Source organism: Chroogloeocystis siderophila 5.2 s.c.1 (assembly GCF_001904655.1).
Lineage (GTDB): Bacteria > Cyanobacteriota > Cyanobacteriia > Cyanobacteriales > Chroococcidiopsidaceae > Chroogloeocystis > Chroogloeocystis siderophila.
Genome location: NZ_MRCC01000026.1, coordinates 1 through 45,908, shown reverse-complemented (window position 1 = coordinate 45,908; position 45,908 = coordinate 1). Strand labels below are relative to the sequence as shown.

The window sequence follows — 45,908 nt, the reverse complement described above, 5'->3', positions numbered from 1 at the left end:
TCTTGACCGCTCTGACTCGAGTTGCCATAGAAGCATTTCATTCTTCCATTTTTTTTGGCAAAAATATCATTACTCTTTCCGCAACGCCGATATTTTTGCTAATTACCAAATAACAGTTACCAGCTTTTAAGTTATGTTTCTTTTCACCACTGACTTAATAGTGGCAAATAGGTTAATTGATCAAATATTTAAGCTTCGTATTCCACAGATTTTTGACACAGAAGAGTAGGTGAGCGTCTATAGAAATAGCCTGCTATTGAATGCATTCAACTCACTTACGCGAGCTATGCTAAGTTAAGTTTAGAAGTACTACTCAACTGTTGCTGTAGTTATGATGTGAGCTTGGTAAGGATTATGCGTATCCCGATAAATAGTATTAGAAATGTGGTTTTCCTGTTGATTTAGATGATAATATTCCTGAGGAGTCAAATATCCGTATTTTTGGTCAAGATCGCGGGTTTGTTTGTTACTCGTTACTCGGAATGCTGATATTGATAATGTACGCTAGCTCTATATCAATACTGTGTTGTGATTGTGATGATTCTGTATCCATCTGCTGCAATCATTAATTACGCTCCTGGTTTAAAGTAATTCAACAAGCGATCGCCATCACAATTGCTAGCTTCAACAGCCATAATATCACTTCACCTAGGTAAATCAACAACAGATTTCAATTATCAAACTATTGTCTATTTATATTGAGCTAATCAAGGAGTAGTAGGAGTTGATGCCTCTTTATCAGGCGAGGAGCCAATCCGACGTCCAGGAACAGATAAGCTATCTACAATACTTTTGATAGAACTGGCAAATGGAACCGCGACAACAAGACCGAGAAAACCTCCAATCTTTGCACCTACTAATAAAGAAAAGAGAATCCAGACAGGATTCAGCCCTGTAAAACCGCCAATTAACTGAGGTGCAATGCCATTTTCGATGAGTTGATCGACAATCGTGGCGACAACTAGCACTCTTAACCCCAGCCAGATACTATGCAAAGCAGTCAGCAGGCTAACCAACGTAATGCCCAAAGCAACCCCAAACGGAAACAACGCCATTACCCCAACTCCTAGCCCAAACAATAGACCAAACGGAACTCGGATGACTAAAAACGCGAGAGTCATCACGCTTCCCATCAATACGGCTAACATTGCTTGTCCTAGAAAATAGTTGTGAAAATTTTGGCGAAAGGCATGACGAATGCGAACACTCGTTCTATGGGGGAACCATTGAAAAATACCATCCCAGACACGATCGCCATGCAGCAGTAAATAGAAGGTTAAAACAATCGTGAGCATCAAATTCAACACACTACCGATCGCATTCAACAAAAATGTGAGAATAGCACCACTAATTGCTTGCAATTGAGTTGGTATCCGTTCTTCGAGTTGAACTGTAAGTTTACTGACATCTACAGGTAAGCGACGCGCATTTGCCCAAGATTGAAGTGCCTGTAGCTGTTGACTACCTGAATCAATCCAGAGTGGAATATTGTTAGCGAGTTCATTTACCTGCTCAATTAAAAGTGGAATTAAAGTGATACCTAAAATTACCAATAGCGCGATCGTCAGTAACAACACCAGTAACACAGCACGCGTTCGAGATAGGCGAAATCGCTGTAACAAATTGACTGGGTAACTTAACACAAACGCCAGCAGCATCGCGGTCACAAACACAGATACAATCGACTGAAAATAATTCAATACAATGAGCAACACCCAACCATTGAGGATAAGCAGCGGTAGTGTTAGTCCCCAAGTAACCCATCGCGGTAAAGCTGCAAATATTTTCATTGAGATGTACCTTGGGGTTTCCGTTGTCGCTGTAGCGCATAAATTCCTAATATCAGAACTTTAAGAGGATGATACTTGCGAAATTGATTAACCATCCAAATTGCTAAGCTGACTAGTATAAAACTCACCAACACAGGTGCTACTTGAGACAAAAAGAACCAAGGAAAGACATTGCTTTGCATATCATGCGCCTGGTTTAAAATAATCCAACAAGCGATCGCCAGAATCAGCGCGGACTAAAGCAATCACAACCGCAGGAAGCGCACTCCAGCTAGGATACACAAGATAGCGCGTCTCCCAACGCGGGTGAAACTTGTCTTTATACTCGTGCAATCCTTTAAAGTTATAAAATCGATTCAAATGCTCGTAAAGATACGCTAAGACTTTTTCCAAACGCGGTGATGCACTTCCACCAACTCCCGATAACGCCGAAAGACCAAGATTAAACCCGTCATAACCTTGCGCTTGAAAATGCTGGAACATCGAAACAAATAAAAAATCCATCGCGCCATGTTCAATATCTTGGCGATGTCGCATCAAATCGATCGTAATTTCGTTAAGTTGATACTCTGGAACCACGTTCGCAAAAGCAATAATATTGCCATCAGCAGTTTCTACCGCCGCAATTTCACACTCACGTAGATAAGCTTGCTCAAACCAACCCAAAGAAAACCGCTTTTCTGAACCTTGCATCAGCTTTAGCCATTCATCGCTGACAGTTTTTAACTGGCGTAATAACTCATCAGCAATCGGTGGTTCGTAAAACTTGACTTGATACCCCGACTTCGTAAAACGATTAACGGCGGTGCGAAAGTTTTTACCAGCTTTTCCTTGTAAAGTGAATGTTTTCAAATCAACGATCGCTTCTTCGCCGATTTGTAATACCTGAAAGCCCAAGGATTGGTAAAGTTCAAGATTGTCAGGCAAAGTTTGATAAAAAGCCGGATACCAGTCGTTACGTTCGCAGAACTGCTGAAAGCCAAAAATGACTTCGCGGCGATCTTCAACAGGACCAATCGGATCACCTAATGCAACCGCACCGCGTCCTTTAGGAACATATGCGATCACACTTTGACCCAAAGGACTAAAGTAGTAAAACTTATCATCTAACAGAGCAAACCGCGCCAAAGACGAGCGACCATACTGCTGTACAATTGCTTTTGCCCGTTGTCGCTCGGTCGGAGCAGCCGCATTACGCAGCAATACAGGACGTAGTAGCAGCAGCAATGCGTAACCAAAAGTCACGGCACCAATAATATAGATTGAATTTGCAAAAAAGCTACCGTAGCGCGTTCTTGGTTGCAGTCCCGCATTATCAGCGGTAAAAAACATCGCCAAGGTCTGAAATAAAGCCCCACTCAGGCTAAAATTCATCGAATATTGGCGGTCTAGTAAGTAAAATCCAACAGTTCCATACGCGAGTGTAAACAGCAACGCCGCGAGTAAAGCTCGCACTCCCTGCGCTAGCGAAGGCAGATCTGATTTTGCGCAAAAGGTACGGCGCATGACTATTAATTGCACCAGCACTACCCCAGAAAGTAAACTCTCTTCATAGTCGAGTCCTTTGAGTAAGTGGCTAAGAATCGAGATAACTAATAAGGTGATCGTCAGTATCCAAGCAACACGTTTGCGTCGTAAAAGGTTAGTTGCTAGCGTCAGTAAAATAAACCCCGTAAGTGCTGCAAAGATATGACCGCCCGCCCGCACTTCAAACGGAAAAATTTGTTCTAACCAGCGAATCCGCTCTGGTAAACTAGGAGTTACAGCTGATATTAGATTCACAACTCCAACTAATCCGGTCAGAATTGCTGCTGTCCAAAGTCCAAGCCGAGTTCTGGTGCGATCGCGCATAGCTTTAAAAATGGGTGGATATCACTAAACAGTTTTTTAGATTCGATCATCGGTCATGGGTGATATTGAATAATGACAACGACCAATTATCATTTCTCAGCTTGCATAAACTGCATTCCCACATACGCGAGTGAATCGTACAAATGCTTGTGAAAGTAGTTCCAACCGATATCTGCTCCCGATAAACCATGTCCGCCAGGAAAGGTATAGAAAACATTGGCGATTCCTAACCGATTTAACGTTTTGTGAAAAGTTTGGGTAGAAGCTAGAAAATCGGTATCGTTTTGACCTGCATCTAAATAAATCCGCAACCGTTGACGCTCCTGGGTAGGCAAAGTTTGTATAAATTGTTGCGGGCTATTTTGCCAACCACTATTATCTGTAAAATAACCGCCATGGCTAAATAAAATATTGAAGTTGTTCAAATGATGTAACCCAATATTCAAGGCTCCCCAACCTCCTGACGATATACCACCCATCGCCCAAAACTGCGGATTTTCTAGCGTTCGGTAGCGCGATTGAACAACTTGTACTAACTCTGAACCGATTAATGTTCCCACCTTACCATTCGGTCCATCATAATAGTCAGGATCCCATAAAGGACTCGAACCGCGATTATCGTTACCATCTGGTGTAATCACTATTGATGGCGGTAACTTTTTACTTACGTACAAGTCATGTAACACAGTTATGATTGCATATTTGTCGGCATAAGCACGTGCATCATCATGACCACCATGTAGTAGAAAAATTACTGGGTAGCGCTTTTGCTGGTTTTGACTGTAATTTGGTGGCAAAATGATACCGTAAGTGCGAGGTGAACGCATTGCTTGACTATCAAAACTCGCAAGTTGAAACGTCAGCCCTGTTTCTTTTGTTGTTTCTTCTTGTGGTGGATCGAATTGCGGCGCACCTTCAATAAATACGTACCAGTAACCAATAGCAGTAAGAATCACGCTCGCCCCCACAAAGCTAATGAAAACCTTTCGAGAAAATTTCATTTATTTAGCTTATTCTATCTTTAGTCAGATGTTATTTCTTTAAATTGTCATTCATGTGACGCCAACATAAATCTCAAATGACAAGTCTAGGTCAACAGTTTGCAGTTACCAGTTAACAGCGAGATATTAAATTGAAGGCTTGCTATATAGGCTGAAAACTACTATCGTCGCGCTAGTCTATTGCTAATCTTTACTTTACAGTTTTCTAACGACTAGTCATGTGGTTGCCATAAGTTAATTACATAACCGTCACACTCTACTGGTAATTTGTAAGCATCCCTCTGAGGAGTTAACTTATGAATAAAAGCTTCTCGATTTCTTGGGTATTGAGTGTGTTACTCGTAACCAGTGTTGGGTTAATGAGTGGTGCGAATACCTCAAAAGCGGCGATCGCCATTCTTCGTTATCCAGTAACTTTCACATTGCTGCGGAAACTCAGTTTGTACCTGGCGAAATAAGGCGATCACTTGCGTGATATCCTCTGGAGAAATAACTAAATTCCAAAAATTCTTACCTCTAACTTCACTAAAAACATAGCCAGTTAACTTTTCACAAGCTTGATTAAAACGCACAATTTTACCTTGAGTATCCGTAACGAGAACTAACGCACCACTTGTATTGAGTACTGCGGAGGTAAAGTCATGCTCTTGTTCGAGGATAAGCTCAGTTTGCTGGCGCTGATTAATTTCTCGATATGTGAAATAATATATTCTACAAAGCAAACACAAATTGAGTATAATACCAGCGGTAAAGGCAGAAACTGTAAAGTAAGAATTTGCTTGAGCTTGTCGCGATCGCTGCTCTAAAATTGCATTTTCTTGCTGTTCAATTTCTTCGCCGTTTCAAAATCAAATTTCTTTCGTGTATCAATTACATACTGACTGACAGCAATTCTCTGCTTAATGAGTAACTCAAGTTTCTTCAGATGTTGCTGATACTTTGGATTGTTTCCTATTAAATATCTCAACTCTTTGAGTTGTTGAGTAACTGAAACAGTTGCTGCATTGTATGGCTCTAAATAATTGTCCTGACCAGTAATAACATAACCACGCTGCCCAGTTTCCACATCTTTCATTTGAGAAACTACAGCTTCTAGTTTTTCTAGGATTTTATGCGAGTTTATTGCTTGGTTGTAAGTGCGAATAAGCCCATTCAGATTACGGTAGGAAACAATACTAATAATAATTAAAATTAGCGAAGTTAAACCAAATCCTGCTGCAACATTTTTGAGGAAAGAACTACCTTGTTTTATTTTTTGACGTCGAATCATAGCACTATCCAATTCTCCCAAATTCCGGCATAACTCGATTAGTTAAATCGTTTGAAGCGCAAGTTTCCGTAATGCTTCTACCTGGGCAAAAGTGAGTTCTCGCAGAACATAATCCATGATACATAGCGCGCCTATACTGTAACCTTCAACCGTAGTCAGAGGTACGCCTGCATAAAAGCGAATATAAGGATCTGAAGTTACTAGTAGACTTGTGGCAAAGTGTTCATCAGCTAAGGTGTCTGGAATAATGAAAATATCCGATTGACTAATAGTATGCGTACAAAAAGAAAAACAACGCGGGGTTTCTGTTGTTGTGATTCCCACCTTCGATTTAAACCATTGACGTTGCGTATCGACCAAGCTAATGTGAGCAATAGGTGTCTGACAAATGTATGCAGCTAAGGTCGTAATTCCATCAAAGGTTTTTTTCAGGAGCCGTATCAAGAATGTGGCACTGGTAAAGTGCTTGTAGTCTGGCAACTTCGTCTGGTGATGAATCGGTGTTACCTTTCACCCCTTGGCTCATTGTTGAGTCCATCTCTGCTTTATTCCTGCATGACTTGTTGCAATTGAGTCATTAAAGTTTGCTTTAATGCCGCCCAAGATGACTAGAGTAAGTTCACGGAATCTTTTTACCTCTAAAGACTGGTGTCTATCGTAATCTGTCCAGGTGTTCACGCACCCGAATTGACGCAAGAATTTATTCAAGGGCTAAACGCCACTTCGAGTTATGTCAACAATTTTTTGGTTTTTCCAACGCACGACTATACAGTGTTGTCACCACTCCACATTTTGCAGTTTTTACAATCGCAGCTTGGCGATCCGCAGCAGTCATCGCCCGCCGTTGTCTTTATCGCTTTTAGTGCAGGCGTAGTCGGTGCAATTACAGCAGCAAGCCTGTGGCAAAGTTTAGGCGGACAAGTCTTAGCTTTGATTGCAATCGACGGTTGGGGAGTTCCCCTTTTTGGCAACTTTCCTTTACATCGCCTCAGTCATGATTACTTTACGCACTGGAGTTCTGCGATGCTAGGAAGTGGTAGTGCTAATTTCTATGCCGAACCTGCGGTCGATCATTTAACATTATGGCGATCGCCACAAAATGTTTCTGGCTGTTACGTAGAAAACTCACAACCTTTAATATCTCTGACTGCTGCTGAATTTTTGATTATGCTGTTAGAGCAATACAAAATCAGAAATGCTAGTTGACCGACTTGTGTGCTTATAGCTAGTCATTATTACTTTAATTATCCATTCACTCGCTCCTAACTTCTAAGTTTATGTTTCCTGTTGAAGAACCACCCGATTTTGGTAGAGGATTTCGCGCCTTACTCAAGAATCAACCTTTCATATTGATGTGGATTGGGCAGTTGTTTTCCCAAATCGCTGATAAAGTTTTCTTTGTTTTGCTGATTGCACTGTTGGCGAAATATCAAACAACTCCAGGTATGGAAAACTCGATGCGATCTACACTCATGCTGGCATTTACCCTACCCGCAATTTTCTTTGGTTCGGCTGGCGGAATCTTTGTCGATCGCTATCAAAAAAAACCTGTCCTTGTTGCAGCAGATATAGTGCGCGGTATCCTCACAATCGCTATTCCGTGGTTGCCAAGAGAATTTTTAATTTTGTTAATTCTGACGTTTACTATCTCCACGGTGACACAGTTTTTTGCACCCGCAGAACAAGCTGCAATTCCGCTGTTGGTAAGGCGAGAGAATTTAATGGCAGCAAATGCCTTATTTGCAACAACAACAATGGGAGCATTAATCGTCGGCTTTGCGGTAGGAGAACCTATGCTGAGTTTGGCGCGTAATTGGAACACTGAATACGGTGGAGAATTATTAGTAGGTGGGTTGTATTTACTTTCTGGCGTTATTATGCAACTTGTCACTTTTAGAGAAAAAGCGCCCGCAGATATCAAGTTAAGAACGGTTCATCCTTGGAGTGACTTCAAAGCAGGCTTGCGCTATCTCCAACGCAATCGCTTGGTGTGGAACGCGGTGCTGCAATTAACACTTTTATACTCCGTATTCGCGGCATTAACAGTTTTGACGATCGAGCTTGCAGCAGAAATTGGTTTAAGAGAAACACAATTTGGCTTTTTATTAGCAGCTTCGGGAGTCGGGATGGCTTTAGGTGCAGGCGTCTTAGGACATTGGGGCGATCGCTTTCACCATAAACCTTTACCTTTATACGGATTTTTAAGTATGGCGTTTGTGCTGGCGGTATTTACTTTTACCAATAGTTTACCGCTTGGGTTAGGATTAAGTGCATTACTCGGCTTAGGTGCATCATTGATTGGTGTACCAATGCAAACTTTAATTCAACAGCAAACGCCGCCAGAAATGCATGGTAAAGTGTTCGGATTTCAAAACAATGCAGTCAATATTGCCTTAAGTTTACCACTGGCGATCGCAGGACCTTTGACAGATGCACTCGGCTTACGCGCTGTGCTGTTGGGAATGAGTGTTTTTGTCGTTATCGTAGGATTTTGGGCATGGAAAAACACGCGCAGCACGCTTCGCGATGTGCTGTGATCCGCTTTTGCTTGCATGATCCTTACATTGGGAGTGCAGGAAAGAGGATTTGGATGTATTGCGAGAATTTGAATTGATGTGATACTGCAATGTCAGAAGTAATATTTATTTTTGCAAGTATTTTTTCTACTATTAGACACAAGAATTCCACTGAAGATTAGAATAGAATTTCGAGTTAAAATGCATTTTAAAATACAAAAGCCAACCCTAATCAAGTTAGCCATTGCGTGAGGTCTTACCAGTGCGTTCACGAAGCGTTCCCTACGAAGAGTCGCGATCAAACAACATCTCCTTAGAAACTGAACCTCGGCTCAAGCCCGAAGTCTCAGCACCACCAATTAAAGCACCAAAACGGGCAACCGGTGGTTATGCCTTGATTGACAGTCTTAAGCGTCACGGTGTCACACACATTTTCGGTTATCCTGGTGGTGCAATTCTCCCAATTTACGATGAACTGTATCGCGCCGAAGCTGCTGGTGGAATTCAGCACATTTTGGTAAGACACGAACAAGGTGCGGCGCATGCAGCCGACGGCTATGCGCGGGCAACTGGAAAAGTCGGAGTCTGTTTTGGAACTTCCGGTCCAGGGGCGACAAATTTAGTGACAGGAATTGCTACCGCACACATGGACTCGATCCCGATGGTGATTATTACGGGACAAGTATCGCGTGCGGCAATTGGTACGGATGCGTTTCAAGAAACTGATATCTACGGGATCACGCTACCAATAGTTAAGCACTCTTATGTCGTGCGCGACCCCAAAGATATGGCGCGCATCGTCGCCGAAGCATTTTACATCGCTAGTTCTGGACGTCCAGGACCTGTTTTAATTGATGTTCCGAAAGACGTTGGGTTAGAAGAGTTTGACTACATTCCTGTAGAACCAGGAAGCGTTAAGCTACCAGGGTATCGCCCAACGGTCAAGGGAAATCCTCGGCAAATTGTCCAAGCGATTGACTTAATTCGTCAAGCACGGCAGCCGCTATTGTATGTAGGTGGTGGCGCGATCGCCGCAAATGCCCATGCTGAAGTCAAACAACTCGCCGAATTATTTAATATTCCTGTAACAACAACGCTGATGGGGATCGGTGCGTTTGACGAACACCATCCGCTATCGGTAGGAATGTTAGGAATGCACGGTACAGCGTATGCGAATTTTGCGGTGAGTGAGTGCGACTTGCTTATTTGTGTTGGCGCAAGATTTGATGATCGCGTCACAGGTAAGTTAGATGAATTCGCCTCGCACGCTAAAGTCATTCACATCGACATCGATCCAGCAGAAGTTGGTAAAAACCGCACGCCCGATGTACCCATTGTCGGTGATGTGCGCAACGTTCTCAAAGAATTATTGCGCCGCACTCACACTGCGGGAATCTCTGGTACGTCAAATCAAACGCAAGAATGGCTCAATCGCATTAACCGCTGGCGAGAAGAATATCCCTTAGTCGTACCACACCACGACCACAGTATTGCACCGCAAGAAGTCATTTTTGAGGTTGGTCGCCAAGCCCCAGATGCGTACTACACAACCGATGTTGGTCAACACCAAATGTGGGCAGCACAATTTTTGAAAAATGGTCCGCGTCGTTGGATTTCCAGCGCTGGATTAGGAACGATGGGCTTCGGCTTACCTGCTGCAATAGGCGCAAAAGTAGCGTTACCCGATGAGCAAGTTATTTGTATCAGTGGCGATGCAAGTTTCCAAATGAATCTCCAAGAGTTAGGAACAATAGCACATTATGGCATTAATGTCAAGACAGTCATTATTAATAATGGTTGGCAAGGCATGGTACGTCAATGGCAACAAGCGTTTTATGGCGAAAGATACTCTTCCTCAAATATGGAACCGGCGATGCCAGATTTTGAGTTACTGGCAAAAGCCTATGGTATCAAGGGAATGGTGATTCGCAGTCGCAATGAATTGCAAGATGCGATCGCCGAAATGCTAGCGCATGATGGGCCTGTTTTAGTTGACGCCCACGTAACCCGCGATGAAAACTGCTATCCTATGGTTGCCCCAGGTAAAAGCAATGCTCAAATGATTGGCTTACCCGAACGCCCCAAAGAGGAAACAGTAGCCGAACTCATCTATTGCAGCGATTGCGGTGCAAAAAACGTCAGCACGAACAAATTCTGTCCAGAGTGCGGGACTAAATTGTAAACCTAGCACCTGAAGTTGCGGCTAATCAAACGAAAACCACCTCTTTGGTCTATCAAGTAAGTGTGCGCAGGCACACTTAGCTTCCATGGCTCCAGACTTCAGTCTGTGGGCTTAAATATTATTTGTACAGAAAATCTGTTTAACTCGCAATTGGCACATTTGCAAAAGGTTCAGTATTAGGAATATAAATATCAATCACGTTGACTTGCATTGGTACTTGTAACCATACATAAGCATCAACCGTAGTTTGGTTAGTACTTTGCATCGCACCCAACGATACAACCCCTGTTGATTCACCACTAATGACTTTATATATTTCATTTGTTCCTGGATTGCGGGCTGTTGTACCATTTAAGTCGATGTTTTCTGAGAGGGGGATATTTGGTTTAAGCGCACGGATACGTATCTGTACGTTGACAACATCAAACTGACCAGGAATTCGGTTCACTCTGATTAATTCGACTTGCCCTTGATTACTTAAAGCAGGCTGCACAAACCTACCTGGTTCTAGTGTTGCAGTTGGAGATGGTGCTATGGTGGAATCGGGTGCAATGACAGGCGGCGGTGTCGGAATATTACTATCTGTTGTGTTCGATGGGTTAGTAGCAGTTGGCGACGGTATGGCGGTTAATTGCTCTAGGGAAGCTTCTAGCGCTTCTACCTCACGTTGTAGTGTAAACACTCGTGCAAGTGTCAGAGAACTCAAGATGATTGCCAAAGTAGAAAGCGCGATCGCAAATCTTGATAGCAATCTATTAGAACGTCTTGAATATAATTCGGTCTCGACGTTGGGTCTTTTGTAGTTTCGTCGTAGTATTCCCATAATTGCTATACATGATAGCTTCTAAAATACACAAAATTTTACTCGTTCGTTGTTGCAGCAGTTTTCGCGTCAGTAAAGTAAATAACTTACTAGTTTTCAACCTCACTGTTATTGCGTTCAAGTTCGTGGCATACTCGCTAAATGAATTTGTTTTACTATCAGTAACAGCGATCGCGTGAAGCTTAAGTATATTAGCTTACTACTCCTATTTTTCTTTGCCCAAGGCACCAAATCTGCAATTGCGCAAACACAACCTGCAATTGAACAGCAATCTCCACAACAGCTTTGCCCTGCACAAATTGGGACAGCTATTGAACAGATTACCAATCGTCCTCAATTTAGTCGATTACGGTGGGGAATTTCAATTCAAACACTCACCACAGCGCAAAATCTTTATAGCCAAGATGCGCAAAAGTATTTTATTCCAGCATCAAACGCCAAGTTACTTACAACCGCAGCCGCATTGCAACGACTAGGTTCACAATTTCAAATTCGTACCTCCGTGTATGCGAGTCGTGGCGGTTTGCGGATTGTCGGGCGCGGAGATCCCAGTTTCACTGACACGCAACTACAAGCGTTAGTTCGACAGTTGAGTCGTCGCGGAATTCGCCAAGTCAACCAACTCATTGCTGATGATAGTTACTTTCGCGGTAGTGTAGTCAATCCTACTTGGGAATGGGAAGATGTTCAGGTAGATTACGGCGCGCCAGTTGGTAACTTTATTTTAAATCAAAATGCGGTAGAGCTAAAGTTATTGCCCCAACAGATCGGTCAACCGTTACGGGTACAATGGAGCGATCCAGCCGAAGCGATATGGTGGCGGGTTGAAAATGAATCTTTAACGGTTCCTGCGGGGGAAACAACGACAACAAGTGTAAGTCGTAACTTAAAAGGTGCAGTACTGCAAATTGCAGGTAACTTGAGTATCGATGCTGAACCGCGATCAGTTAGTTTAGCAGTCGTTGAACCTACAGAACACTTTTTACGGCATTTCCGTCGGGCGCTCGCAAATGCAGGAATTACGACTCAGCAAACAGTTGTCGCGCGTACGACTCAAGAAAATACTCAGGAACTGGCCGCAGTTACATCACCACCACTCGCCCAACTTTTGGTTGAGACAAATCAGAATAGCAATAATCTCTATGCTGAAGCATTATTGCAGGCGATCGCCGCTCAAGCAAGTAGTAATACGAATGGTTTAGAGATTGTTCGTGATACCTTGACAACCTTAGGCATTGCTCCGAGTAGTTATGTATTAGCCGATAGTGCTGGTTTATCGCGTCATAATTTGGTGAGTCCAGAAGCTTTAGTCCAAACATTAAGAGTCATGGCGAGTTCCAATATCTATCGGAATTCCTTACCCATTGCGGGAATCAGTGGTACTTTGAAAAATCGCTTTCAGAATACACCAGCACAAGGTATTGTCCAAGCAAAAACTGGCACGATGACTGGTGTTGTTGCTTTATCCGGTTATCTCAATGCAACTAGCTATGAGCCGTTAGTTTTTAGTATTCTTGTTAATCAATCCAATTTACCAGCAACAGCAATTCGGCAAGCAATTGATACGATCGTGGTACTGTTAACTCGTTTGCGTCGGTGTTGAAAAGCTATTAGCTGTTAGCATTTAGCTTGTAGCTAGTGACTAGTTGTTTAGATTACAAAAAATTGCATAAAGTTAAAAAATACTGCAATTAATTGCGATATTTCTAACAGCTAATAATAATGACACTAAAGATAATTTTTCGCTATTTTGTCAAGGTTTGTGACAGTTTTGTTAGCTGGGATTTCCTCGAAACGCTCTTGTTATTGACCAGGAAACCTTTGAAACTGAGGTTTTAATAAAATGCAAACATCCAGCAAAAACAAGGTCAAACATCCTTGGTGGGCTGGAAATGCCCGATTTATTAACTTGTCAGGAACATTTCTTGTTGCACATATTGCACACGCAGCGATTGTATGTTTTGGTGTTGGTGCGTGGATTTTGTGGGAAATTGCGCGCTACTCGCCAACGCAACCAATGTATGAGCAAAAGCTATTTTGGCTACCGCGTTTAGCAACCCAAGGTTGGGGTGTATTAAATAATCAAGCGATCGATACTCAGCCTTATTTTCGGATCGCTGTTGTCTTAATTATCTCATCGCTCGTATTTGCAGTTGGTACTTGGTTTCATCGCACTAAAGTTGCTGAAAGCTTAGAAGAAGAGAAATTACTAGCACGTCGCTATCATTTTAGCTGGGATGACCCGAAGAAATTAGGGTTGATTTTAGGTAATCATCTCATTTTCTTGGGCTTAGGCGCGTTACTTGTCGCTGCTAAAGCAATGTTTTTTGGTGGTTTATACGATGCTAATCTAGGTGCAGTGCGAGTTGTGACAAATCCAACGCTCAATCCACTGGTAATTAGCGATCGCATCTTGCATCTATTTACGGTAAACAACTTAGAAGATGTCGTTGGCGGTCATATCTACGCCGGTGTACTGCTCATTGTAGGGGGAATCTGGCATCTTTCCCGCGAACCTTTTGATTGGGTCAAACGGCGGTTTATCTTTTCTGGAAATGCAATTTTAGGGTACTCGCTATTTGCGCTGTCACTCGTTGGATTTGCTGGGGCGTTTTATTGCGGATTTAACACGCTGGTGTATCCTGAAGAGTTTTATGGCGTGCGATCGCAGTTTAATTTATTTCTCTTACCCCACTTTTATATTCCAGGCGATCCCGAACCCACATCGCGAATTTGGTTAGCCAACGCCTATTTTTACCTTGCGTTTGTTGTTCTTCAAGGTTCGATATGGCATTTTGGGCTAGCTGCGAGTTACTTTGAACCAGTATTAGAATCTTGGAAAAATGCTTTCTCAGAAATCTTACCCAATCCCAACTTAGCGTATCAAAAACATTTTAATTACCAGCCACAATCTAATTTAGACACGTTTTACGAAACTCCAATAATTAAGCAAAAACCAGCTTTTGCGTATCAACAACCCGCGAATGACAATCTTTATAATCCTTCGCGCCCAAATGGAAAGCCAAGCTTCATTAACCCACAGCAAAATCAAAAAGTTCTTTACGAATTTAGCTATCCCAAAAATCATTCAAACTCGTTTTACGAAAGCCCAGCCGAGGATCAATCTAATGTCAACTATCCACACTCAATACCGCGTAAACTCTACGAAACAACTTACCCAACTCGAACAAGTACACATGGTAAAACCTTTGGATATAGATATGGTGCATAGATAAAAACCCCTCCCCTAATTCTAAATCCCCCACTTGTGGGGGATTTAGGGGGCTTCTCAATACCAAAAAATCATTGGAGAAAACGTTTAACTTAAACCATTACAGATATGGTCAAAATACATCCCAATTTCTCCACCCGCTTCAGCACCCACCAAGCGAGTCGTAACTTCCTTCATTGCTTGAATTGCTTGTATCGTAGGCTGGATAGGAACACCTAATGAATCGTAAGTTTCCTTAAGTCCATCAAGCACTCGCTCATCTAAAATCGAAGGATCGGCTGCTAGCATTGCATAAGTAGCATAACGTAAAAATAACGTTAAATCGCGGATACAAGCTGCATAACGCCGAGTCGGATACATATTCCCACCAGGACAAGTAATATCACCATAAAGCAACGAATTGGCTACAGCTTCGCGGATGATATTAGCCGCATTATTACTAATTGCCGATGCAGCTTTGACACGTAATTCACCAGATTGGAAATATCTTCTTAGCTTTTCTAATTCCTCGGTTTCTAGATATTTGCCGCGTTGATCTGCTGGGTTAATGAGCGAAGTAATTGTATCTTGCATTGCTTTCTTCTCAAACTAAAATTGGTAAAAAGATTGCAGAAATTAACTTCACAAAAATTGCGTTTGAAGATCTAGTACATTGCGCGAATCAAATAGTCAAAATAAGGCTTGGCGATCGCCGCCTCTTCACTACTCATCATGTTGGTTGCAACTTCTTTTAGGCAACGCATACAATTGCCTATATTACTGACAGGAACGCCTAAAGAAGTATACATTTCTCGCATTCCATCTACACCAATGTCTTCGAGGGGTTTCATGTTACCTGCTAAGACGGCATAGGAAATTAATCGTAGATACCAGCTTTGATCTCGTTGACATAATGCCGTCTTTTGAGGATCGCCGCTATTACTCGGTGTATTCGGAACAACTTGCCAAAAGCGACGGCTGCCTTCCTGCACAATTTTTTGTTCATTTTGTGTCAAGATTTGAGCAACTTTTAACCGCTGTTCTCCTGTTCTGAAAAAATCTTGTAGTTTATCTAGCTCAGTATTACTCAAAAAACGATTAGCATCATCCGATTGAGCGATTACTTGTGCTACTATGCTCATTTGCTGTCCTCCACAAAATTGAGAACTTTATTAGCTTTTTTTTAACTCTTATTTCTAAAAAAGTCAGCAAAAATTCTTACAATTTAATAAAGTAATTTATAACTTAACATTAGGATTATTATAGGTTTTATATAGAGATTAATCTATATGATAGTATTGTATTATCTGTTGAAAAAGATAATAGAGATAATTCTATTTGTATAAATTAAGTATTTTATTAATCTGCAACTACAAGAAGTAATACTAAATCACGAACAGGAATTATTTTGATAATTGGGATAAGGTTTATATTCCCATCATAAATTTGTAGCAATAAAACATAACAATTACAAAATCGATTTTCACAAATTCTCCTATTTTGTGTAATTTGTGAAAGTTTGCAGCAAGATCCTTTGTATTTATCTTTAAAAAGAACTTACATACAACTTTGCTAGAGTTGTTACGAATAACCGCTTCTAAATGTCCGCGAGGTTAGTTGGTGAAAGCGCCGAAGAAAAATGATTCCGGCGATCGCCACTCCCATCGATTGTCCGACCCACAATCCAACACTTCCAAGACCAAGGCGAAATCCTAGCAAATAGCCACTCGGTAATCCTACACCCCAAAATGCCAGCACACTTAGCAACATTGGCATCTGCGTATCTTGCAATCCGTATAACGCACCCATAGCTGTTTTTTGAACACCATCCAAAAGTTGAGCGATCGCCGCAATCGTCATGATTGGTAGTGCAAGTTTGAGTACATTGGCGTTTTGCTGATCGCGGATATCCAAATACATGGCGACGACTTGCTGGCAATATGCGAGTAGAGGGATCGCAGTTAGTGCCATAAATAAAAAAGCCGTCGATATGCCGATATACCCTGCAAGACGCGCACCAGGGAGGTTTTGCTGTCCTAACCACTGACCAACACGCGCCGTCACTGCGTAAGACATCCCCAGCGGTACCATAAAAATTACCAGCATTGTTTGAAAAACGATTTGATGTGCTGCCAGCGCATCAGTTCCCAACGTCCCCATTAAGTAAGTTACCACTGCAAACAGTCCATACTCCAAGGCGATCGTAACGGCGATCGGTACTCCAGTTCGTAGCAACTGCTGAATAATATGCGGTTTCAGGCAATGCAAACCTTGTAAGAATCGATAATGCTTAAGTTGCTCGTGTTTGAGTGTGTAGACAAGCAAAATCAAAAACATGACCCAAAAACTGAGTCCACTCGCTAACCCCAAACCTGCCAACTCCATTCGGGGAAATCCAAGCTTACCATAGCCTAAAACATAGTTACCAGTCACATTCACAAGCGTTCCTAAAAAGACAATCACCATCACCGGACGGGCTTGAGAAAGCGCCGATACATAGCTTCTCAACATAGCAAACCCTAAGGCGGGGAAAATTCCCCACAAAATCAAATTAAGATATCCATCAGCTAATACAACGGTTGTTTTTGCTTGTCCTGGGTGAACCATCACCGCATCCAAATGCCTAAGGAAGAACATCATCGGTATGCCAAGTAGCAACGATAGCCATATTCCCTGACGTGCAATTTGCTCGATTTGCGTTTTGTGTCCCCCACCATACGCGATCGCAACAAGTGGGCTGACTGCCATCACGACGCCACTGCCAATATTCAACAACAGCTGAAAAGTCGTTGATGCTAATCCTCCAGCTGCGAGACTCTCTGCGCCCAATTGTCCCATCATCAGAGTATCGACAAACCCAACAATGGCTTGCGCCACTTGCGCACTCGCGAGTGGAATCGCGAGTTTGAGAAATTCGCCAATCTCAGCTTTGATATTTGACTTGGCAAGCATTCGAATGCCTCCTTGCTGCTACACTTGTTCATCGCTTAAAATCTATAAAAATTGCTTGATCGCAGACTACTCAAACCTTGTGCAACTTACACAATCTTGCGATCTAAAAGTTGAACAACCAAATGCAAGCAAACAGTCTCAATCCTCCGATCTATTCAAGTGAAATATCCGGTTGGCAAAACATTGTGGTCGAAGAATTTTGTCAACCTCCAGGACAAGAGAAATATCAAAGCTTAACTGGACATACGCTGTGCTTATCTTTAAACCCGCGTCCAGCGCGCTTGTCGCAAACGATCGGCAATCGCCGTTACACAGGTCTTATTACTAAAGGCGATATCTCAATTATTCCGGCAAAGTCGCTGCTTTATTGCCAATGGAATCACGAGGATCGCTACTTGCGAATTCAAATCGCGGATGCGTTTCTTCAGCAAGTCGCGCAAGAAACTGTTGTGATGGACTCTAACCGCGTAGAACTCCTACCAGAGTTTCGAGACCGCAATCCTCAAATCGAACAAATTAGTACCATGCTTTTGACTGAACTGTATGCTGGAGGATTTGCAGGGCGGCTATATGTTGAATCACTAACGAATGTCTTAGCCGTACATCTACTGAGAAAATACTCTGCTGTCTCGTCGTGCGTTGTATTGTGCGATCGCGGATTGAGCGATCGCCAACTGTTACAAGTGACGGATTATATTAGCGCTCATCTAGCTCAAGATATCAAACTATCTGACTTAGCCCAACTGCTAGAGATGAGTCAATTTCACTTCAGTCGATTATTTAAGCAATCAACCGGAGTCGCACCGCATCAATATGTACTTCAGCAACGAGGAGAACGCGCAAAGCAGTTACTCAAAACAACAAAACTACCCGTTATGGAAATTGCCATGCAGTGTGGCTTCAGCAGTCATAGCCATTTAGGTAAATGGATGCGGCAGCATACCGGAATGACACCTAAAACCTACCGAACTAGCTAGTTAAATCGTCGCCCAATAGTCTTTTCCTTGATTTCCTCAAGTGCGATCGCCAAAGCTAATGTTATTGCGTTAGTAAAATAATTTGCTATGATATTAAAGCCCATAAGCGGATGTGGCGGAATTGGCAGACGCGCTAGATTTAGGTTCTAGTTCCGAGAGGAGTGGAGGTTCAAGTCCTCTCATCCGCATTTTTATTCTCAAGCTTATACCGCTGTTGAGGAGCAGATGTTAGGCAAGCTAGTACGCGATCGCTATCAGATTGTTCAAATCCTCAGCACAACAGAATTATGTCATACGTACCTTGCCAAAGATACGCATCAGCAGCACCCAACAACTTGTATTGTTAAAAATTTTCAGTCGGTCAGTGACCATCCTGAGTCTCTAGTAACTCTAAGAGGACTATTTTTGAGAGAAGTAGAAGCCTTAAAAAGGTTAGGTGACTACGACCGAGTCCCTCAACTTCTCGATTACTTCGAAGCGAATCAAGCATTTTACTTAGTGCAAGAATTCGTCGCGGGAAATCCACTAAATACAGAATTTGAACCAGGCCACACATGGAGTGAAAGCCAAGTCGTTGAGCTACTGCAAGAAGTCTTACTCATCCTAGAGTTTGTTCACAGTCACGGGCTAATTCATCGCGATATCCAGCCAAGTCACATTATCAGAAGACGACAAGACGATCGCTTAGTGCTAGTTGATTTTGGTTCGGTAAAACAAGCTTGGACGCAAGTGGTTACGAATCAAGGAAAGACGAATTCTAACTATTTTCTCAGTGGACCTGCAACTATTGCAATTGGTACAGCAGGCTATACGCCAACCGAACAAGCCCAAGGAAGACCACGCCCTAACAGTGATATCTACGCCCTGGGAATCATTGGAATTCAAGCTTTAACAGGTTTAAATCCCACACAATTTATACAAAATTCCGAAACAGGGGAAATCAGCTGGCAAGACAAATGTCAAGTTAGCCCTAAGCTGGCGCAGGTACTCGATAAAATGATCTGCTATCACTACAGAGATCGCTATCAAAGTGCAACAGAAACGCTGCAAGCATTACAACCTTTAGTTAAAAAGCATCTATATCCACAAGTCGTTATCAAGAAAAAGACAGATTATACTAAAGAATTAAAACAGCAAACTTTTCTTAGCAAACCAGCGCTACTCGTTGGAAGTTTGATTGGCAGTGTTGCTGCTATTTTGATTATTGGTGGCAATTACTATTTCACGCGATCGCCACAACGTACTCCACAACAAAAACCGTCTGTTTCGCTTTCCCCACGTTCCACGCTTAACAATATTGTCTTAGACAAAACACTTTCAGGACATTCTGATACCGTTTGGTCAGTGGCGGTAAAACCTAATAGTCAAAATATTCTTAGTGGTAGCAGCGATCGCACAATTAAACTGTGGAATGTCTCAACTGGTCAAGTCCTGCAAACGTTTTCTCGGCATTCAGGTACAGTTTGGTCAGTTGCGGTGAGTCCTGATGGACAAAGATTCGCAAGCGGAAGTAGCGACAACACCGCAGATGTTTGGGATTTAACGACAGGAAAAATTTTGTTTACGCTTGCTGGACATTCGGGTACAGTCTGGTCTACAGCTTTTAGTCCAGATAGTGCAACTCTTGCTACTGGAAGCGACGATCAAACAATTCGTCTATGGAGTATGAGTACAGGAAAAGAGTTTCGTCAGTTGTTAGGGCATTCGGGTGCAGTTAGAGCGATCGCATTTAGCCCTGATGCACAATACTTAATCAGTGGCAGTAGCGACAAGACAATTAAAATTTGGGACTTCCGTGCTGGTAAAGTTTTAAGAACATTGCAAGGACATAGCGATCGCATTCTCACATTAGCAATTAGTCCAGATGGTCGATTACTTGCAAGTGGCAGTGTAGACAAAACAATCAAAATTTGGCAAATCAGTACTGGGAAATTACTGCATACTTTGTCTGGGAATTCTCACTGGGTCAATACTGTCGCTTTTAGTCCTGATGGAACTTTACTTGCAAGTGGTATTGGGAAAAATTTAGAAGTTTGGGAGATAAGTACCGCCGAAAGGATCCGCACACCGTTTCAAGAAGCAAGTGATATTACTGCTGTTTATTTCAGCGCGGATAGCAAGCAGCTTATTAGTAGTAGCAGAGATAATTCGATCAAGATTTTGCGGCTGTAGTAATAGATTTTTTATCTTACGGCTTTGAGTTATTGAGTCGTTGACAGTTGACAGTTGACAAAGTCTTTCCACACTCTCTTCACTGTCCACTGATCTCTGACCTCTGCTATATTTCTATGATATCTTCTTCTCCTGCTAAGAGAAATATATTTCTTGTACGTTCATCCATGCAAACAATGTTGATAGGTAAGTAAAGCTTAACGAGCCAGCAGCATAATATATAGCACTGCTGCGTTTTTTGCTCCGGTGTAGAAAACACAATCCATTTCCTCAAGCTTCTAAATTAAGTCTCTGCGCTTCACAGCACCTCAAGTTTTGCAACCTTACGAACATTTGGAATAGTTCCACTTGTTAACTCATTATAAATATCAAGCAGATTGTCTCTTAATTCCTCTTCTGTCTCACCTTGAGTCCAATAGTTAGGATATTCTTCGAGAAAGCCTAACCACATATCATCTGCCACCTCTTTTTGAACTAAGAAGTAAGTTGGAGTGTGAATCTGTTGTCAGAATGTGCTTCATTAAATGTTCGTAAGTCTGGTAGGTATTTTGCCTACTCTACATTTAGCATTTGATCAGATGAACTTACTTAAATTGTTTGAGTGTCAAAAAGTAACTGCTGTTACTTGACATATGTATGATAAATACATTTACCTAACAGAAAATGCCTCGCTGAAGCGCCGCGTGACTGGTTCAAGTAAGAACGTTAATACCGATTTACGACGCGTAACGATTTCACCCGTTGCAGCCATACCAGGCGTTAACTGCACTTCTTGACCGCGAACTTGCAATGAATTTTTCTCTAACTTGAGTCGCGTAGGAAATACCAAGCCGAGCTTCTCGTCATTCACTGCATTCGGACTAACGCTAATGACTTCCGCGTTAATTGTACCGAATTCTTGGAAAGGAAAAGTTGCTAATTTGACTTTTGCCCGCATTCCTTCACGGATAAAGCCAATATCGCGGTTGAGAACGCGAACTTCTAGTAATAATTCTTCACCATCTGGTAGAATTGACAGCAACTCTTCTCCAGGTTGTACCGGTCCACTCGTTGCTTTGACGCTGTAAATGGTGCCAGAAACTGGAGCCGTAATGACTTCTTGCTCGCGCTGTTTCCTGGCTTGGACTAATTGACCTTGAACGGTTGCTTGTTCTTCGCGCCGTCTATTCAGTTGCGTTAAAATTTCGCTTTGGCGTTCTGATGCCAAACTCGCCGCTTGATCGCGTGCAGCTTGATACGCTTGTTCAGCTTGGCGGACTTGTTGTACTTGCGCTGTGATTTCTTTTTCTATTGATACAACGCGATCTTGTGCTTCGGTAATGCGCGATCGCGCGTTGGTAATTCCGTCTTCAGCGTTAGTCACACCCGCTTGCGCTTGCAAAACAGCATTTTGCGCTTCAATATAGTCGAGTCGGGGTGCTGCACCATCTTCTAGAAGTGTCCGTAGACTAGCTTCGCGTTTTTCAGCATTTGCTAGGAGACTTCTAGCTTTTTCGGCAATACTTTGGGCGTTAACCTGGTTTTGCTGAGCGTTAGCTAAAGTTGATCTCGCGTTGACAAGGTTATCTTGTAGGCGACTTAAGCGTACTCGCGCTTCGTTAATCACCGCTGCTTGACGATTTGCTTCGGCTATTGCTGCGGCTTGACGTGCTTCAAAGTTTTGCATTCGAGAACTTAGTAACTGATCTTGCAGATCGGTTCCTGATGCTGCTGCGCCTGTACGTTCTGCTTCCAAGCGTTTGAGATCTTCATTGATTAATTGCGCTGATCGCGTTAAGCGATCAACTTCAGCTTGCGGTAAGTCAGAGTTACGCTCAACAAGCACATCGCCTTGATTAACGCGATCGCCCTCTTTTACTCGCACTGCTAATATCGATCCTTCGCCGAGTGCGCGCACAGGTCGCACCTGCGCAGAAGCAATTAATTCTCCAGGCGCGATCGCAACTTCGTCAATCTTACTAAAATGCGCCCAACCAATTGCACCAAACACTACTAAACTAATGCTTCCTGCCAAAAGCCTTGTATATAAAGGTGGTAATTCTTGAACCGCTTTACCCAACTCGTACGAGAGAAACTCGTCGGGATTCGCAAACTGCTGTTTCACCTGCCGTAATTGTGCAGGTGAGGAAGCTAATGTTGGACGTTTTACTCTTTGCTGCGTTGTATCCATCGGCAATTGATGGTGCACTACCTAATGATGTTTAACTGATTTAGCGAAGACGCTGCACAATTTTGCTATATCTAAAGTAAGGCTGAATTGATTTAACTTCTTCAGATTTAGCTATTAGTTACTAATTATACTAAAAAACTCGTATTACTACTTATTTTCTTTTTTCTGTAAGCTTATGATACTACAACTACTGCGTTTTCTCACTCATACAAGTCAACCGTTTTTAGTTCCTATTTGCTTTGTTTGTGCTTGGGCATTTATAAGTGCGATCGCTTTGAGTTTGTGGACAGCTGTCCGTGACGGTGTTAATACGGGTAAGCGTCTTCATCAAATACCGTGTACTCACTGTCAATACTTTACAGGTGATTATCGCTTAAAATGCACCGTTCGACCTAGTATTGCGAATACAGAAGCCGCAATTGATTGTCTCGACTATCAACCAAAAACTAATCCTCTACTATACTAAGCAACATCTGACTGCATCAACCTTGTTAAAGTTTCCACAATGCTCGTACAAAAACTCAACAACTGTCCTGAATTTCTAGCTGGAGATAGCACGCATTTACGCGAATTATTGCATCCAGATAAACAAGCGATCACCTTACGCTACAGTCTAGCTCATGCTACTTTACCTGTAGGAGAAACTTCACAACCGCATTCTTTAAAAACATCTGAAGTTTACTACATTCTCAGTGGTAAGGGGGAAATGCACATCGACGATGAAACGCAGATCGTCGAACCAGGGGACGCAGTTTACATTCCACCGAATGCCAAGCAGTTTATTTACAGTTGTGGTGACCAACCGTTAGTTTTCATTTGTATTGTCGATCCAGCATGGCGCAAAGAAGATGAAACTGTTTATTAAAAAGCGCCTGCTACACAATCTATTAATTTTATCACTCGGACTTTGTTGGCTGTATAGCATTCCGACTTATGCAGCAAACACATTTTATCCAGTCAAATCTTCTTCGTTAACTCTATCGAGAGAAAATCTTGCTTCCTCGCCTCAAATTATTTCTAACCTGCAAGATCTTCTACCGCACCTAGCTAAAGCAAATGTAGTTTATTTAGGAGAAACGCACAATAATCTACAGCACCATCAAATGCAGTTGGAAATTATTCAATCTCTACACAAGCAGCAACCCAAAATTGCGATTGCCCTCGAAATGTTCCAACGCCCTTATCAACGATTTCTCGATCAATACATTGCCGGAAAACTAACAGAACAAGAACTTTTAGAAAAAACCGAATATAATCAACGTTGGGGCTTTCCTTGGGAAAATTATGCCCCGATTCTCCGCTATGCTAAAGCGAATAAACTACCAGTCTTAGCCTTAAATACTCCCTCGGAAGTTACGCGCCAAGTCGCCCGTGAAGGATTAGCTAGCCTGACACCCCAACAAAAACAATTCATTCCGCCCGCTACAGAGATTCGCACAGACAACGTTGAGTATCGTCAAATGATTCTTAACGCCTTCGAGCAACATCAACAAGCTGGACACGGTTCAAGTTCGGATTTTGAAAACTTCTTCCTTGCTCAAGTTTTGTGGGATGAAACAATGGCAGAAAAAATTACGCTGTTTCACCAATCTCAACCCAATTATCAAATCGTTGTCTTAGCAGGACAAGGACACATTATTTACGGTCATGGTATTCCTAATCGTGTGGCGCGTCGCGTACACAAACTTACTCAACATTCTGTACTGCTAAGTCCCCCAGAAGAACAGATAAATTCAAATCATCGCATCGCAGATTTTGTGATTAAGCGTGATAAATAGAGAATTTTTATATTAGTATATTCTTAATAATGGGAATTTTTCTATTTTTTTGGATTGCTAAAGATAGTAATTATAAATACAAAATAACACTACCAGATAAAACAACAATTTTCAACTCAAAAGTAGATATTTACTGTTGCGCCGAGTGTATGGCAGGGGTCAGGTGTAACCTCTCCTTAGAGAAGTCAATACAAGCTTCTATAGCAATCCTATTTGAGTTGTCAGATTTTTTTGGGGACGTAGACGCAGAGCGGCATGCCGTAGGCTACCATTCCAGACACAGAGGAGACAATGCGCCCTCGGGGGTACTCCCCGTTATAGCAACTGGCGTAACGCAGAGAAAAGAGAGAGTCTCACGAATGATTTAGGATCGTTATATAATAGCGTAACTCTGTTGACTATAGCTATATAAATTATCAATACGATTCATTCAAAACTTCATTGTGCAATCTTCTGCATATAAGGTCGAAAAACTGGCACTAATTCCGCATGGCTGACAACTAAAGTGGGAAAAGAGCGATCGCCATAATCTTTACCAGGTAGTAGCGGAAACAAAGGTTGCGAATGCAGTGATACCCAAGCGCCACCAGCCGCTTTAACGATAACCCAAGCCCCAGCAAGATCCCACACTTTAGGCGTTGCTTCAACTGCACCTAGCGTCGTTCCGGCGGCGACGGTAAGGAAATTATAGCTAGCCACGCCGAGCATCCGAATTTTACAAGGGAAACCTGGTTGAATTACTGAAGTACTGCGCGCGCATAAGCTAAAAAAGTGGTTAGAACCAGGAGCATCGTTACTGCTGTGGATCGGACTATGATTTAAAAAAGCCCCAGACGGCATTTTTAGTTGAGATTCTCCTGGAAAAAAGCCATGAAAAACTTGATTAAGTGGTGGTAGATAAATGCAGCCAAAAACAGGAGTTCCTTGGTAGAGTAGACCTAACGAAATTGCCCATAGTGGAATTCCTCTGGTAAAATTCGTCGTACCATCGAGAGGATCGATAACCCAACACCACTCGCTACCAGGAAAAGTTTGATCGCCCTCTTCACTTAAAATCCCGTGTTCGGGGAAATGAGTTGCGATCGCCTCGCGTAAAGCTTGATCTGCCCATTTATCTGATTGTGTCACCAAACTGCCATCGGCTTTTTGTGACGCTTGTACGTGTCCAAAATCTTTGAGAAGTTGCGTTCCAACCTGTTGGGTTGTCGTTTGCGCAAAGTCAAGAATTGATGTCCAAAAATCTGTATTCAATCTAATTCATTCTCCAGTATCGAAGCGATCGCGTTTTTAGCGTTTGAACGAAATTCTGCCACATCAACGCGGTTGAGAAACCAAATTGCCAAAAGCATTCCAAATGCTTGCACTGTAAATACTAAGCCGTAAGCCAGGACGCGATCGCTAAATATTTGTCTGCCAATATCGAGGACTGCACCACCCGTAACAGTTGCTACCGCCCGTGCGATCGCTTGTGCTAATCCCCACGCACCGATAAAAGTTCCTGCGGTTTCTGCTGCGGTTAAGTCGAGCATCAAACTAATTGCGCCTGTGGTTGTGACGCCAGAAGCTAAACCAAATAATAATAAAGCTCCTTGCAACATCTGTGGATTCGCACTAAAACCCGATAGTACAACTAATGATAACGAGAACGCAACTGTCAAACAGCCTAAGAGCGCAGTTTTTTGCTTGCCAATACGCGGTACAATCAAAAACCCTGTACTGCTAATGCCTAAAAGCGTTCCCGTTCCCCAAAACGCGTTTAACCGCGTCGTTTCTGAAACACACATCGCAAAGACTTCACCGCCATAAGGTTCCATCACCGCTTCTTGCATAAATAAGCTAACCGTCATGACGAGCAAGAACGTGAAAAACAAACCTGTTTGACGGCTAGCGGTTAATACTTTTAATGCCTGAGAAAGCGTAATTTTGTCTTCGCGGTTGGCGATCATCGAACGCGATGTGTAACGCGAATATTTCTTTTCTACACCAAAAGTTGAGAACACTGCCAATCCAAACACAACCGCAGGTAGCAGAATAAACAAGCGGTTAATCGAATTTTGGAGCAACGCTAGACTTTGCGGATTGCTATAGATTGAGTTCACAACTGCGTCTTGGCAAGTTGTAGGCGCAGGAAGTAATCTTCCACTGACGATCGCGCCAATCACGATCCCTACCATCAACATTGACCATACAATACCAACAAGTTTAGAGCGATTGTCTTCATCCGAAACGTCTACAAGCAATGCGGCGAAAGGAGTCGAACTCGAACTCAGTGCTAACCCGTACAGCGCAAAAATGCCTCCTAGCAGTGCAATCAAGCTGTAAGTTGTCAATGTCCAACCTTGCGAGTGAACGCTGTTTCCTAACAGCCATGTTACTTGTACGGCTAAAAAAGACGCGATCGCAAATAACGCTGCGCCAATCCACACATAACCAGTACGGTGCGTTCCACCAATCGTTTTTGCATCCGACAACTGACCAAACCATAATCTTGCAGGTGCAACAAACTGATGCATGGCAATTGTCCCTGCTACCAAAGTTGCGGGAATCGCTAATTCTTTGATCATGATCCGGTTGAGTACTCCCAGCGTCAGGATCGACATAATGCCTAATCCCATCTGAAATAAGCCCAGTCGGAACATTGTTAGAAGATTAATTTTAGGAGAAATCTGCTTCAACGAAGCCTTGTTTACCATAATGACTTAAACCGGAATTAGATTTTAGATGCTCAAAAGTGATCGCATCACTACTTCATTTTCAAATACAAACCTTACGCAAAACGCGACTGAAATTATCATTTTGACTGGTCGTACCTACCCAATCCACAACGATACACTAGAAGAATATAAAGAAGTGTAAAGAAGTGGTAGTCATAAGTGGAAACAATTAGATTAGGACAAGATGGTCCTGCAGTTACACCTTTGTGTATTGGTACGTGGGCTTGGGGCGACAAACTGTTCTGGAGTTACGGTAGCGACTACGATGCAAATCAACTACGCGAAGCATTCAACGCTGCTGTAGAAGCAGGAACCACGTTCTTTGATACTGCCGAAATTTACGGATTTGGGCAGTCTGAAGAATTTTTAGCACAGTTCATGCAGCAGACAACGCAACCCGTCCAGATTGCAACTAAATTTGGTCCTTTTCCTTGGCGATTTACAGGTCAATCTGTATCGGATGCGTTAACCGATAGTTTAAAACGCCTGCAATTAACCAAAGTCACACTCTATCAAGTACATTGGCCTTTTACCTTCTTGCTCAGTCAAGAAACCTTGATGAACACCTTAGCCGATGAAGTGCAACGCGGCAGAATTGAGGCGATCGGTGTCAGCAACTATTCCGCCGAACAAATGCGCGAAGCCCATAATTTATTAGCTAAGCGCGGCGTACGTTTAGCAGTGAATCAAGTCCGTTACTCGCTAATTACGCGGCAAATTGAAACGAATGGTATCCTCGATACAGCACGCGAATTGGGCGTGACAATTTTAGCGTATAGCCCATTAGCACAGGGCTTACTAACAGGTAAATACTCAGCCGACAATTCTGAAACTCCTACTGGTGCGCGGCGAATTGATCCCCGTTTTAGCAATGATGGTTTGCGGAAAATAGAACCGTTGTTATCTTTACTGCGAGAAATCGGGGCAAAACGCGATCGCACGCCTGCGCAAGTCGCACTCAACTGGTTAATCGCTCAAGGTAATGTTATCCCCATTGCTGGTGCAAAAACAGCCGCACAAGTCAAACAAAATGCTGGTGCTTTAGGCTGGAAACTAAGTGAAGATGAATTCACACAACTAGATTTAGCAAGTCGTTCTTGGCGATGAGCCGAGTAGCATAGGGAAAGACGACTGCTTTCCCTATAAACTCTCTAACGATGAAACTTTTAACTGATTGGGGCTTCACGCGTGTAGGATGGCGTAACAACCAACGAGGCGAATATTGGGTACTTGCCCAAGTTTTTTTGATATTGAGCTTCTTGGGGTTACCTGTTTACCAACCTGCCATAATTAACAAATCTAGTAATTTAATATACTTCGTATGGGCTGTAGCCTTTGGATTAGGATTAGTTGCTACTATTTTTCTTCTTAAAGGCTTAAGGGATCTAGGTAGTAATCTGACTCCGCTGCCATACCCTAAAAACGAAGGACAATTAGTGCAAACTGGCGTTTATCATATCGTGCGCCATCCACTCTACAGTGGTGTCATCTTAGCTGCACTGAGTTGGACTGTATTCGCGCTCAGTTTGTCGCACTTAGTAGGAAGCGTAATTTTATTTGCTTTTTTTGATGCTAAGGCTAGAAAAGAAGAAGCCTGGCTAACCCAGAAGTATCCAGATTATCCAGACTATTGTCAACGCGTTAAAAAGCTAATTCCTGGAATTTATTAGAATTTAGCTATTTTTCGATACAGACTGCGATCGCGCTGAACGCAAAATCGGTTTCGGTGTCGATGGTTTATCGGGTTCGATTGTTGCGGCTTCTGACTGCATCCAAGCGGGACGAGTTGAATCATACGCCATCTGTAATGCAGCAGCAGCGATCGCGTGGACGTCGTATTCGTTGCTTAAATCGCGCACAATGGGTAAGAACGAAGCTAAACGTTCTCCTGATAGAACCTCTTGTACTTGACCTTGCAGTTTTTCTAAATGACGTGCTTCAATCTGCGCTCGCGTTGGAATAGAAATGACTTTCCAACTTTGACGAACGTGACGCTCAATCAATTGCTGTTTGCGTCGTTCAAACGGTTGTACCAACGAAATCGCGGTTCCTTCTTTACCTGCACGCCCAGTTCGCCCGATGCGGTGGACATAAGTTTCGACACTATCAGGTAAGTCATAGTTGATGACGTGCGTCAAATCTTCGACATCTAAGCCACGCGCCGCGATATCAGTCGCAATCACCCAGCGTACTTGCTTGTTCCGAAAACGCATTAACAGTCTTTCGCGTGCTTGCTGCGTTAAATCGCCGTGATATTCGTCTACGCTGTAACCTGCTGCTTGTAGTTGATTTGTAAGTTCAGCCGCCGTTTTTCGAGTGCGCACAAAGATTAAAGCAGATTCAGGATCTTCCAGCGCCAAAATCGGTTGTAAGGCGCGTGCTTTTGTCCAATGGCGGGGAACTAAGTACGCAACTTGATTGATGCGTGTTGGTGCTGCTTTTGGCTGTTCGACTGTCACTGTTACGGGCGATCGCAAAAACTTTGTCACTAATTGACGAATCGACGGTGGCATTGTGGCAGAGAATAAAGCTGTTTGCCGTTCGCTCGGTGCAGTCTGTAAAATTTTCTCTACATCATCAATAAAGCCCATGCTGAGCATTTCATCGGCTTCGTCTAATACCATCCAATTAATTTGATTTAGCTGCAAGCTACCGCGATCAATCAAATCAATCACCCGCCCTGGCGTACCAACAACAATTTGCACGCCACGCTTGAGTTGTAGCATTTGTCGGTCAATCGATTGTCCGCCATAAATTGCTACTACACGGATATTTTGCTCGCCGATAAAGCTAGAAATCGCTTCTTTTACCTGTACCGCTAACTCGCGTGTGGGTGTCAAAATTAAAGCTTGCACCGATCTTTGATTTGGGTCGATGCGCTCTAAAATTGGCAATGAAAATGCGGCTGTTTTTCCGGTACCAGTTTGCGATTGTCCGACAACATCGCGCCCTGCAAGTAAGTGAGGAATTGCTTGCGCTTGAATATTTGTCGCTGCTGTAAATCCAATTTTTTCTAAATGTTGAATACGTGCTTCTGAAAGACCCAAGCTTTCAAAGGAAAAATTCATCTAATCTCCTAATATGTACTGTGTTTCACTTGCAATCAACGCGCCATTAACTAGTTGTTAACGACATGACCATAAAGGTCGTAAATATCGGCATCGGTAATCTTGACTGGTACCAGAGAACCTAGCCGCGCTGCACCCTGAACATAAACTAAACCATCAACTTCCGGAGAAAATCGGGCAGAACGTCCCACAAGGTCTCCAGTTTCTGGATTTTCTTGCTCGATCAGCACTTCCACAACTTTGCCGACTTCTTGCTGATTCTTACGCAACGAAATCGGCTGCTGAATTTCCATTACCGCGTCGCGTCGGGTTTCCATGACTTCTTGCGATAACTGATTTGGCAGGCTGTAGGCTGGAGTTCCTTCCTCTGGAGAAAATGTAAATACTCCTACATGGTCGAATTCATGACGCTGAACAAATTGTAGTAGATGCTCAAAGTGTTCTTCCCTCTCTCCAGGAAATCCAACGATAAAGGTTGTTCGTAGCACCGCCTGCGGAATTGCTTGCTTGATATGTTCGATAATTCCGTCGTTGACGCGCCCTTGCCAAGGACGATTCATCGCGCGCAGAATTTCTGGGTGTGAGTGCTGTAATGGTAAATCTAAATAAGGTAAAACATTCGGCGTTGCTTGAATTGCCTCAATGACTTTTGGTGTCAGTCCTGTAGGATAGGCATAGTGCATCCGAATCCAGGGAATACCAACTTTCCCTAATGCTTGCAGCAGTTCGGCTAATCGCGGTTCTCCATAAAGATCGACACCGTAATTTGTCGTAATCTGCGAAATTAAGATAATTTCCTGCACGCCTTGCGCTGCAAGTTGTTCGGCTTCTACCACAATCGATTCAATCGAGCGCGATCGCTGATTTCCTCGCAGATGTGGAATAATGCAAAACGCACAGCGATAATCACATCCTTCCGCAACGCGCAGATACGCAACACCCTCTGTCGTTGTCCGATAGCGTGGTGTCGTCTCATCCGCAATATACGTTGGTTCAGCAGTTACTTCTTGAACGCGTTCTCCTGCTTCAACCCGATGAATTACATTAACAATTTTGTGATAGTCTCCTGTTCCTACCACTGCTACTGCTTCGGGTAACTCTTCTAAGAGTTCCTGCTGAAAGTGTTGCGCCATACACCCCGCGATTACAATCTTTTTTCCCGCGTCTGCTAGTTCTACCAAAGTTCGTACAGATTCTTCCCGCGCCGCTTGAATAAAGCTACAGGTATTAACGATGACATAATCTGCTAGTTCTTCATTTGTATCTACACCATAGCCAGCTTGAACTAAAAGCCCTAGCATGTGTTCCGTATCGATTCGGTTTTTCTCGCAGCCCAAATGAGAAATCGCAATTGTTGGCTTATCACCCATACAGTAAGTCGCTTGTGTTTTGCAGTCGAAATTATCGCCAGCGGATTTTACTGCTTTACAAACACAGGTCGTCAGCTTACTCCACCAGCGCTAACAATGGATATTGATGCCGTTTTCATTGCTGGGCTTAGAGGATAAAAAGAGATTTCGTTTAAATTTCTTAACTTTAAACTTAGAGAAATACCAATTGTTAAACTGGTATTAAGCTACCCTTCTTGCCCGATGCAGTGTTTTCATCGTAGGAACAATAATGTTTGTTACCTAGCTTGATGTTAGAGTGGCAAACTCCGTTTCACCTAGTTTATATCTTAACATATCTTATGAATACTGTGCTGCTAACTCCAGCAAAGGATAAATTATGTCATCGCTGCGTGTACGATTTAAGTTGCTTATTTTAACCGCGCTGAAGCTGAAGCGTCTGTAGTGGAGAAAAAGTGGACTTAAAGCAGCTATTTAAAACTCCCAACCCAATTATCGGCGTAGTTCATTTACTACCGTTGCCCACCGCACCAGGTTGGGGTAATAACCTTAAAGCCGTGATTGACCGTGCCGAACAAGAGGCAACAGCGCTGGCGAGTGGCGGCGTTGATGGTATTATCGTTGAAAATTTTTTTGACGCGCCATTTACGAAAAATCAAGTAGATCCAGCAGTAGTCAGTGCGATGACCGTAGTCATTCAGCGGCTAATGCAGTTAGTTACAATTCCGCTTGGCGTGAATGTCCTGCGGAACGACGCGCATAGCGCCTTAGCGATCGCCACGGTTGTTAAAGCCCAATTCATTCGCGTCAACGTTCTCACGGGCGTGATGGCAACAGATCAAGGATTAATCGAAGGGCAAGCGCACCAACTATTGCGCTATCGTCGCGAAATTGGCAGCGATGTCCGAATTTTTGCGGATGTGCTTGTCAAACACGCACGACCGTTGAGTTCGCCAAATCTTACTGTGGCTGTACAAGATACGATCGAGCGGGGTTTAGCCGATGCCGTCATTTTGTCAGGGTGGGCAACAGGTAGCCCACCCGATTTACAAGATTTAGAACTTGCCAAAGCAGCAGCTTATGATACGCCAGTTCTGATTGGCAGCGGTGCGAACTGGGAAAATATTTCGACATTAATGCAAGCCGCAGACGGTGTGATCGTCTCCTCATCCCTGAAACGGCACGGTCGCCGCGAGCAAACAATCGATCCGATTCGCGTTAGCCAATTTGTCGAAGCTGCACGCAGTAGTAAACTACAAACGTTAAAGGTGGGCGATCCGATGGGGATCAAAGATCAAGAATCGGGGGTGCGGAGTTAGTCATCGTTTGCCATAGAATGCTACCTTGAACTTGTCAAAATAAAACTTAGGCAATAAAAAAGTCTTAAGTATTGACATATTGCCATTAGCCACTAGTCACTAGCCATGAGTCGCCGACGATCTACTCCTTGGATACATCGATGGTCACGTCCGCTAATCGCAGCGATCGCGTTGCTAGGCGCACTGACTACCGCATACTTAACGATCGTAAAATTTACCCAAAGTTCCACGGCTTGTCCTGCGGGAAACTGCGATCTCGTTCTTTCTAGCCCTTATGCCACAGTGTTCGGCTTACCGTTAGCTTTGTTTGGTTTCTTAGCTTACGCCAGCATGAGCGCGTTTGCTTTGGCACCTTTGGCAATCAACCCAGGACGCAAAAAAGAACTGCGTTCGCAAGTAGAAAATTGGACCTGGTTGCTACTGTTGGCTGGTGCGATCGCCATGACCGTCTTCAGTGGTTACTTGATGTATTTGCTCTTTTCGCAAATTCAAGCGACTTGTATTTACTGTATTGCCTCAGCAATTTTCTCAGTTAGCCTTTTAGTCCTCACGATTATTGGTCGGGCGTGGGACGATATCGGGCAAATTTTCTTTATAGCGATCGTTGTCGGTATGATTACCCTCATTGGAACTCTCGGTATCTACGCGAGAGTCAATCAACCAACCGCAACAACACCAGGACAAACCAGTACAAGTTTAAGCCCAACAACAGCGCCAACGCCTGGTGTGGGTTGGCAAATTACAACGACTTCTGGAGAAGCTGAAATAGCTTTAGCACGTCACTTAAATCAAATTGGTGCGAGAGAATTTGTCGCTTGGTGGTGTCCGCATTGCCACGAACAAAAGCAGTTGTTTGGACAACAAGCCTACGCCGAAATTAATCACATCGAGTGTGCTGCGGATGGTCAAAACGCGCGTCCCGATCTTTGTCAAGCCGCAGGTATTCAAAGCTTCCCAACCTGGGAAATCAAGGGTCAGTTGTATCCTGGTTTAAGGTCTTTAGAAGAGTTAGCAGAACTTTCTGGCTACACAGGTCCACGCAATTTTCAGTACTCTCCCTCGTAAGAGTCAGGGATCAGTTGACAGTTGACAAAGTTTTCCCACACTCTCTTCACTGTTAACTGACCTCTGACCTTTGATTTCTACAAAAATTGTTGCTATTGAATAATTCCTAACCTTGCTTGGGCAATCTAGCAGTAGGGAAGGTTGGGTATCGTCAAGCATGGGTATAATTGGAGACGGTAGTAAAGGAACGAAAAAACGATTATTTAGAGAACAATTACGCACACGCAATCGTCGGCGAGTATGGCTAACTGCGCTCAGTGTTACTAGTTGTATCTTATTATTACGTTACTTTGGGGTTATCCAATCTTTAGAATGGGCAGCCCTCGATCAATTTTTTCGTATACGCCCACCTGAACCTACAGACGAACGAATTGCGATCGTTGCCATTGAAGAAGCTGATCTGCAATCTATCGGAAAGTGGCCGTTACCAGACACCATTATTGCGCAGCTATTGCAGCAATTACACCGTTACCAACCCCGCGTTATTGGGTTAGATCTTTACCGAGATTTACCCGTAGAACCTGGACACGAACAACTGCAACAAACCTACAAATCGCTTCCCAACTTAATTGGTATTGAAAAACTCGAAGATCAGTTTAGTCCAGCAGTGTTACCCCCACCGATTTTGAATCAACAAGATCGCGTAGGGTTTAATAATGTGATTTTAGATGCTGATGGGAAAGTACGCCGTAGTTTACTCTATTGGACGGCAGACGATAAAACGCATGAAAGTTTTGCGCTCAAACTCGCTTTAAGCTATTTGGCATCGCAAGGAATTGCTCCTCAACCATCACAAAATCCCAACTATCTACGACTTGGAAAAAGTGTGTTTCCATGCTTCAAGCGCAATGACGGTGGTTACGCGCACGCTGATGATGGTGGTTATCAGATCATCTCTAATTTTCGCCACCCGCAAGCAAGCTTTCGCATGGTATCGCTTACAGATGTCTTAACGAATAAAGTACCAGCCGAATGGTTTCGCGATCGCATCGTTTTGATCGGTTCTACTGCACCTAGTCTCAAAGACTTTTTCTTCACTCCTTACAGCAGCAGTTTCCTCACACCAGCAGCACAACCAATCGCGGGTGTAGAACTTCATGCTAATTTTATCAGCCAAATCATCGATGCGGCACTTATTGGACGTCCAGTGATTCAAGTTTGGTCAAAATTGACTGAAAGTTTGTGGATATTTGCATGGACTTTTGTTGGTGCGTCGCTGAGTTGGCGTTTGCGTAAACCAACTCAGTTGATTGTAAGTCTTGTGATCGCCACTGCGCTAGTTGTTGGTAGTACATACATCGCTTTTACTGCTGGTTGGTGGCTACCTGTTGTTCCGCCACTCTTGGGTATTGCTGGCTGTGCGGTAGCGATCGCCAGCCACATCGCCTATCAACAAGAAGGGCTACAGCGATCAAAAGAATTTTTGCAGGAAGTGATTAATACAATTCCCGATCCTGTTTTTGTCAAAAACCAACAGCATCAGTGGATCGTTTTAAACGACGCATTTTGTCAATTTATTGGCTATCCACTGGAGGAGTTACTCGAAAAGTCAGACTATCAATTTCTCCCGCAACATCAAGCCGATATTTCTTGGCAACAGGATGATATTGTTTTCGTCAGTGGCAATGCGATTGAAAACGAAGAAGAAGTAACGGATTCTAGAGGCATTACGCATCTTGTTGCGACTAAAAAATCACTGCACAAAGACGCGGCGGGTAATTTATTTTTAGTGGGAGTGATGCGCGACATTACAGAACGTAAGCGAATTGAAGAGGAACTCAAGCGCACCGCTGCTGAACTTTTGCGCTCAAACACTGAATTACAACATTCGCAAGACCGTTTGCGTTATCTTGCTTATCACGACTCACTCACAGGTTTACCCAACCGCAAGTTATTTTACGACCACCTCAATCAGTCGCTTGCCTGGGCAGAAAATAATAAATTATCACTAGCGTTGTTGTTTATCGACTTGGATGGATTCAAGCAAGTTAATGATACTCTCGGACACGATAGCGGCGATCGCCTACTGGTGACAGTTGCACAACGATTAACACTTTGTTTGCGTGGTAGCGACATTGTGTCTCGACTTGGCGGTGACGAATTTACGGTTATTCTTCCAGGAATCGCCAAAGCAGATGATGCTGCTACTGTTGCGGAAAAAATTTTAACAATGCTGTCACAAGAATTCCATCTTAACGGACACACCATATCTATTACTGCCAGCATCGGCATTAGCATTTATCCGAACAATGGCACAGTCCAAGAAACGATAGTAAAACAAGCTGATTTGGCAATGTACCAAGCTAAGCGAATTGGTAAGAATTGCTACCAGTTTGCTGAGGCTGTTCCTTTGCACTAGAAGTCCTGCGACTGAAGTCGCGGCTATGCAATCAAAGTGTGCCTGCGCACACTAGACTATACCCGCCTTGTGCATCTAATACCATTTCTGAAGTTACTACTACAAATAGCCAGCTTCAGGAGCCTGCGCCTCAACGGAGGACACCTCCGCACGCAACTGGTTCCCCTGCACCTGTGCTACCCATTTGTAGCAAATTTACAGTGAAATGGTATAACTCCTGCTATGAGTGTCTTCTAGTGAATTTACTGATGACACGCCAGGCTTTTCTAAGCTTGTGTAAATTAACTATGTGTGTTACGTAAATGTACGTAAAAAACAAAGGAATATGAAATACTGAAATATATAGCGCTCCAGCAGCATCTATGGCAATTTATTTCAAACTTACAACTATTGTCACTTTTGTTGTCGGGGTACAACTGTTTAACTTCATAGAAACACAGAAGCTAATAAGTATTTTTTTTAACACAAATGCTCCTGAATATAGTATTGCTGATGTGACGATTGTCTTAGCTGCTGATTTGGAATCGCCAGCGACGAATGTCAACACAAATTCAACTTCTCGTTTTATTCCGCCGCGAAAAGGTGCGCCTAAAAGTACTCAAGGTTCTGGTACTAGGTAGCTGTCAAAGAAGTAAAATTTACTCTTCCACTCTTTCAGATTGCCACCACTGATGCTGTTGTACCAACGTGTGAACTTGCCAATTAGGGTCGGTTTGAGCGTAATCTATACGATAGTGCCCCCCACGGCTTTCGGTACGAAAAGACGCACTTTTGAGAATAAGATAAGCGACATCAAGTAAGTTCCGCGTTTCTCCCCATAAGCGCAACTGTTGTTCAGCAAGAGGTGAATCGACGGTAACTGTCTGTGCTGGGGGTAAATGAAGTACAAACTGACTCAAAGGTAAAGCTGCAAGTTCGTCTTGCCAAGCGACAATCTGCGCGATCGCCCCTTCTAATTTACTTGCTTCACGACAAATTCCTGCACCTTGCCATACTAAACGCGGTAATTCCTGACGCCACGTTGTTAATTTTTGTTGTTGAGTTAACCAATCATCTTCAGACAATGGAATATCAATACTCGACAGAATGTAGCTATCATCCTTGCTCAAAGGAACTAATTCCTCATTTAAATGCGCCATCTGCGCGCCAAAAACAATACACTCTAGCAGAGAATTACTCGCTAAACGATTTGCGCCATGTACTCCGGTACTTGCAGTTTCACCAACTGCATACAATCCAGGAATCGAAGTGTGGTTATGTAAATCTGTAACGATTCCACCCATCCAATAATGCGCCGCAGGAGCTACCGGAACGGGTTCAGAAAATAGATCAATTCCCCAGCGCTGGCACACTTGAATAATATTAGGAAAACGATGCAGAATAGTCTCTTTTGGGATTGGACGTAAATCTAACCAAACATGAGCCGTTGCCGGATCAGATGCAGTACGCTGTAAGTGATTGAAAATTGCACGACTTACCACATCTCTAGGTGCTAATTCTCCCGCAGGATGGTAGTCAAACGCAAAGCGGTGTCCTTGATCATCAATTAAGTGCGCGCCTTCTCCGCGTACAGCTTCGCTAATCAAAAAGCGTGGCGCGCCAGCTTTTGTTAAAGCCGTAGGATGAAATTGCACAAATTCTAAGTCTCGCAGTAAAGCACCCGCCCGCCAAGCGATCGCCACTCCATCTCCGGTACTAATCGCCGGATTTGTGGTTTGCGCAAAAACTTGTCCCCCACCGCCTGTAGCGAGAACAACGGCTTTGGCTTTTACCCAAGTAATACAATCTTGATAAAGTAAGCAAATTCCTTGACAGCGTTGCTGCGCGTCGAGCCACAAATTTAAGGCATAAGCTTGCTGGATAACTTGGATGTTTTGGCGTTGTAGAACTTGAGCCGTGAGAGTTGTTGTCACTTCTCTACCCGTCGTATCCGCAGCATGAAGTACGCGACGGCGAGAATGCGCGGCTTCTAATGTTAAAGCTAGTTCGCGATCGCGGCGATCGAATGCAACTCCCAGTTTGACGAGCGATTGGATGCAACTCGGTGCCATTTTTGCCATGAATTCTACAGCGGTGCGATCGCATAACCCTGCACCTGCGTGCAGAGTATCTTCAATGTGAAGTAGTGGCGAATCATCCGGCGCGATTGCCGCCGCAATTCCCCCCTGCGCCCAATCACTCGCCGACAGCGATACCGTATCTTTGGTAATTAAGCCAACTTGCAGATTTTCTGGCAAACATAGCGTGGTGTACAGTCCCGCAGCACCAGCACCAACGACAATGACATCAAATTGAGTTTGAAGATTAATTTGAGACAAGGCAATAAAATTTTAACTTTGAAAGTAATTTAGAGAGCAATTAGCTAAAGTACAACCCTGTTTATATAAAAATAGCCCACTCCGTTGGGAGTGGGTTGTTCAGATAAATGTGTTTTAGCTGTTATCGATAGATTCCATTGTTAACGCGATCATCGCCCTCGACAAAAGCTGCTTCGGGTTCAGTTACCGTAAATTTGTCCAGATTCGCTTGTAACAGTTCTTTCTGGCGATCACTCAATCCTTCAATATTTAACACATCCTCAACATTTTCGTAGGGAGCATTCTTGATGATTTTCTTGGCTAGATTAGGATACATTCCTGGATACCGTTGAAATGCTCTTACATTGGTATTGTTCAAATCAATTTTTTTACCAAAGTCCGTAGCTAGTTTGTCATCAGCACGGTTTCGCGGTGCTGATTCTACCTCAACCCCCAAAATTGCTGAATGCAGGCTGACATTGCTCAAATTTGCCGCAACTGCTTGTTGCGGTACGCCAAGCCATCCCAGACACCCTACGACGAAAAACAAAATTGCCAATACACGCATCAATCGTTTCACGATTTCTCTACCTCTTTCCATCAATCTGAAATCAACACACAGCAGGCTTTCTGAAACTAATATATAGCTTTATTGATCCCGAAGCTATCACTTATAGCATTGATAAGCAAATTTTGGTAATTGAATCTCAAACATGAAACAGAAAGATGGATTAGAGTTCAGAAAACAGAAGGCTTTTATGGAGTTCTCATAAATAAAGCAGGAGAGTAGGCTTTTGAGACAGTATTGTTAAAGCGATTTCTAGGGATATATATTGTCTTAAATGAGTTAGAAGCTTCAAAGTATGAAGACACATGGAGCTTCTAGAATATCAAAACCTTCTACCTCTTCGTCTTCGCCTTTCTTCAGTTTCACGCAGCTAATGCAGCTATCCAAAATAATAGATCTACCAAGATTGTACTTAAGACTGCACCACCAAACGCCCATAAATGCAGTTGTAACTTACGTAAAGGTAAAACTCCAACTGTGAGTAGCACACTTGCTAAGACAATCGCCCACAGTTGTCCCCACGATGTATGAACTTGCGCCAAAGCATTCTGTAATATGGGTGCGGCGAGTGCTGGCTCGACTTGCATTAACTGTCGCCAATGCGGAATTAAATCAACTAAGTAAAAGTATATATCTGTAACTACAGTTCCAAATAAAGAACCAAGGTAAAAACAGCTACCTATTAGCCCCCAATTACGCCAGATACAAAAAAGTGCAAATGGTAGCGCGATCGCTTCTACGGGTAAATGCAACAATGGTTCCCAACGCAGCCAACCCCAATACAACGAACCAGCTAACCAACTCCAGCTAAATCCGAATAAAAGATCGCCCCAATGATGCGTTGCTGGGCGTGACATCAAAAATAAACTAAGCGCCATCCAGCCACCAGTTAACGCTAAACTCAAACTCGGTAGCGATCGCACAAGGGGTGCTTCAATAAATACTGGTACGGTTACTAAAAAAACTGCCGCAGCAAAAAATAACCAAGCTTGGCGCGAACCAATTGCGGGTAAGGGAACAATCGCATTTTCTCCAGTAGGAACTGGGGGCGAAGCTGAATATGAGGACAATGTATGATTAACCAATGATTTGTTATGATTCTTTACTTAACTTAATCTTATTAAAGTTTATCGTAGCATTAATCCCCCTAGGGGGCATATTTATCATAATCTAAATTGAAATTAAAGTAATTAGCGATGAGCGATGAGCGATTAGCTCGTGACGTTATCAGGTGAGTTACTCTCTTTAAGAGAAGGCATCCAGCTAAAGTAAGAATTTCTTAAAGACAACTAGCTCGATCTAGCTCAGATCGATATTTGCCGCTATGCTGTACGAGACATTGGTATAGAAACAGGAATATGGCATTATCCCTACCGCGCTGGTTTAAACTCGCAAGCACAGGTATCGCTGCGTTTGCAGTTGCTACTTTACCAAGCCAAGTTTTCAGCCAACCGAATCCAGAGATAGTTGCAGTACCTCAGATAGATATATTTCAAGGCATTGTTCTCGGTATGGTACAAGGGTTAACCGAGTTCTTGCCAATCAGTAGTACCGCACATCTTAAAGTTGTACCAGTCGTTTTAGGGTGGGGCGATCCTGGCGTTGCGTATACCGCAGTTATTCAATTGGGTAGCATTGGGGCAGTACTGTGGTATTTTTGGAGCGACTTAAAGCAAATTACGACAGGAATATTTAAAGCGATCGCAACTAAAAACTATAGTTCCTATGACTTCCGCCTTGGCTTGGGAATTATTTTAGGCTCAATTCCGATCATTTTCTTTGGATTACTCATCAAGTTTTTAATTCCAGATTTCGACAACTCGCCTATGCGGAGTTTGCAAGTCATTGCCTTTACATCGATTGGACTATCTTTATTACTGGGGCTTGCTGAACAAGTAGGAAGACGCAAACGTGGTTTAGATAGCCTTAAGCTGCAAGACAGTATTGTAGTAGGTTTAGCTCAAGCGTTGGCATTAATTCCTGGAGTTTCGCGTTCAGGTTCAACGTTAACAGCCGCACTGTTTACCGGATTAGATCGCGCCCCTGCTGCTCGATTTTCTTTTTTATTAGGTATTCCCGCAATTACCTTAGCAGGCTTAGTAGAACTGAAAGGTGCAATTGAGATAGGATTAGGCAATACGGGAGTTTTACCGCTGATTGCTGGGATTATTTCTGCTGCGGTGTTTTCTTATGCGGCGATCGCCTGGTTGTTACGGTTTTTGCAAACGCATAACACCTGGGTTTTTGTCGTGTATAGGTTAGCATTTGGAATAGCAATCTTAACTGCAATTAGCACTGGACTACTACAAAACACATAGTAGCCTGCTTTCTTCGTCTATGAGTCACGCTATTCGCCCTGCTAAAATTACCAAAGTTCTTCCTGAATCGATCGCCGCAGAAATTGGCTTTGAACCAGGCGATGCGATTGTCACAATTAATGGTAATCGTCCGCGTGACTTAATTGACTATCAATTTTTATGTGCGGATGAAGTGCTAGAACTCGAAGTTCTCGATGCTGCTGGCAAAAGTCATCAAATTGAAATCGAAAAAGACTACGATGAAGACTTGGGGTTAGAGTTTGAAACGGCGTTATTTGATAATCTGATTCAGTGTAATAACCGCTGTCCGTTTTGCTTTATCGATCAGCAGCCGCCTGGTAAACGGCAAAGTCTGTATCTCAAAGACGATGATTACCGTTTAAGCTTTTTATACGGCTCGTATTTAACGTTGACAAATCTGCCGCCAAAAGAATGGGAACGTATTGAACAGTTACGTTTATCGCCTCTCTATGTTTCTGTTCATGCGACTGAACCAGAAGTCCGAGTTCGACTCTTAAAAAATCCGCGTGCAGGGCAAATTTTACAGCACATCGAGTGGTTTCAACAACGACGGTTACAAATTCACGCTCAAGTTGTCGTCTGTCCAGGAATTAATGATGGCATTCATCTCGAACGAACGCTACTCGATTTAGCTCGTTTTCATCACGGAGAAACACCCGCTGTTGCTTCTGTTGCGGTTGTTCCTGTGGGGTTAACGCGGTTTCGCCCCGCAGAAGATGAACTGATTTCTGTAGATCGAGCCAAGGCGCAAGAAGTGATCGCACTTGTGCGATCACTGCAAGAGAAGTTTCGCACTTCATTTGGTTCAACATTTGCGTGGTTAGCCGATGAGTGGTTTTTAATCGCTCAAGAAGAACTTCCGCCGGAGTCGCACTACGAAGATTATCCTCAAATTGATAATGGTGTTGGTTCGATCCGCGCTTTCTTGAAACAGTTTGCGATCGCCGCCCAACATTTGCCAGCAAAAATGACTTTCCCAAGAAAAGTAACTTGGGTTGTAGGTAATGCTGTTGAACATGCTTTTCAACCGATCTTACAGCGACTCAATCAAGTCATAAATTTACAGGTAAATATGGTTGCTTTATGTAGCAATTATTGGGGACAAAGCATCACAGTCACTGGTTTACTTACCGGACAAGATTTACTACAAGGATTGCAGGGAAAAGATTTAGGCGAAAAAATATTACTACCTGCGATGATGTTAAAACAGGGGGATACGTGTTTTTTAGATGACATGACGATTGCGGAATTAGCTAGTAAACTGAAAACACCCGTAGTACCGATTCGGGGGGTAGAAGAACTCATCGAAATGTGTACGCACTAATGTCTATAAAGCTATCTTTCACAGCCTCACAGTCATCACCACGGGCTAATAATTGTCTAAAAAACATCCGCATCAAATTATTTTGCCTACTACCGCTGACATCTTACCTTGTGTCGTCCGTATCTCCCCTGGTAGGACAAAAACCCGCAATAGCCCAAGAGAAAAGCGTGTTAGGAGTGGTGAGAAGCCAGGAAAATGCGACGCAATGGCAGGGGATAACCGAGCGATTGCAAGCAGCAAAAGTTGCATATTGTGTTATAAACCTAGAAAATGTGAGGAACGCAACAGATTTCAGTAATCCCCCTGTGGTATTTTTACCTAATATTGCAACTTTGTCTCCAACACAAGCAATTGCCTTAGAAGAATGGATTAGCCGAGGCGGGAAGGTGATTGCAAGTGGTCCTGTGGGGAATACAAGCCAACCAGGCGTACGGCAACTACTGCGATCGCTACTAGGCGCGTACTGGGGTTTTGAGATGAATCAACCTTCGCAAGTGCAACCATTAAGGATTAATACGCAAAGCTGGGTACGCCAACCAGGGCTTGCAGGGACAATTCGCGGTGGAGTTGTCATTCCCGCAAATTTGACAAGTAAACCGGCGGCGATTTGGCAATCAAAGGATACACCTCCAGCCGTTGTGACAACCGAACGTTCGACGGTGCTAGGTTGGCAGTGGGGAACTGATAATGCTGCACCAGTTGCAATGGATAGTGCTTGGCTACGCGCAGCAGTCAGCCGCTATGTTCCCTTATCAGATGCGCCAACGACAACGCCAAAAAATTGTAATGGTAGTGCAGTTGCTGTATCTTCACCATCAAAGCCAGCTACACCAACCCGCGTAGCGATCGCGCCACCACCTGCCAATCGTGAAGAAGAAGCCATCGAGCGCATTGCCCCTAGAGGATTACCAACAGCACCCAACTCAAACAATCCCATCTCAAGTATAGAAGCGATCGCACTTCAACAAGAACTGCAAAATTTAATTGGTAGGTTTGAAAGTGCGCAGTTAGCCGCAAATGCGAGAAACAGTACTAAAGCTAATACTAGGGTTGAATCTGAAGCCGCAGCAACAGCACTAGCCGACGCAAAAGCGATCGCCAAAATCCTACCACAACTGGTGAAACAAGGCGACTATGTCGCTGCGCGGAATCAATGGCTTAAAGCACAGCAAATGTTGTGGCAAAATTATCCAAGCGAGCACCCACTCGCCCAACCCGAAATTCGCGCAATGTGGCTAGATCGCGGCAGTATTGTCCGTGCAGGTTCAGAACAAGGACTTGCAAAGATTTTTGACCAATTAGCTGCCGCAGGCATCAATACCGTCTTTTTTGAAACAGTCAATGCAGGGTATCCGATTTACCCAAGTACGGTTGCACCTCAACAAAATCCATTAATTCAAGGATGGGACCCGCTTGCGAGTGCAGTCAAGTTAGCCAAAGCGCGTGATATGGAGTTACACGCTTGGGTGTGGGTGTTTGCGGCAGGAAATCAACGCCATAATACAATCATTAATCTGCCAGTAGAGTATCCAGGACCATTAATTGCCGCTAATCCTGACTGGGCAAGTTACGATAATCGCGGGAATATTTTTCCTCCTGGTCAAGGAAAGCCATTTTTAGACCCCGCAAATCCGGAAGTACGACAATACTTATTACGACTTTTTGAAGAAATTGTCAGCCGCTATCAAGTCGATGGGTTGCAACTCGATTACATTCGCTATCCCTTCCAAGATCCTGGGGCAGAACGCACTTATGGTTATGGTAAAGTTGCACGGCAAAAGTTTCAGCAATTGACTGGGGCTGATCCGCTCCAGATTTCACCCCGTCAACCGGATTTATGGCAAAAGTGGACGCAATTTCGCACGCAGCAAGTTGATAGTTTTGTTGCTGAAGTCTCGCAATACTTGCGGCGCAAGCATCCTCAGATTATTTTATCGGCGGCGGTGTTTCCGCTTTCCGAACACGAGCGCATTCAAAAATTACAACAGCATTGGGAAGTGTGGGCAAGTCGCGGTGATGTTGATGTGATTGTTCCAATGACTTATGCGTTGGATACGTATCGCTTTGGGCGTCTCGCACAACCGTGGATTACATCAAATAAGTTAGGTTCGACGCTTGTCTTACCAGGAATTCGCTTACTTGATTTACCAGTACCAGCCGCAGTCGATCAAATTCAACTTGCTAGAGATCTTCCAGTAAGTGGATACTCGCTATTTGCCGTTGAAAATCTAAGTGATGAGTTACAAACGCTATTTAAGCGGACACAAGGTGATCTTCAAGCCCCAGTACCCTATCGCCAACCGTTCCACACCGCCGCAGCCCGTTACAATAGCTTGCAGCAAGAATGGAACTTTCTCGCAGCAAATAACCAGCTGCGATTACGCGGGCGCTCGCTTTCTTTGTTTAACATTCAAGTGACCGATTTAGAAAATGCTTTAAAGCAACTCGCCGCAGATCCTTCATTACATCGCTTAAGCATTGCTAGAGCCGCATTAACTCATTTCCAGTTACAATTCAGAAGTTGGATGCGACCCTACGCTCTCGAAAATCCTTATCAAGCTAAAGTCTGGGAAAATCGTCTGGCGACAATCGAAAGACTTCTTAGCTACGGTGAAACAGTTGTCCTTAAACGCTATGCTGCACCTGTTGCGAATAAGGAATAGGTGTGTAGGAGATTTTGGCGAATGCCCTTTAAATTCTCCACTGTGGGGGAATTTGAGAAATTGTCGCACCAAGCTTTTTCGCCCCCTTGCATCTCCCAGGGCTGATTCATTGATAATAGAAAAATGACAATGAAAGGGGTGCTGGCTTTT

At 43.4% G+C, this 45,908-nt stretch carries 41 protein-coding genes and 1 tRNA gene; 20 read left to right on the top strand and 22 right to left on the bottom strand.

Translation table 11 applies throughout. The annotated features are described in order from the left end of the window. Window positions 1–707: 707 nt before the first annotated feature. The 7 genes from NIES1031_RS21760 to NIES1031_RS21730 form a co-directional block, all read right to left on the bottom strand. Window positions 708–1,790: an AI-2E family transporter gene (locus NIES1031_RS21760; protein WP_073551537.1), complete on the bottom strand. Its 1,083-nt coding sequence runs from the start codon at window positions 1,788–1,790 to the stop codon at window positions 708–710. Continuing rightward, the gene (locus NIES1031_RS21755; RefSeq protein WP_073551536.1) at window positions 1,787–1,972 is read right to left on the bottom strand and encodes a hypothetical protein; all 186 of its coding nucleotides are present in this window, start codon (window positions 1,970–1,972) and stop codon (window positions 1,787–1,789) included. The genes NIES1031_RS21760 and NIES1031_RS21755 overlap by 4 nt, the downstream gene beginning before the upstream one ends. A 1-nt stretch (window position 1,973) precedes the next feature. Continuing rightward, window positions 1,974–3,641 carry a phosphatidylglycerol lysyltransferase domain-containing protein gene (locus NIES1031_RS21750; protein WP_073551535.1) on the bottom strand — a complete coding sequence of 556 codons (1,668 nt, stop codon included), beginning with the start codon at window positions 3,639–3,641 and terminating at the stop codon, window positions 1,974–1,976. 89 nt (window positions 3,642–3,730) lie between these two features. Further along, window positions 3,731–4,642 (bottom strand): alpha/beta hydrolase, encoded by a 912-nt coding sequence (locus tag NIES1031_RS21745; protein WP_073551534.1) that lies wholly within the window; start codon window positions 4,640–4,642, stop codon window positions 3,731–3,733. Window positions 4,643–5,019: 377 nt separating this feature from the next. Further along, window positions 5,020–5,364: a PAS domain-containing protein gene (locus NIES1031_RS21740; RefSeq protein ID WP_073551533.1), complete on the bottom strand. Its 345-nt coding sequence runs from the start codon at window positions 5,362–5,364 to the stop codon at window positions 5,020–5,022. Between the two features lie 80 nt (window positions 5,365–5,444). Further along, complete coding sequence (locus NIES1031_RS21735) at window positions 5,445–5,912, bottom strand: CHASE3 domain-containing protein (RefSeq protein WP_073551532.1); 468 nt, start codon at window positions 5,910–5,912, stop codon at window positions 5,445–5,447. Between the two features lie 42 nt (window positions 5,913–5,954). Continuing rightward, window positions 5,955–6,356 (bottom strand): GAF domain-containing protein, encoded by a 402-nt coding sequence (locus NIES1031_RS21730; protein WP_178378217.1) that lies wholly within the window; start codon window positions 6,354–6,356, stop codon window positions 5,955–5,957. Between the two features lie 204 nt (window positions 6,357–6,560). On the opposite strand from NIES1031_RS21730, the gene NIES1031_RS21725 reads away from it, so the two are divergent. The 3 genes from NIES1031_RS21725 (at window position 6,561) to ilvB (ending at window position 10,610) form a co-directional block, all read left to right on the top strand. Then, window positions 6,561–7,118: a hypothetical protein gene (locus NIES1031_RS21725; RefSeq protein ID WP_073551530.1), complete on the top strand. Its 558-nt coding sequence runs from the start codon at window positions 6,561–6,563 to the stop codon at window positions 7,116–7,118. A gap of 71 nt (window positions 7,119–7,189) precedes the next feature. Further along, window positions 7,190–8,449, top strand: coding sequence for an MFS transporter (locus NIES1031_RS21720; protein WP_073551529.1), 1,260 nt, complete (start codon window positions 7,190–7,192; stop codon window positions 8,447–8,449). A gap of 337 nt (window positions 8,450–8,786) precedes the next feature. Continuing rightward, a complete protein-coding gene (gene ilvB / locus NIES1031_RS21715; protein ID WP_218596923.1) occupies window positions 8,787–10,610 on the top strand; it encodes a biosynthetic-type acetolactate synthase large subunit in 1,824 nt (607 codons plus the stop codon). A gap of 139 nt (window positions 10,611–10,749) precedes the next feature. Here the strand turns inward: ilvB and NIES1031_RS21710 are convergent, their stop codons facing one another. Then, on the bottom strand, window positions 10,750–11,361 hold the full coding sequence (locus NIES1031_RS21710) for a hypothetical protein (protein WP_084544436.1): 612 nt from the start codon (window positions 11,359–11,361) through the stop codon (window positions 10,750–10,752). Window positions 11,362–11,608: 247 nt separating this feature from the next. Between NIES1031_RS21710 and dacB the strand changes: the two genes are divergently transcribed. Together dacB and NIES1031_RS21700 are read left to right on the top strand one after the other, a co-directional pair. After that, a complete protein-coding gene (gene dacB, locus NIES1031_RS21705; protein ID WP_073551527.1) occupies window positions 11,609–13,036 on the top strand; it encodes a D-alanyl-D-alanine carboxypeptidase/D-alanyl-D-alanine endopeptidase in 1,428 nt (475 codons plus the stop codon). 240 nt (window positions 13,037–13,276) lie between these two features. Continuing rightward, window positions 13,277–14,665 carry a chlorophyll A-B-binding protein gene (locus NIES1031_RS21700; RefSeq protein WP_073551526.1) on the top strand — a complete coding sequence of 463 codons (1,389 nt, stop codon included), beginning with the start codon at window positions 13,277–13,279 and terminating at the stop codon, window positions 14,663–14,665. 87 nt (window positions 14,666–14,752) lie between these two features. Here the strand turns inward: NIES1031_RS21700 and NIES1031_RS21695 are convergent, their stop codons facing one another. From NIES1031_RS21695 to NIES1031_RS21685, 3 genes are all read right to left on the bottom strand, one after another. After that, window positions 14,753–15,238 (bottom strand): globin family protein, encoded by a 486-nt coding sequence (locus NIES1031_RS21695; RefSeq protein WP_073551525.1) that lies wholly within the window; start codon window positions 15,236–15,238, stop codon window positions 14,753–14,755. Window positions 15,239–15,309: 71 nt separating this feature from the next. Next, window positions 15,310–15,786: an allophycocyanin subunit alpha-B gene (gene apcD / locus NIES1031_RS21690; protein WP_015190166.1), complete on the bottom strand. Its 477-nt coding sequence runs from the start codon at window positions 15,784–15,786 to the stop codon at window positions 15,310–15,312. A 439-nt stretch (window positions 15,787–16,225) separates the two neighbouring features. Beyond that, window positions 16,226–17,596, bottom strand: a complete 1,371-nt coding sequence (locus NIES1031_RS21685) for an MATE family efflux transporter (protein ID WP_073551524.1) — start codon at window positions 17,594–17,596, stop codon at window positions 16,226–16,228. A gap of 122 nt (window positions 17,597–17,718) precedes the next feature. Here NIES1031_RS21685 and NIES1031_RS21680 point away from each other — a divergent pair, with 122 nt between their 5' ends. The 3 genes from NIES1031_RS21680 (at window position 17,719) to NIES1031_RS21670 (ending at window position 20,745) form a co-directional block, all read left to right on the top strand. Next, on the top strand, window positions 17,719–18,573 hold the full coding sequence (locus tag NIES1031_RS21680; RefSeq protein ID WP_073551523.1) for a helix-turn-helix domain-containing protein: 855 nt from the start codon (window positions 17,719–17,721) through the stop codon (window positions 18,571–18,573). A 106-nt stretch (window positions 18,574–18,679) separates the two neighbouring features. Continuing rightward, window positions 18,680–18,761: transfer RNA gene (locus NIES1031_RS21675), tRNA-Leu, on the top strand. Window positions 18,762–18,798: 37 nt separating this feature from the next. After that, entirely contained in the window at window positions 18,799–20,745 is a 1,947-nt protein-coding gene (locus NIES1031_RS21670; protein WP_073551522.1) for a serine/threonine-protein kinase, read from the top strand. Between the two features lie 106 nt (window positions 20,746–20,851). Here the strand turns inward: NIES1031_RS21670 and NIES1031_RS26470 are convergent, their stop codons facing one another. The 3 genes from NIES1031_RS26470 to NIES1031_RS21665 all read right to left on the bottom strand — a co-directional run bounded on the left by NIES1031_RS26470 (window position 20,852) and on the right by NIES1031_RS21665 (window position 22,915). Beyond that, window positions 20,852–21,004, bottom strand: coding sequence for a DUF6888 family protein (locus tag NIES1031_RS26470; RefSeq protein WP_407919515.1), 153 nt, complete (start codon window positions 21,002–21,004; stop codon window positions 20,852–20,854). Between the two features lie 39 nt (window positions 21,005–21,043). Further along, complete coding sequence (locus tag NIES1031_RS24030; protein ID WP_236738946.1) at window positions 21,044–21,208, bottom strand: type II toxin-antitoxin system HicB family antitoxin; 165 nt, start codon at window positions 21,206–21,208, stop codon at window positions 21,044–21,046. A gap of 186 nt (window positions 21,209–21,394) precedes the next feature. Beyond that, window positions 21,395–22,915: a beta-barrel domain-containing protein gene (locus NIES1031_RS21665; RefSeq protein WP_073551521.1), complete on the bottom strand. Its 1,521-nt coding sequence runs from the start codon at window positions 22,913–22,915 to the stop codon at window positions 21,395–21,397. 175 nt (window positions 22,916–23,090) lie between these two features. Between NIES1031_RS21665 and NIES1031_RS21660 the strand changes: the two genes are divergently transcribed. Genes NIES1031_RS21660 through NIES1031_RS21650 form a run of 3 tightly spaced genes read left to right on the top strand, consistent with a single transcriptional unit; the run spans window position 23,091 to window position 24,693 of the window. Continuing rightward, a complete protein-coding gene (locus NIES1031_RS21660) occupies window positions 23,091–23,381 on the top strand; it encodes a hypothetical protein (protein WP_218596922.1) in 291 nt (96 codons plus the stop codon). Between the two features lie 39 nt (window positions 23,382–23,420). Then, on the top strand, window positions 23,421–23,780 hold the full coding sequence (locus NIES1031_RS21655) for a cupin domain-containing protein (RefSeq protein ID WP_073551520.1): 360 nt from the start codon (window positions 23,421–23,423) through the stop codon (window positions 23,778–23,780). Continuing rightward, window positions 23,764–24,693 carry a ChaN family lipoprotein gene (locus tag NIES1031_RS21650; protein WP_073551519.1) on the top strand — a complete coding sequence of 310 codons (930 nt, stop codon included), beginning with the start codon at window positions 23,764–23,766 and terminating at the stop codon, window positions 24,691–24,693. Before NIES1031_RS21655 ends, NIES1031_RS21650 begins: the two co-directional genes overlap by 17 nt. A gap of 438 nt (window positions 24,694–25,131) precedes the next feature. Here the strand turns inward: NIES1031_RS21650 and NIES1031_RS21640 are convergent, their stop codons facing one another. After that, the gene (locus NIES1031_RS21640; RefSeq protein ID WP_073551517.1) at window positions 25,132–25,944 is read right to left on the bottom strand and encodes an inositol monophosphatase family protein; all 813 of its coding nucleotides are present in this window, start codon (window positions 25,942–25,944) and stop codon (window positions 25,132–25,134) included. Next, a complete protein-coding gene (locus NIES1031_RS21635) occupies window positions 25,941–27,386 on the bottom strand; it encodes a BCD family MFS transporter (protein WP_073551516.1) in 1,446 nt (481 codons plus the stop codon). The genes NIES1031_RS21640 and NIES1031_RS21635 overlap by 4 nt, the downstream gene beginning before the upstream one ends. A 180-nt stretch (window positions 27,387–27,566) precedes the next feature. Here NIES1031_RS21635 and NIES1031_RS21630 point away from each other — a divergent pair, with 180 nt between their 5' ends. Further along, window positions 27,567–28,514, top strand: coding sequence for an aldo/keto reductase (locus NIES1031_RS21630; RefSeq protein WP_073551515.1), 948 nt, complete (start codon window positions 27,567–27,569; stop codon window positions 28,512–28,514). Window positions 28,515–28,564: 50 nt separating this feature from the next. Further along, window positions 28,565–29,077, top strand: coding sequence for a methyltransferase family protein (locus NIES1031_RS21625; RefSeq protein WP_073551514.1), 513 nt, complete (start codon window positions 28,565–28,567; stop codon window positions 29,075–29,077). A gap of 3 nt (window positions 29,078–29,080) precedes the next feature. On the opposite strand, the gene NIES1031_RS21620 is transcribed toward NIES1031_RS21625, so the two are convergent. Then, window positions 29,081–30,475 (bottom strand): DEAD/DEAH box helicase, encoded by a 1,395-nt coding sequence (locus tag NIES1031_RS21620; RefSeq protein ID WP_073551513.1) that lies wholly within the window; start codon window positions 30,473–30,475, stop codon window positions 29,081–29,083. 50 nt (window positions 30,476–30,525) lie between these two features. Next, complete coding sequence (gene rimO / locus NIES1031_RS21615) at window positions 30,526–31,845, bottom strand: 30S ribosomal protein S12 methylthiotransferase RimO (protein WP_073551512.1); 1,320 nt, start codon at window positions 31,843–31,845, stop codon at window positions 30,526–30,528. A gap of 434 nt (window positions 31,846–32,279) precedes the next feature. On the opposite strand from rimO, the gene btpA reads away from it, so the two are divergent. From btpA to NIES1031_RS21595, 4 genes are all read left to right on the top strand, one after another. Continuing rightward, complete coding sequence (btpA, locus tag NIES1031_RS21610) at window positions 32,280–33,143, top strand: photosystem I biogenesis protein BtpA (protein ID WP_073551511.1); 864 nt, start codon at window positions 32,280–32,282, stop codon at window positions 33,141–33,143. Between the two features lie 105 nt (window positions 33,144–33,248). Next, window positions 33,249–34,208 carry a vitamin K epoxide reductase family protein gene (locus NIES1031_RS21605; protein WP_073551510.1) on the top strand — a complete coding sequence of 320 codons (960 nt, stop codon included), beginning with the start codon at window positions 33,249–33,251 and terminating at the stop codon, window positions 34,206–34,208. A gap of 157 nt (window positions 34,209–34,365) precedes the next feature. Then, entirely contained in the window at window positions 34,366–36,567 is a 2,202-nt protein-coding gene (locus tag NIES1031_RS21600; RefSeq protein ID WP_073551509.1) for a CHASE2 domain-containing protein, read from the top strand. A 362-nt stretch (window positions 36,568–36,929) separates the two neighbouring features. Beyond that, window positions 36,930–37,187: a hypothetical protein gene (locus tag NIES1031_RS21595; protein WP_073551508.1), complete on the top strand. Its 258-nt coding sequence runs from the start codon at window positions 36,930–36,932 to the stop codon at window positions 37,185–37,187. Between the two features lie 18 nt (window positions 37,188–37,205). Here the strand turns inward: NIES1031_RS21595 and nadB are convergent, their stop codons facing one another. The 3 genes from nadB to NIES1031_RS21580 form a co-directional block, all read right to left on the bottom strand. Continuing rightward, window positions 37,206–38,885, bottom strand: a complete 1,680-nt coding sequence (gene nadB, locus NIES1031_RS21590) for an L-aspartate oxidase (protein ID WP_073551507.1) — start codon at window positions 38,883–38,885, stop codon at window positions 37,206–37,208. A 121-nt stretch (window positions 38,886–39,006) separates the two neighbouring features. After that, complete coding sequence (gene psbU, locus NIES1031_RS21585; protein ID WP_218596921.1) at window positions 39,007–39,444, bottom strand: photosystem II complex extrinsic protein PsbU; 438 nt, start codon at window positions 39,442–39,444, stop codon at window positions 39,007–39,009. A 350-nt stretch (window positions 39,445–39,794) separates the two neighbouring features. After that, window positions 39,795–40,517, bottom strand: a complete 723-nt coding sequence (locus tag NIES1031_RS21580; RefSeq protein ID WP_073551505.1) for a DUF3120 domain-containing protein — start codon at window positions 40,515–40,517, stop codon at window positions 39,795–39,797. Between the two features lie 273 nt (window positions 40,518–40,790). On the opposite strand from NIES1031_RS21580, the gene NIES1031_RS21575 reads away from it, so the two are divergent. The 3 genes from NIES1031_RS21575 to NIES1031_RS21565 are packed head-to-tail and all read left to right on the top strand — an operon-like array spanning window position 40,791 to window position 45,758. After that, window positions 40,791–41,750 (top strand): undecaprenyl-diphosphate phosphatase, encoded by a 960-nt coding sequence (locus NIES1031_RS21575; RefSeq protein WP_073551504.1) that lies wholly within the window; start codon window positions 40,791–40,793, stop codon window positions 41,748–41,750. A 19-nt stretch (window positions 41,751–41,769) separates the two neighbouring features. Beyond that, complete coding sequence (locus NIES1031_RS21570; protein WP_073551503.1) at window positions 41,770–43,095, top strand: TIGR03279 family radical SAM protein; 1,326 nt, start codon at window positions 41,770–41,772, stop codon at window positions 43,093–43,095. After that, the gene (locus NIES1031_RS21565) at window positions 43,095–45,758 is read left to right on the top strand and encodes a family 10 glycosylhydrolase (protein WP_073551502.1); all 2,664 of its coding nucleotides are present in this window, start codon (window positions 43,095–43,097) and stop codon (window positions 45,756–45,758) included. The genes NIES1031_RS21570 and NIES1031_RS21565 overlap by 1 nt, the downstream gene beginning before the upstream one ends. On the opposite strand, the gene NIES1031_RS25250 is transcribed toward NIES1031_RS21565, so the two are convergent. Further along, a partial coding sequence (locus NIES1031_RS25250) for a hypothetical protein (protein ID WP_218596920.1) occupies window positions 45,728–45,908 on the bottom strand: 181 nt, incomplete at its 5' end. The genes NIES1031_RS21565 and NIES1031_RS25250 overlap by 31 nt on opposite strands.

Excerpts from the sequence above, each read along its gene's own strand:
- NIES1031_RS21670 (WP_073551522.1), top strand. The coding sequence starts at position 18,799 with ATGTTAGGCAAGCTAGTACGCGATCGCTATCAGATTGTTCAAATCCTC.
- NIES1031_RS21570 (WP_073551503.1), top strand. The coding sequence starts at position 41,770 with ATGAGTCACGCTATTCGCCCTGCTAAAATTACCAAAGTTCTTCCTGAA.
- NIES1031_RS21620 (WP_073551513.1), bottom strand. The coding sequence starts at position 30,475 with ATGAATTTTTCCTTTGAAAGCTTGGGTCTTTCAGAAGCACGTATTCAA.
- NIES1031_RS21565 (WP_073551502.1), top strand. The coding sequence starts at position 43,095 with ATGTCTATAAAGCTATCTTTCACAGCCTCACAGTCATCACCACGGGCT.
- NIES1031_RS21595 (WP_073551508.1), top strand. The coding sequence starts at position 36,930 with ATGGCAATTTATTTCAAACTTACAACTATTGTCACTTTTGTTGTCGGG.
- NIES1031_RS21655 (WP_073551520.1), top strand. The coding sequence starts at position 23,421 with ATGCTCGTACAAAAACTCAACAACTGTCCTGAATTTCTAGCTGGAGAT.
- NIES1031_RS21720 (WP_073551529.1), top strand. The coding sequence starts at position 7,190 with ATGTTTCCTGTTGAAGAACCACCCGATTTTGGTAGAGGATTTCGCGCC.
- NIES1031_RS21605 (WP_073551510.1), top strand. The coding sequence starts at position 33,249 with ATGAGTCGCCGACGATCTACTCCTTGGATACATCGATGGTCACGTCCG.
- rimO (WP_073551512.1), bottom strand. The coding sequence starts at position 31,845 with ATGGGTGATAAGCCAACAATTGCGATTTCTCATTTGGGCTGCGAGAAA.
- NIES1031_RS21695 (WP_073551525.1), bottom strand. The coding sequence starts at position 15,238 with ATGCAAGATACAATTACTTCGCTCATTAACCCAGCAGATCAACGCGGC.
- NIES1031_RS21760 (WP_073551537.1), bottom strand. The coding sequence starts at position 1,790 with ATGAAAATATTTGCAGCTTTACCGCGATGGGTTACTTGGGGACTAACA.
- NIES1031_RS21735 (WP_073551532.1), bottom strand. The coding sequence starts at position 5,912 with ATGATTCGACGTCAAAAAATAAAACAAGGTAGTTCTTTCCTCAAAAAT.
- NIES1031_RS21755 (WP_073551536.1), bottom strand. The coding sequence starts at position 1,972 with ATGCAAAGCAATGTCTTTCCTTGGTTCTTTTTGTCTCAAGTAGCACCT.
- NIES1031_RS21750 (WP_073551535.1), bottom strand. The coding sequence starts at position 3,641 with ATGCGCGATCGCACCAGAACTCGGCTTGGACTTTGGACAGCAGCAATT.
- NIES1031_RS21650 (WP_073551519.1), top strand. The coding sequence starts at position 23,764 with ATGAAACTGTTTATTAAAAAGCGCCTGCTACACAATCTATTAATTTTA.
- NIES1031_RS21665 (WP_073551521.1), bottom strand. The coding sequence starts at position 22,915 with ATGGATACAACGCAGCAAAGAGTAAAACGTCCAACATTAGCTTCCTCA.
- NIES1031_RS21700 (WP_073551526.1), top strand. The coding sequence starts at position 13,277 with ATGCAAACATCCAGCAAAAACAAGGTCAAACATCCTTGGTGGGCTGGA.
- NIES1031_RS21600 (WP_073551509.1), top strand. The coding sequence starts at position 34,366 with ATGGGTATAATTGGAGACGGTAGTAAAGGAACGAAAAAACGATTATTT.
- NIES1031_RS21635 (WP_073551516.1), bottom strand. The coding sequence starts at position 27,386 with ATGGTAAACAAGGCTTCGTTGAAGCAGATTTCTCCTAAAATTAATCTT.
- NIES1031_RS21575 (WP_073551504.1), top strand. The coding sequence starts at position 40,791 with ATGGCATTATCCCTACCGCGCTGGTTTAAACTCGCAAGCACAGGTATC.
- NIES1031_RS21625 (WP_073551514.1), top strand. The coding sequence starts at position 28,565 with ATGAAACTTTTAACTGATTGGGGCTTCACGCGTGTAGGATGGCGTAAC.
- NIES1031_RS21680 (WP_073551523.1), top strand. The coding sequence starts at position 17,719 with ATGCAAGCAAACAGTCTCAATCCTCCGATCTATTCAAGTGAAATATCC.
- NIES1031_RS21685 (WP_073551524.1), bottom strand. The coding sequence starts at position 17,596 with ATGCTTGCCAAGTCAAATATCAAAGCTGAGATTGGCGAATTTCTCAAA.
- NIES1031_RS21745 (WP_073551534.1), bottom strand. The coding sequence starts at position 4,642 with ATGAAATTTTCTCGAAAGGTTTTCATTAGCTTTGTGGGGGCGAGCGTG.
- NIES1031_RS21660 (WP_218596922.1), top strand. The coding sequence starts at position 23,091 with ATGATACTACAACTACTGCGTTTTCTCACTCATACAAGTCAACCGTTT.
- apcD (WP_015190166.1), bottom strand. The coding sequence starts at position 15,786 with ATGAGCATAGTAGCACAAGTAATCGCTCAATCGGATGATGCTAATCGT.